This is a genomic window from Chelativorans sp. AA-79, assembly GCF_029457495.1.
In the GTDB taxonomy this organism is placed as follows: Bacteria; Pseudomonadota; Alphaproteobacteria; order Rhizobiales; family Rhizobiaceae; genus Chelativorans.
In genome coordinates this window covers 2,399,834-2,456,599 of sequence record NZ_CP120361.1, presented here as the reverse complement: position 1 = coordinate 2,456,599, position 56,766 = coordinate 2,399,834, and the positions used below count along the sequence as shown (strand labels likewise).

General features: G+C 65.0%; 55 protein-coding genes, 1 tRNA gene and 4 pseudogenes (2 of these 60 only partly in view). 45 read left to right on the top strand and 15 right to left on the bottom strand.

The genetic code is table 11. The annotated features are described in order from the left end of the window. The 4 genes from PVE73_RS11910 to rpiA form a co-directional block, all read right to left on the bottom strand. A protein-coding gene (locus PVE73_RS11910) for a 3-deoxy-7-phosphoheptulonate synthase class II (RefSeq protein ID WP_277367117.1) crosses the window boundary here: on the bottom strand, positions 1-799 show its 5' portion. Its footprint begins 578 nt before the window's first position; the window shows 799 of its 1,377 coding nt (coding positions 1-799); the start codon lies at positions 797-799; its stop codon lies beyond the left edge, outside the window. A 156-nt stretch (positions 800-955) separates the two neighbouring features. After that, positions 956-2,347 (bottom strand): glutathione-disulfide reductase, encoded by a 1,392-nt coding sequence (gene gor, locus PVE73_RS11905; RefSeq protein WP_277367116.1) that lies wholly within the window; start codon positions 2,345-2,347, stop codon positions 956-958. 113 nt (positions 2,348-2,460) lie between these two features. After that, positions 2,461-3,036, bottom strand: a complete 576-nt coding sequence (locus tag PVE73_RS11900) for a DUF2059 domain-containing protein (protein WP_277367115.1) — start codon at positions 3,034-3,036, stop codon at positions 2,461-2,463. Between the two features lie 7 nt (positions 3,037-3,043). After that, positions 3,044-3,760 (bottom strand): ribose-5-phosphate isomerase RpiA, encoded by a 717-nt coding sequence (gene rpiA / locus PVE73_RS11895; RefSeq protein WP_277367430.1) that lies wholly within the window; start codon positions 3,758-3,760, stop codon positions 3,044-3,046. Between the two features lie 165 nt (positions 3,761-3,925). On the opposite strand from rpiA, the gene gph reads away from it, so the two are divergent. Continuing rightward, positions 3,926-4,621, top strand: coding sequence for a phosphoglycolate phosphatase (gene gph, locus PVE73_RS11890; protein ID WP_277367114.1), 696 nt, complete (start codon positions 3,926-3,928; stop codon positions 4,619-4,621). Between the two features lie 55 nt (positions 4,622-4,676). Then, a tRNA-Val gene (locus PVE73_RS11885) sits at positions 4,677-4,751 on the top strand. An 82-nt stretch (positions 4,752-4,833) separates the two neighbouring features. Here PVE73_RS11885 and PVE73_RS11880 read toward each other — a convergent pair. After that, positions 4,834-5,244, bottom strand: a complete 411-nt coding sequence (locus PVE73_RS11880; protein WP_277367113.1) for a hypothetical protein — start codon at positions 5,242-5,244, stop codon at positions 4,834-4,836. Positions 5,245-5,387: 143 nt separating this feature from the next. On the opposite strand from PVE73_RS11880, the gene sfsA reads away from it, so the two are divergent. The 4 genes from sfsA to PVE73_RS11860 all read left to right on the top strand — a co-directional run bounded on the left by sfsA (position 5,388) and on the right by PVE73_RS11860 (position 9,027). Beyond that, a complete protein-coding gene (sfsA, locus tag PVE73_RS11875; protein ID WP_277367112.1) occupies positions 5,388-6,101 on the top strand; it encodes a DNA/RNA nuclease SfsA in 714 nt (237 codons plus the stop codon). Further along, the gene (gene map / locus PVE73_RS11870; RefSeq protein WP_277367111.1) at positions 6,101-6,925 is read left to right on the top strand and encodes a type I methionyl aminopeptidase; all 825 of its coding nucleotides are present in this window, start codon (positions 6,101-6,103) and stop codon (positions 6,923-6,925) included. The genes sfsA and map overlap by 1 nt, the downstream gene beginning before the upstream one ends. Positions 6,926-6,957: 32 nt before the next feature. After that, positions 6,958-7,608, top strand: a complete 651-nt coding sequence (gene radC / locus PVE73_RS11865; RefSeq protein WP_277367110.1) for a DNA repair protein RadC — start codon at positions 6,958-6,960, stop codon at positions 7,606-7,608. A 165-nt stretch (positions 7,609-7,773) separates the two neighbouring features. Continuing rightward, on the top strand, positions 7,774-9,027 hold the full coding sequence (locus PVE73_RS11860; RefSeq protein WP_277367109.1) for a site-specific integrase: 1,254 nt from the start codon (positions 7,774-7,776) through the stop codon (positions 9,025-9,027). Positions 9,028-9,468: 441 nt separating this feature from the next. On the opposite strand, the gene PVE73_RS11855 is transcribed toward PVE73_RS11860, so the two are convergent. The 10 genes from PVE73_RS11855 to PVE73_RS11810 all read right to left on the bottom strand — a co-directional run bounded on the left by PVE73_RS11855 (position 9,469) and on the right by PVE73_RS11810 (position 22,243). Then, entirely contained in the window at positions 9,469-12,573 is a 3,105-nt protein-coding gene (locus PVE73_RS11855) for a DEAD/DEAH box helicase (protein WP_277367108.1), read from the bottom strand. An 11-nt stretch (positions 12,574-12,584) separates the two neighbouring features. Continuing rightward, positions 12,585-12,821 carry a DUF2158 domain-containing protein gene (locus PVE73_RS11850; RefSeq protein WP_277367107.1) on the bottom strand — a complete coding sequence of 79 codons (237 nt, stop codon included), beginning with the start codon at positions 12,819-12,821 and terminating at the stop codon, positions 12,585-12,587. Between the two features lie 274 nt (positions 12,822-13,095). Then, positions 13,096-13,536, bottom strand: a complete 441-nt coding sequence (locus PVE73_RS11845) for a DUF6527 family protein (RefSeq protein WP_277367106.1) — start codon at positions 13,534-13,536, stop codon at positions 13,096-13,098. Then, positions 13,533-14,705, bottom strand: a complete 1,173-nt coding sequence (locus tag PVE73_RS11840) for a ThiF family adenylyltransferase (protein WP_277367105.1) — start codon at positions 14,703-14,705, stop codon at positions 13,533-13,535. The genes PVE73_RS11845 and PVE73_RS11840 overlap by 4 nt, the downstream gene beginning before the upstream one ends. Continuing rightward, positions 14,680-15,426 (bottom strand): multiubiquitin domain-containing protein, encoded by a 747-nt coding sequence (locus tag PVE73_RS11835; protein WP_277367104.1) that lies wholly within the window; start codon positions 15,424-15,426, stop codon positions 14,680-14,682. Before PVE73_RS11835 ends, PVE73_RS11840 begins: the two co-directional genes overlap by 26 nt. Before the next feature lie 81 nt (positions 15,427-15,507). Continuing rightward, positions 15,508-18,909 carry a UvrD-helicase domain-containing protein gene (locus PVE73_RS11830; RefSeq protein WP_277367103.1) on the bottom strand — a complete coding sequence of 1,134 codons (3,402 nt, stop codon included), beginning with the start codon at positions 18,907-18,909 and terminating at the stop codon, positions 15,508-15,510. A 1-nt stretch (position 18,910) separates the two neighbouring features. Next, positions 18,911-19,489: a hypothetical protein gene (locus tag PVE73_RS11825; protein ID WP_277367102.1), complete on the bottom strand. Its 579-nt coding sequence runs from the start codon at positions 19,487-19,489 to the stop codon at positions 18,911-18,913. Next, complete coding sequence (locus PVE73_RS11820; protein ID WP_277367101.1) at positions 19,486-20,343, bottom strand: DNA-binding response regulator; 858 nt, start codon at positions 20,341-20,343, stop codon at positions 19,486-19,488. The genes PVE73_RS11825 and PVE73_RS11820 overlap by 4 nt, the downstream gene beginning before the upstream one ends. Further along, on the bottom strand, positions 20,340-21,419 hold the full coding sequence (locus tag PVE73_RS11815) for a nucleotidyl transferase AbiEii/AbiGii toxin family protein (RefSeq protein WP_277367100.1): 1,080 nt from the start codon (positions 21,417-21,419) through the stop codon (positions 20,340-20,342). The genes PVE73_RS11820 and PVE73_RS11815 overlap by 4 nt, the downstream gene beginning before the upstream one ends. Further along, positions 21,416-22,243, bottom strand: a complete 828-nt coding sequence (locus tag PVE73_RS11810; protein WP_277367099.1) for a DUF6088 family protein — start codon at positions 22,241-22,243, stop codon at positions 21,416-21,418. Before PVE73_RS11810 ends, PVE73_RS11815 begins: the two co-directional genes overlap by 4 nt. 386 nt (positions 22,244-22,629) lie before the next feature. On the opposite strand from PVE73_RS11810, the gene PVE73_RS11805 reads away from it, so the two are divergent. From PVE73_RS11805 to PVE73_RS11615, 39 genes and pseudogenes are all read left to right on the top strand, one after another. Continuing rightward, complete coding sequence (locus PVE73_RS11805; protein WP_277367098.1) at positions 22,630-23,583, top strand: zincin-like metallopeptidase domain-containing protein; 954 nt, start codon at positions 22,630-22,632, stop codon at positions 23,581-23,583. After that, a pseudogene (locus PVE73_RS11800) lies at positions 23,580-23,966 on the top strand (DUF2958 domain-containing protein). Before PVE73_RS11805 ends, PVE73_RS11800 begins: the two are co-directional and overlap by 4 nt. A gap of 163 nt (positions 23,967-24,129) precedes the next feature. After that, positions 24,130-26,274, top strand: a complete 2,145-nt coding sequence (locus tag PVE73_RS11795) for a ParB N-terminal domain-containing protein (RefSeq protein ID WP_277367097.1) — start codon at positions 24,130-24,132, stop codon at positions 26,272-26,274. A gap of 60 nt (positions 26,275-26,334) precedes the next feature. Beyond that, on the top strand, positions 26,335-26,556 hold the full coding sequence (locus tag PVE73_RS11790) for a hypothetical protein (protein WP_277367096.1): 222 nt from the start codon (positions 26,335-26,337) through the stop codon (positions 26,554-26,556). 71 nt (positions 26,557-26,627) lie between these two features. Beyond that, positions 26,628-27,278, top strand: a complete 651-nt coding sequence (locus PVE73_RS11785; protein ID WP_277367095.1) for a hypothetical protein — start codon at positions 26,628-26,630, stop codon at positions 27,276-27,278. Position 27,279: 1 nt separating this feature from the next. Continuing rightward, a pseudogene (locus PVE73_RS11780) lies at positions 27,280-27,471 on the top strand (hypothetical protein); the annotation flags it as partial. 75 nt (positions 27,472-27,546) lie between these two features. Beyond that, the gene (locus PVE73_RS11775; protein WP_277367429.1) at positions 27,547-27,972 is read left to right on the top strand and encodes a hypothetical protein; all 426 of its coding nucleotides are present in this window, start codon (positions 27,547-27,549) and stop codon (positions 27,970-27,972) included. Continuing rightward, positions 27,969-28,211, top strand: coding sequence for a DUF6117 family protein (locus PVE73_RS11770; RefSeq protein ID WP_277367094.1), 243 nt, complete (start codon positions 27,969-27,971; stop codon positions 28,209-28,211). Before PVE73_RS11775 ends, PVE73_RS11770 begins: the two co-directional genes overlap by 4 nt. 460 nt (positions 28,212-28,671) lie before the next feature. Continuing rightward, positions 28,672-33,027 (top strand): strawberry notch-like NTP hydrolase domain-containing protein, encoded by a 4,356-nt coding sequence (locus PVE73_RS11765; RefSeq protein WP_277367093.1) that lies wholly within the window; start codon positions 28,672-28,674, stop codon positions 33,025-33,027. Then, a complete protein-coding gene (locus PVE73_RS11760; RefSeq protein ID WP_277367092.1) occupies positions 33,027-34,088 on the top strand; it encodes a toprim domain-containing protein in 1,062 nt (353 codons plus the stop codon). Before PVE73_RS11765 ends, PVE73_RS11760 begins: the two co-directional genes overlap by 1 nt. A gap of 334 nt (positions 34,089-34,422) precedes the next feature. After that, the gene (locus PVE73_RS11755) at positions 34,423-35,352 is read left to right on the top strand and encodes a DUF2493 domain-containing protein (protein WP_277367091.1); all 930 of its coding nucleotides are present in this window, start codon (positions 34,423-34,425) and stop codon (positions 35,350-35,352) included. A 141-nt stretch (positions 35,353-35,493) separates the two neighbouring features. Continuing rightward, positions 35,494-35,934 (top strand): hypothetical protein, encoded by a 441-nt coding sequence (locus PVE73_RS11750; RefSeq protein WP_277367090.1) that lies wholly within the window; start codon positions 35,494-35,496, stop codon positions 35,932-35,934. A 590-nt stretch (positions 35,935-36,524) separates the two neighbouring features. Continuing rightward, positions 36,525-36,845 carry a DUF736 domain-containing protein gene (locus PVE73_RS11745; RefSeq protein WP_277367089.1) on the top strand — a complete coding sequence of 107 codons (321 nt, stop codon included), beginning with the start codon at positions 36,525-36,527 and terminating at the stop codon, positions 36,843-36,845. 167 nt (positions 36,846-37,012) lie between these two features. After that, a complete protein-coding gene (locus PVE73_RS11740; RefSeq protein ID WP_277367088.1) occupies positions 37,013-37,954 on the top strand; it encodes a transposase in 942 nt (313 codons plus the stop codon). Between the two features lie 164 nt (positions 37,955-38,118). Next, positions 38,119-38,547, top strand: coding sequence for a response regulator (locus tag PVE73_RS11735; protein ID WP_277367087.1), 429 nt, complete (start codon positions 38,119-38,121; stop codon positions 38,545-38,547). Continuing rightward, complete coding sequence (locus PVE73_RS11730) at positions 38,547-38,930, top strand: response regulator (RefSeq protein ID WP_277367086.1); 384 nt, start codon at positions 38,547-38,549, stop codon at positions 38,928-38,930. The genes PVE73_RS11735 and PVE73_RS11730 overlap by 1 nt, the downstream gene beginning before the upstream one ends. Positions 38,931-39,272: 342 nt before the next feature. Continuing rightward, positions 39,273-39,523: pseudogene (locus tag PVE73_RS11725) on the top strand (hypothetical protein). 159 nt (positions 39,524-39,682) lie between these two features. Then, a complete protein-coding gene (locus PVE73_RS11720; RefSeq protein WP_277367085.1) occupies positions 39,683-39,907 on the top strand; it encodes a DUF2285 domain-containing protein in 225 nt (74 codons plus the stop codon). A gap of 119 nt (positions 39,908-40,026) precedes the next feature. Then, the gene (locus tag PVE73_RS11715; protein ID WP_277367084.1) at positions 40,027-40,335 is read left to right on the top strand and encodes a DUF6499 domain-containing protein; all 309 of its coding nucleotides are present in this window, start codon (positions 40,027-40,029) and stop codon (positions 40,333-40,335) included. Next, positions 40,259-40,798, top strand: coding sequence for a DUF2285 domain-containing protein (locus PVE73_RS11710; RefSeq protein WP_277367083.1), 540 nt, complete (start codon positions 40,259-40,261; stop codon positions 40,796-40,798). The genes PVE73_RS11715 and PVE73_RS11710 overlap by 77 nt, the downstream gene beginning before the upstream one ends. 140 nt (positions 40,799-40,938) lie before the next feature. After that, complete coding sequence (locus PVE73_RS11705; RefSeq protein WP_277367082.1) at positions 40,939-41,214, top strand: helix-turn-helix domain-containing protein; 276 nt, start codon at positions 40,939-40,941, stop codon at positions 41,212-41,214. A 10-nt stretch (positions 41,215-41,224) separates the two neighbouring features. After that, positions 41,225-42,103 (top strand): replication initiator protein A, encoded by an 879-nt coding sequence (locus PVE73_RS11700; RefSeq protein ID WP_277367081.1) that lies wholly within the window; start codon positions 41,225-41,227, stop codon positions 42,101-42,103. A 208-nt stretch (positions 42,104-42,311) separates the two neighbouring features. Then, positions 42,312-42,947 carry a ParA family partition ATPase gene (gene parA / locus PVE73_RS11695; RefSeq protein WP_277367080.1) on the top strand — a complete coding sequence of 212 codons (636 nt, stop codon included), beginning with the start codon at positions 42,312-42,314 and terminating at the stop codon, positions 42,945-42,947. Next, positions 42,944-43,198: a hypothetical protein gene (locus PVE73_RS11690; RefSeq protein ID WP_277367079.1), complete on the top strand. Its 255-nt coding sequence runs from the start codon at positions 42,944-42,946 to the stop codon at positions 43,196-43,198. Before parA ends, PVE73_RS11690 begins: the two co-directional genes overlap by 4 nt. Then, positions 43,195-43,704, top strand: coding sequence for a DUF2840 domain-containing protein (locus tag PVE73_RS11685; protein ID WP_277367078.1), 510 nt, complete (start codon positions 43,195-43,197; stop codon positions 43,702-43,704). The genes PVE73_RS11690 and PVE73_RS11685 overlap by 4 nt, the downstream gene beginning before the upstream one ends. Next, complete coding sequence (locus tag PVE73_RS11680; protein ID WP_277367077.1) at positions 43,701-44,246, top strand: S26 family signal peptidase; 546 nt, start codon at positions 43,701-43,703, stop codon at positions 44,244-44,246. Before PVE73_RS11685 ends, PVE73_RS11680 begins: the two co-directional genes overlap by 4 nt. A gap of 46 nt (positions 44,247-44,292) precedes the next feature. After that, on the top strand, positions 44,293-44,628 hold the full coding sequence (locus tag PVE73_RS11675; protein ID WP_277367076.1) for a DUF736 domain-containing protein: 336 nt from the start codon (positions 44,293-44,295) through the stop codon (positions 44,626-44,628). Between the two features lie 136 nt (positions 44,629-44,764). Further along, complete coding sequence (locus PVE73_RS11670; protein ID WP_277367428.1) at positions 44,765-45,412, top strand: lytic transglycosylase domain-containing protein; 648 nt, start codon at positions 44,765-44,767, stop codon at positions 45,410-45,412. 243 nt (positions 45,413-45,655) lie between these two features. Next, positions 45,656-47,394 (top strand): annotated as a pseudogene (locus tag PVE73_RS11665) (DUF3363 domain-containing protein). Positions 47,395-47,542: 148 nt separating this feature from the next. Continuing rightward, positions 47,543-48,307 (top strand): glutathione S-transferase N-terminal domain-containing protein, encoded by a 765-nt coding sequence (locus PVE73_RS11660; protein WP_277367075.1) that lies wholly within the window; start codon positions 47,543-47,545, stop codon positions 48,305-48,307. Next, positions 48,304-48,909 carry a TetR/AcrR family transcriptional regulator gene (locus PVE73_RS11655; protein ID WP_277367074.1) on the top strand — a complete coding sequence of 202 codons (606 nt, stop codon included), beginning with the start codon at positions 48,304-48,306 and terminating at the stop codon, positions 48,907-48,909. The genes PVE73_RS11660 and PVE73_RS11655 overlap by 4 nt, the downstream gene beginning before the upstream one ends. 113 nt (positions 48,910-49,022) lie before the next feature. Next, the gene (locus PVE73_RS11650) at positions 49,023-49,310 is read left to right on the top strand and encodes a hypothetical protein (RefSeq protein WP_277367073.1); all 288 of its coding nucleotides are present in this window, start codon (positions 49,023-49,025) and stop codon (positions 49,308-49,310) included. 103 nt (positions 49,311-49,413) lie between these two features. Beyond that, positions 49,414-50,913 (top strand): FAD-dependent oxidoreductase, encoded by a 1,500-nt coding sequence (locus PVE73_RS11645; RefSeq protein WP_277367072.1) that lies wholly within the window; start codon positions 49,414-49,416, stop codon positions 50,911-50,913. A 140-nt stretch (positions 50,914-51,053) separates the two neighbouring features. Beyond that, entirely contained in the window at positions 51,054-52,034 is a 981-nt protein-coding gene (locus tag PVE73_RS11640; RefSeq protein WP_277367071.1) for a cyclase family protein, read from the top strand. Positions 52,035-52,114: 80 nt separating this feature from the next. Continuing rightward, positions 52,115-52,729, top strand: a complete 615-nt coding sequence (locus PVE73_RS11635) for a DNA-3-methyladenine glycosylase I (protein WP_277367070.1) — start codon at positions 52,115-52,117, stop codon at positions 52,727-52,729. A 144-nt stretch (positions 52,730-52,873) separates the two neighbouring features. Beyond that, positions 52,874-54,859, top strand: coding sequence for a conjugal transfer protein TraG (locus PVE73_RS11630; protein WP_277367069.1), 1,986 nt, complete (start codon positions 52,874-52,876; stop codon positions 54,857-54,859). 7 nt (positions 54,860-54,866) lie between these two features. Continuing rightward, positions 54,867-55,289, top strand: a complete 423-nt coding sequence (locus tag PVE73_RS11625) for a ribbon-helix-helix protein, CopG family (RefSeq protein ID WP_277367068.1) — start codon at positions 54,867-54,869, stop codon at positions 55,287-55,289. Between the two features lie 167 nt (positions 55,290-55,456). After that, complete coding sequence (gene trbB, locus PVE73_RS11620; protein ID WP_277367067.1) at positions 55,457-56,440, top strand: P-type conjugative transfer ATPase TrbB; 984 nt, start codon at positions 55,457-55,459, stop codon at positions 56,438-56,440. Continuing rightward, positions 56,437-56,766, top strand: the 5' portion of a protein-coding gene (locus tag PVE73_RS11615; protein WP_277367066.1) for a TrbC/VirB2 family protein. The gene runs 3 nt beyond the window's last position; only the first 330 of its 333 coding nucleotides appear in the window; the start codon lies at positions 56,437-56,439; its stop codon lies off the right edge, out of view. Before trbB ends, PVE73_RS11615 begins: the two co-directional genes overlap by 4 nt.

Below are 56,766 nucleotides of genomic sequence, written 5' to 3'. Positions count from 1 at the left end.
CGCCGATCCAGATCATGTGGCCGGAGGTGGCGTACCACTCGCCGGAGGTGGAATCGACGCGCGTCAGCGCTTCCTCATAGCCGAGAAGCAGGGCCTCGTGGCTGGTGTAGAAATCCGTCTCGCGCAGCGAGGGATGGCTTTCCGCATTGATGCCGATGGCGCGCATGAAATCCATCGTCTCGGATATGCGGTCGGCCAGAGCCTTGTAACGCTCGCCCTGCGGGCTATCGGAGATGAAGCCCACCATCCACTTGTGCACGTTCTCCAGATTGGCATAGCCGCCCTGGGCGAAGGCGCGCAGGAGGTTGAGCGTCGCGGCGGACTGCCGGTAGGCCATCTCCTGGCGCGCCGGATCGGGCACGCGCGAATTCTCGGAGAAATCGATGCCGTTGATGATGTCGCCGCGGTAGGCGGGCAGCGTCACCGCGCCCTTGGTCTCGGAGTCCGACGAGCGCGGCTTGGCGAACTGCCCGGCGATGCGCCCGACCTTGACCACGGGCTGGGCGCCGCCGAAGGTCAGAACGACCGCCATCTGCAGGAAAACGCGGAAGAAATCGCGGATATTGTCGGCCCCGTGCTCGGAGAAGCTCTCCGCGCAGTCACCGCCCTGGAGCAGGAATGCTTCGCCATTGGCGACGGTGGCGAGCTGCCTCTTGAGCTTGCGCGCCTCGCCCGCAAAAACGAGCGGCGGATAGGTCGCCATGCGAGCCTCGACCTCGGCCAGCGCGGCAGCGTCCGGATAGGCCGGGACCTGCTGAATCGGCTTCTCTCTCCAGGAACTCGGCGACCATTTCGTCATGTCAGCACCCATAAGCTTCGTCCGCCCCCGGCATAATCCGGCAGGCTGGCGGCTATTTACCGGAAGCTTCGCCAGGATACTACCCCGCATTTCACCGCGAATCGATGTGAAATTGATCCGCTGGAATTGAGGAGCGACAGTCTTACGCGGCGCGATCTAGCGATCGTACAGGCGCTCTCCATTTCTCACACGATAGGTCGGCCGGTACATCGTCACCAGCTCTTCCGCGGCGGTGGGATGCACGGCCATGGTGCGGTCGAAGACGTCCTTGGTAAGCTCACCCTTGATCGCAATGCCCAAGAGCTGCGCCATCTCGCCGGCATCGGGTCCCAGGATGTGCGCGCCAACCACGCGGCGCGAGGAGGCGTCGACCACGAGCTTCATGATCATCTTCTCCTGGCGGCCCGACAGCGTGTGGCGCATGGGGCGGAAGCTGGCGCGGTAGATCTCGAGCTCCTCGAAACGCCTCGCCGCATCTTCTTCCGACAGTCCCACCGTGCCGATCTCCGGCTGCGAGAACACCGCCGTCGCGATGTCCTGATGGTCGACCTCGGTCGGATTGTCCTTGAACACGGTCTCGATGAAGCACATCGCCTCGTGGATGGCGACGGGCGTCAGCTGCACCCGGTCGGTGACGTCGCCGATCGCCCAGATATTCTCCACACTCGTACGTGAATATGCGTCAACGCGGATCTCGCCTTTCACGCCGGTTTCCACGCCGGTCTTCTCCAGCCCCAGCCCTTCCGTGTTCGGAAGGCGGCCGATGGCGAGCATGACCTTGTCGAAGGTCTCCACATTGCCCGACATCAGTTGTGTGTCGAGCCTGCCATCCGCCCGCTTCTCCACCTTCTCGATGATGTCCTGGCAGATGATGCGGATGCCCTTGGCCTCCATGGCTTCGTGCAGGCCGCGGCGGACATCCCCGTCGAAGCGGCTCAGGATCTCCTTGCCGCGATAGATGAGCGTGGTCTCGACGCCGAGCCCGTGGAAGATGTTGGCGAATTCGACGGCGATGTAGCCGCCGCCCTCGATGGCGATGGTGCGCGGCAGCTCCGTCAGGTCGAAGGCTTCGTTGGAGTAGATGCAGTGCTCGCGCCCGGGCAGCGCCTCGTGCGGGTTGGGCCTGCCGCCGGTGGCGATCAGGATGTTTTCCGCCGTCAGCGTCTCGGCGCCGACCTGCACCGTGTGCCGGTCGAGGAGAACCGCCCTGCCCTCGATGATCCGTGCGCCGGCATTTTCGAGGCCCTTGCGGTAGAGTCCCTCCAGCCGGGCGATCTCACGGTCCTTGTTGGCCACGAGCGTCGGCCAATCGAAGCTGGTTTCTCCGACGGTCCAGCCGTAGCCGGCCGCATCCTCGAAATGCTCCGGGAACTGGGACGCGTAGACGAAGAGCTTCTTCGGCACGCAGCCGCGGATCACGCAGGTGCCGCCGAATCGGTATTCCTCCGCGATCGCCACGCGCTTGCCCATCGCCGCGGCCAGCCGCCCGGCACGCACGCCGCCCGATCCGCCGCCGATGACAAAGAGGTCGAGGTCGTAAGTCGCCATGGTCTCACCCGCCACTCGTGTTTTTCGTTTCCCTGCAGCTATGACGTCGCGCCGCAAAAGAAAAGCCCGGCGCGCAGGCCGGGCCTTCAATTCTGTTCAACGGTCACTTTCCGTCAGTTGGACGTTGCGCCCTCCACCGGCGCCGGCGCCGCCCCCTCCGGCTCTTCGGCTGGCATCTGCGGCGCCTGGGTGCCGGCGGCCGCCTGCAAGGTTTCCACCACGGAGTTGGACAGGTCGCGCACCACACCGCGCCGCCAGATCTCGGCTGCCTGCAGCACTTCGCGGGTGACGATCGGCCCGTCCGAGAGCAGCTTCTTGCCCGTTGGCGAATTGTAGAAGGTGGCGATGTTCTGCAGGTCCTCCTGGCTGAAGATGCGCGCATAGGCGAGCGCGGACTCCTTCTCCAGGTCCGCCCGGCGGCTGGCGAGTTCCAGCGCCTTCTCGTCCACCGTGGCGTTGATGAGGTTCACCAGGTTCGGGCTCTGCTGGATGAGCTGGGCCTTCAGCGTCGCCGCGGCCTCCGGCAGATAGTTGTCGAACGGGTCGGTGGCGTTGATCGCGTCGATCGCCGTGCGCGCAGCCTTGAGGTGCTCCTCGGAAATCTCCTGGGCACCGGCCGACAGCGTCATCGTGGTCAAAGCCATCGCTGCGGTCAATGCGATCAAGCGAGCGCGTCTGGCCAGATTCATCTTGCTTCTACTCCATTTCCTCGATTCGGCTCCGGGCGTCGAGCGCCCGGACGCCGTCCTTGCCTGCGATGATCGCCGCATGGGCGAGACCGATGAAAAGACCGTGCTCCACGACGCCGGGAATTGCATTCAGAGCCTCCGCAAGTGCTCTTGGCGCTGGAATACGGCCAAAAGATGCATCGATGATGAAATGTCCACCATCGGTGACGAAAGGTTTCTCCCCCGCCATGCGCGTCTCGAGAGCGCCGGAAAGCCCGAGCCGCCCCGCGGTCCTCTCGACGGCGATCGCCGTGGCGCGCAGGCCGAAGGGGTTGACCTCGATGGGCAGGGGAAACCGGCCGAGGGTCTCCACCACCTTGCTCTCGTCAGCGATCACGATCATGCGGCGCGAGGCCGCAGCCACGATCTTCTCGCGCAGGAGAGCGCCGCCGCCGCCCTTGATGAGCGACAGCTCCGGCCCCACCTCGTCGGCCCCGTCCACCGTCAGGTCGAGTTCCGGGGTTTGTTCGAGCGAGGAAAGCGGAACCGAAAGCTCGCGGCAGAGCGCAGCGGTGCGCTCCGACGTGGGCACTCCGACGATATCGAGGCCGGCGGCCACGCGCTCCGAAAGCAGCCGCACGAACGCCTCGGCGGTCGAGCCCGTGCCGATTCCGAGCGTCATCCCGCCTTCGACATGCTCGAGTGCCGCGCGCGCGGCTTCCGTCTTCAAAGTGTTCGCGTCCAGCACCATCTTGCCCCCGCAAGCAGAGGGGGGCTTCCTAGCTTGTTTCACTTCGTCCCGCAAATGGCTTTCCACACCATCGACCCATGCAGATGTCCCCAGGCCCTCTGCTCCTTGAAGTGGCGCGCCGTCCGGGTTATCCGCTGAAGTGACCAGAAGGAAGCGCTCATGACACGCCCGATCCTCGTCTTCGACCTCGACGGCACGCTCGTCGACACGGCGCCGGACCTCCTCGCCAGCCTCAACCATTGCCTGCGCACGGTCGACGTGCCGGAAGTGGCAGACGGAGAGATCCGCCGCTATGTGGGCTCGGGAAGCCGCGCGATGATCGAGCGGGCCTTCGCCGCCCACGGCCGCCCGACCAAGGCGGAGGAGCTCGACGCGTTGCAGAGGCTTTTCATAGAGCACTACACCGCCGGGATGCCCGGCCTCTCGCAGCCCTTTCCCGGCGTGCGGGCGGCACTCTCGCGCTTCGGCGAGACGGGCTTCGCCATGGCCGTCTGCACCAACAAGCTCGAGGGGCTGTCGCGTACCCTGCTCGAAGCGCTTTCGATGACCGAATGGTTCGAAGCGATCTGCGGGGCCGACACGTTCGCGCACCGCAAGCCCGACCCGCGCCACCTCGTCGATACGATCGAGCGCGCCGGCGGCGACCGCGACCGCGCCGTCATGGTTGGCGATTCGCGCACGGACATCGACACCGCCAAGGCGGCGGGCATTCCCGTGGTGGCCGTGGATTTCGGTTACACGGACCGGCCGGTGCACGAATTCGAGCCGAGCATCGTCATCTCCCATTTCGACGATCTGACGCTGGAACTGGCGGACAATCTCATCAAATCCGCCGCCGGCCAGCCAGCCGCTTGACTTCACCGCCGGGGCTCCCTTATATCCCCGCGCGCTTGGCGATTTGCCGCCGGGCGGGCGCGTAGCTCAGCGGGAGAGCACACCCTTCACACGGGTGGGGTCGTAGGTTCAATCCCTACCGCGCCCACCATCTCCCACGCCCGCTTTCCCCGATCCGCTTCCGCAGAACGCGCGAGCCTTTCCAACGCGAAAAGGACCGCCAAGCAACGTTCTCAGGGCGCGGCGGTTGCACCGAAATTGAGCTTGGCGAGCTTGCCCGCGGTCAGACGCACCATGCGCGGATTCTCGGTCGTGAGCCGGTAGCCCGTCGGCAGCGAGCGCGTGTCGACCTTCATGACGAAGTTCGATCCCGTGGGGCCCTCGGGCAGATCGGCGCAGGCCACATGGAAACGCCCGCGCTCGTCCGTGATGACGATCCAGCCCTTGGGCGTGACGATGCGCACACCTGCAAGGCCCTGCTCGCCCTTGTCCTGATAGCCGTTGCCGTTCTGGTCGTCGAAGACCTTGCCGATGATCTCGGCGCATTCGAGAGGCTGCGCACCGGCACTCGCACAAACGAGCAACGAGAAGGACAAGGCCGCGGCCGCCACCGAAGGGAAATACATCAGTCGGTTCGTGGCCACTGCGGTTGCCCCTCTTGCCTCATCCTCCACATGAGGCCGGACAACGGCGTTCCCGTCAAGCCGTCACTGGCCTTGGCATTTGACCTTCCTGCCCCACCGGCGATATTCACGCACGACTTAGCGCACATGATCCTCCTCCGCCCATGAAATTTCCCGCTCCGCTGACCGAAGCCCGGCTCGTCCGCCGCTACAAGCGCTTCCTTGCCGACGTGGTGCTGGCCGACGGAACGGAACGCACCGTTTCGGTGCCCAACACCGGCTCGATGCTCGGCCTGACGGCGCCGGGCTCGCGCGTCCTTCTGTCCAAGTGGAACAATCCCCAGCGCAAATATCCTTACATGCTGGAGATCGTCGAGGCGGACGGAACGCTGGTGGGCATCAATACCGGCCTGCCGAACCGGCTGGCGGCGGAGGCGATCCGCGCCGGGCTCGTGGGTGATCTCGGCAGCTATCCCGTGATGAAGCCCGAGCAGCGCTATGGCGAGCGCTCGCGCATCGATTTCCTGCTGGAGCACCCGGAGCGTCCGCCTGTCTATGTGGAGGTGAAGAACGTCCACTTCATGCGCGAGAAGGGCCTGGCGGAGTTTCCCGACACGGTGACGGACCGCGGCGCGCGCCATCTCGACGAGCTTGCCGCCATGCGCGCAGCCGGCGCCCGCGCCGTGATGATTTACGTGGTGCAGCGCGGCGACTGTTCCCGTTTCCGGCTCTGCAGCGACCTCGACACGACCTATGCCGCCGCATTCGCGCGCGCGAGAGGTGCAGGGGTTGAAGCTTTCGTGCTAGGGTGCCAAATCTCTGCAGACGCGATCACGCCCGATCGCCTGATCGATATGGAATTCCAGGACAAGCCCTGATGGTTACTTATCTCGACGCGGACACCGCCCCCCTTCGCAACACCGGGCAGATCCGGCTCTATGGCGAGGAGGGCTTCGAGGGCATGCGTCGGGCGTGCCGCCTTACGGCGCGCTGTCTCGACCAGCTGACCGAGCTCGTGAAGCCGGGGGTGACGACGAACGCGATCGACCGTTTCGTCTTCGAATTCGGCATGGACCATGGGGCGATCCCGGCGACGCTCAACTATCGCGGCTACACCAAATCCACCTGCACCTCGATCAACCATGTGGTCTGCCATGGCATCCCGGACGACAAGCCGCTCAAGGAAGGCGACATCGTCAATATCGATGTCACCTATGTTCTGGATGGCTGGCACGGGGATTCGAGCCGCATGTATCCGGTAGGGACCATCAAGCGCGCCGCCGAGCGGCTTCTGGAGGTCACGCATGAGTGCCTCATGCTGGGTGTGGCGGCGGTAAAGCCCGGCGCGCGCACAGGCGCCATCGGCGCGGCCATACAGGCCTATGCCGAAGGCCAGCGCTGCTCCGTCGTGCGCGACTTCTGCGGCCACGGCGTGGGCCAGCTCTTCCACGACGCGCCGAACATCCTGCACTACGGCAGCCCGAACGAAGGCGTTGAGATGCGGCCCGGCATGATCTTCACGGTCGAGCCCATGATCAATCTCGGCCGGCCGCATGTGAAGGTTCTGTCGGACGGCTGGACGGCGGTGACTCGCGACCGCTCGCTGTCCGCCCAGTACGAGCACAGCGTGGGCGTGACCGAAGACGGCTGCGAGATCTTCACATTGTCGCCGGCCGGGCTCGATCGCCCCGGACTTGCCTGATACACTCGTGATCGCGGCGGGGGCAGCGTTTCATGAGCGACGGCGACGACCACGGTTTTTTCGGCGAGGGCTCCTTGCGGCCTGCGCCGAAGACCTCCGAAAAATCCGGTAAAGCAGACGCCAGGAAGCATTACGAAGGGCATCGGGAGCGCCTGCGCCAGCGCTTCGACGAGGCGGGCGTGGAGGCACTTGCGGATTACGAGCTTCTCGAAATGGTGCTCTTCCGCTCGGTTCCGCGCGCCGACACCAAGGGGCCGGCGAAGGAACTGCTCAACCGCTTCGGCTCGATCGGCGAAGTCCTGGGTGCGCCTGAAAGCCGCCTGCGCGAGGTGCCGGGCATCGGCGAGGCGGCCGCGCGCGACCTGAAGCTGGTCGCCGCCCTCACGCAGCGTATGCTGAGAAGCCAGGTGCGCGGCAAGCAGGTGCTCTCTTCATGGAGCCAGGTGCTGGACTATTGCCGTGCGGCCATGGCCTATGAGGACCGCGAACAGTTCCGCATCCTCTTCCTCGACAAGAAGAACGCGCTCATCAAGGACGAATGCCAGCAGACGGGCACGGTGGACCATACGCCGGTCTATCCGCGCGAGATCGTGCGCCGGGCGCTCGAGCTCTCGGCCAGCGCCGTTATTCTGGTGCACAACCACCCCACTACCCCCCTCCAAAGTCACGCTGGATCACGCTGAATACCGCTGAATCATCAATTAAATAGCTGATTTTTGCACGTTGCGTACAGGCGGCGGCTATGGCAAATTGGGAGCGGTTAGAGGGACTGAAAACGGCTTTCCGATCCCAGCAAACGATCCCCGTTTCTCCTCGACCGATCCCAGTTGCGGACAAGGAGGAACGCCATGCCAAGCCTGACCGACACCGCAATCCGGCATGCGCTAAAGCGCGTCGAGCTGAGCCAGAAGCAAGAGAATCTCGCGGACGGCGAAGGTCGGGGCACTGGCCGTCTCGTGCTCGTGCTGAAGCCTATGCCGAAGCGCGTTACGGCCGATTGGATGGCGCAGCAGTGGCGGGATGGGAAACGGTCGAAGAAGAAGCTCGGCTCGTATCCCTCGATGTCACTCGCTCAAGCGCGGGAAATTTTCAAACGCGACTTCGCTGACGTGATCCAGAAAGGTCGCAGCATCAAGATAGCGACCGACACTCGACCGGGGACCGTCGCCGATCTGTTCGAAGGCTACGTCGGGTCGTTGAAGGCCGCCGGCAAGCCCTCGTGGAAGGAGACGGAGAAAGGCCTCAACAAGATTGCCGACACGCTTGGACGTAATCGACTTGCCCGCGAGATCGAGGCCGAAGAGATCGTGGAACTGATCCGACCGATCTATGAGCGCGGTGCTCGATCGATGGCTGATCACGTGCGGTCGTATATCCATGCTGCCTTTAGCTGGGGGATGAAGTCGGACAACGACTATCGCAACACCTCCCCTCGTCGCTTTCGGATTCCCTTCAACCCGGCCTCGGACATCCCGACCGAACCTAAGGTACAGGGCACGCGCTGGCTCAGCGAGGATGAATTCGTTCAGCTCTATCGCTGGCTCGAATGCCCTGACACTCCCGTCCATCCGTCGTATCCGCGCGCCGTGCAGCTCATCATGCTGACTGGCCAGCGCGTCGAGGAGATCGCTAGGCTGCATGTCGATCAGTGGGACGCGGCCGAGCGGATCATCGACTGGTCGAAGACCAAGAACCTTCAAGCGCACGCCGTCCCGGTCCCATCCCTCGCAGCCGAGCTTATCGAGTCGATCAAGCCCAACGAATTCGGTTGGTACTTTCCTTCGGCGAAGGATCCGTCGAAGCCGGTCAGCCACGGCACGCTCTACAGCTTCGTCTGGCGGCAGCGCGACCGCGGCGTCATCCCCTACGCGACCAACCGCGACCTGCGGCGGACGTTCAAGACGCTCGCCGGCAAGGCGGGGGTGCCAAAAGAGATCCGGGACCGCCTCCAGAACCACGCGCTGCAGGACGTCAGCTCCAAGAACTACGATCGCTGGAACTACATGCCCGAGAAGCGCGCCGGCATGGCGCGCTGGGACAAGTTCGTCCGCGCGCTCCTGAAAAAGAAGAAGGGCAACAGCACGTTGAAGGCTGCCGCATGAGCCGCCGGTCTCTCCTTCTTGCCGGCGTGCTTGTCTTCTTCTGCTCGGTCGCGCCCGCGTTTGCAGATCCGTGCAAAGCGCCTCTGCCAGCTCAACCCGGTGTGCGGTTCTCCGGCACGGTCCAATACGTTGGCGACGGCGACGGCCTGTGCGTCGGCAGGACGGCCGATCCCGACGAGTGGATCGAGGTTCGCCTCGCCGATTTCGACGCGCCTGAGCTTCACCAACCCGGCGGCGCAGCGGCCAAAGCGGCGCTTGAGCGCATAGCCTTACATCGCGAGATCACATGGAGCGCGGCCGCAGCGGCCGCGTCGTCTCATTCGATCGCGTTATCGCGCGCTGCCGGATCGGCTCCACCAGCATCGGAGACCTGTTGCGGCAGGACGGTCTCGCGGAGGGGGGCTTCTGACGCGGTCGCCTCAGGCGGTCATTGCGCGCGATTCAGGGCGCATATGCTTCGAGAACCGGGACGGACGGCGTGACCGCTTCGGCCCGACGCTTGGCAACGCGCTTCGCCGCATCGCGGACAAGCGCGAGCTTGCGCCGGTCCTTGTCCACGCATACCAGAATTTGATCGTCGGCTGCGGCGTCGATCTGTTCGGGCTCACAGAGCTGCGCGGCGGCCAATCGACAATAGTCGCCCCGCAGCAAATCGGCTCCAGCGACCTGGGCGAGGTCGACGGCGGGGCTGGGCACGCCATACGTCAATCGGATCGCCAGACGTCTCACACGGTCACCGAGATCGAGCGTCGGGTGCAGGATTTCGGCGACGCGAGCCGCGACGGGCATCAGATCGCAAGTCCGCGCTGCGACCGCGCGTATCGGGCCGGCGGCGCCGCCAAACGCCCCGCCGAACTGCGTCAGCACGCGCTCGATCTCACTCATGGCGCGACCGGACACGAACAAGAGACAAGCGACCGCCTTCTTCGCACGCAGGGTCGCCTGATGATCGTCTGTGGCCCCCCGATGAAGCGCGTTCAGGACGTGCCACGGCACATTTTGCCTCCGCAGCTCGTTGGGCCATAGCTGGGGTTCTTTCTGCGTGCTTTTCCGGTTGATCGGAAAGAGGAGTTGATCGACCTCGACCGTCGTTTGGGCTGCGGCAATCAGGACGGGATCGCTGATGTCTTGGGGCTGGAGCGCGCCGAGGCAATCTACGAGCGCGACGATAGACCCGACCTCGGCTGCGCTCTCGCCAGCGAGACGGCCCAGCTTGGTTAGCTCATACGCGCCTGTGGCGTCCTTCTGAACTAGGCCGTGGCGTTCCAAATCCGCCAGCGCCGAAAGCAGGTCCGGCCGGCTCCACTGCCACGCGCTGTGGGCGCGCCGGGCCTGGAACGCGCCGAAGCTCGATTCCAGAAACTCGACAATCTCCTCGCTCCGCACGCCTTCACCGGCCGCGCGTCGTGCCGCGACCAGGACACGGATAATCAGGGAGCGCGGGTCGGTCGTACCGTCGAGGAAGCGGGACCCTAAGTCTTCCGGCTCCGCGGTCACGTAGCGCGACCACAGATCATGCTCGGCGCGCGGATCGAGCGCCAGCAGATACGAAGCCCCCTTCTCGGCGAAGCCGAGCCTTCCTGCGCGGCCGACGAGGTTCTTGTATTCGGCCACCGAATAGGGCTCGTCGCCCGGATGATTCAAGCCGGCGATGATGACCGATGAAGCGGGCGTGTTCACGCCCATTGCCAGCGTCGTCGTGGCTGCGATGACGCGCAGGCCCGAGCCGCTACGACGAAATTCTTCCTCGATGACGCGTCGCTCTTCGCGGTCGAGATCCGAGTTGTGGAAAGCGACGCCGCGCGCGAGCGCGCTCCGCAAGTCGGCGCTGGCCTGCGAGGGATCGCCGCCGGGCATCTGCGTCAGCGCCTCAGCAGCCGGAGGCAATCCGAGCGACCCCGCGAGATAGTTGGCGCAGCCGCGGGCTTCGCCCTTGGTTTCGCGAAACACGATCACCTGCTGGCCTTCGGCGACAAGCGTGCGCACCAGCGGGATGATCCAATCCTGGCTCGATCCTTTGCCGCCAACAAGACGCCGAACGAGCGGCCCCTCCACCCGCTCATTGCCATTCTCCGGGTCAAGGAAGCGAAAATGCCCGGTGCCGAGCAACAAGCCCTCCTCAAGCGGAACGGGCCGCTCCGTGCGCCGCAAAAGCCGCGCTCCGAGCCATTGCTCAAGCCCGTTCGTGTCCCCGATGACCGCCGAAAGCGCGATCAGTTGGGGCTCGATCCCCTCACGCCGGCGCATCCGGATGAGCGCCAGAATGAATTCCAGATTCGCGCCGCGGCCACGGTCGGCAATCATCTGCGCTTCATCGATCACGATCACGCCGACCTGCGCCAACACATGAGGGAATGTCAGCGCGATCGCAGCGAACTTCTCATAGGTCAGGAGGCCGACATCGTATTGGCCCCGCAACAGAGGCGTGATGTCGTCCGTCTCGCCCGTCGCTTCCACTGTGCGGACCCCGAAACCGCCATAGACGCTCTCGAAGTGCCGCCGCTTGTCCGCCACAAGAGCCTTGAGCGGCAACAGAAACAAAGCCCGTTTGCGATCCAGCACGTTCCGGAGCGCCGCGAGCTCGCCCACCATCGTTTTGCCCGAGGATGTCGGAGCCGACACCACCAAGTTCTCGCCGTCCAGCACGCCGAAGTCGGTGATGGCGGCGATCTGAAGCGCATTTAAGGATGGGATCGCTCCAGCCCAGGCGGTGACAAGCGCGTCGGGGAAACCGGCCGACGAGAGGCTCGCAAGATCGGACGTCACCTTGGCAGGCAGACGCGCCGGGAAGGCCGCCCGATACTTCGCGCCCGGCACGAACACGGGCCACGCGACATCGCCGTCGATGCTCCCGCGCATGGTCGGGTTCTGCTCTTTGCCGCCCTGCAGCGCGGCCGCCCTGACGCGGCTCGTGACATGCTCAAGGAGGCGGTAGAGCGAGAGCTTGCCGCCGCTCACGACTTCCTCGGCGCCACATAGCGCCTCCAGCAGAAAGTGGGTCAGAAAGCCGTGCCCGAACCGGCGGTGCTCATAGGCGGGCTCGGTCGCCGCGGAGGCGGTGAAGATGATCCGGCCAGCGCCGCCAAGCTGAGCTAGGCGCGCTTCGGCGGACAAAAGGCTGCGCGGCTTCGCATCGACGTGCAGAACCTTCGCGCCAATGCCGCCGGAAAAACAACAGTCGAGGAACAGGATCAGGCGCCTCGCCGGTATCCGCGAGAACCATTCCTGCAACAGCTCGAGCGGGATCGCGGAGCCGGCGAGATCATCTGGGTTCGCGTCATGGGTGACTAGCTCATGCGTCTCCGACCCATGGCCGGAGAACGCGATCACCACCGTATCCTCGGAGCCGCAGCCGGCTAGGTCGGCAAATGCGTCCTCAATACGATGCCGCGTGGCCTCCGCATCTGCCAGCAAGACCGTGCTGCCGCCCAGCGTGTCGAAGAACAGCGCCTCCAGCGCGGTCGCGTCGCGACGCGCGCAGGTCAGCTCATCAATGCCGGTCGAGCTATAACGGTCGATGCCGATGAACAGGCCACGAAACGGCATGAGGCACCACGCTACGCCCGAACGACGCCGACGGAGAACGCGGCTCGCGGCTTCTCAGCCTTCTCCAGCACGAACGGCGCGAACGTGTCTTTCCGCGCGACCTGCTTGTTGCCCACCTTCTCGAACCAGACACACCAGACGGCATCCTCCTCCAGCATGGCCGTCTTCCCGACCTGCTCGACCGTCATGATTGGCCCGCCTGACTTCACTCGCACAAGATCGCCGAGCTTGAATTCGGTCGCATCCATTCTCCACGCTCCTTCTCGATGCCTATCCGTCCTCGCCAGGCACCGGAGGAGGTCGCAAGAAGCCCGCCCATGTCCCCACCACCATGGGTGGAGGCACGCACGTGCTAGGAGATCGCCCCATGCCTAACGTCAATATATGGTGTGTCGGTCCTTCCTTGCACAAGAATTTCGCCGAAGACCGTGTAAGCTCCTGAATAGATGCTCTTGATTTCCTAGGGCTGCGCTGCGTTCCGAAGCGGGATAGCCCGACGGCAAGTTGCCGTCGGGCCTATCGTCACGATCTGCCAGATAGCCAACGCCAGGCGCGGCGCCAGAAGCCGGGAGCCGCCTTGACGGGAGCGGGCTGAACGGCGGGTTCGATCGCTGGCGTCTGCCCGTAGAAGCGCGCTTTGGCAGCGCGATCACGACGACGCTCGGCTTCGACCTGCTCGTCACTCCAGGGGCCGGCCTCGATCACCTTGCCGCGGTCGATCACATAGTGTGACCGGCATTTCAGCGTCCAATTGCCGATCGACGGACGAAGCGAGACGGTCTCGCCATCGAACGTCATTTTCCAGTCCGTCGGCGTGAAGGGGGCGACGACCTCCTCGCCACAACCACAGCAGCAGCTATGGGCCGATGTCGCATAGTCCATCGACACATAGAGGACGCCCGGCTCCAGGCGCTCGGGGATGTGTTCGACGAAACGATGATCGAGTCGCTTGTGCCGCATCACGCCAGGTCCCCGTTGATCAGCATGTTGCCATCGGTGGTGTAGGTGCAGTGATGCTCGCACTCGAGATCGCGATAGAAGCCGCGGATCTTCTTCCACTTCACGACCGCGAGGACGGCATTGAAGGCGTTGAGATCCGCGACCTGAATGTTGGAGGCGTAGATGTCCTTCGCGCCGCCGCCGACGAAGGAGATGCGCTGCCGGGCGTGAGCCCGCTTCTCCGGCGTGCTGGCGGTCACCCGCAGGATGCCGCCGAGCGATCCCTCGTCGAGCTCGAGACCCATGCCGACATCAACGAACGCGGCACCGATCGCCTCGAGCTTCTCCACGATCAACCGCTTTGCGTCGCCCGCATCGAGGGACAGGAAGGCGAAGGTGACGCCGTCCAGGAGGTGGATGTTGTCGACGCCGAGCGCGACGTCGTGCGCCACGATGTTCCGATGCATCCGGCTGTAGATGCGCTTCAGATAGTCGACCTTCTTCGGCGCTTCTCGCAGCTCCTCCAGACTCGGGGCCCCCGGCGCGCGAAACGCGTTATGGGTCAGGAACTCGTCGCTGTCGAACAGCCGGATTTCCCGGACCGGCGTCTTGGCGACGAAATCCAGGATGTAGCCGCCGGTCCCGCCGACGCCGATGATGGCGACCCGCTCGTTGACGAGTCGCTCGGTCAGGACGCCGATCCCGACACGGTCGGAGGCGGTCTCGACATAGTTGAAGACGCTGTCCTCCTCCTCTTCCGGCTCGCGGAAGGTGCGAGGCGTCGCGCCGGACTTCAGCACCGCGGCCGGGCCCGCGAGGATGTTCGCGTAGCTCGTCATCTTGTGGTGGTAGTCCGAGTAGCCGCCGTCCGGCTTGCTGGAGAAGCTATGCGTCGCCTTCAGGCCGTGGCCGAGATCGAAGGCGCCGGCCGCATGCGAGATGCCCTGGATGGGCCTGCCGTCGGCGTGGCACGGGAAATCGCCGTCCCAGTGGATGACATGGGTGTCGGGCGGGCGCGTCTGATCTCCGGCCAGCGCGAGGCTGGAGATGAGGGTGCCGATGCGCACCTCCCGGCGCGCATCGACATACGGCACCTCGCGCATAACGAGATACCCGCCCTGCTGCTGGACGAAGTAGCCTTCGTCCAGCAGCCGCTTCAGGTCCGGATTACGACTGAACAGTGCGCGTGACATTGAACACCGTGCCCTTCTTCTTGACGTCGACGGAGCCGCCAGCCCCGAGCTCACCGGCGTGCGGCGTCGACGCCGCGTGCCGGTAGGTCATCGAGAAGACGACGTTGGGTTCGTGCTGGCCCGGGAAGGCGAGCTGGACGATCTGTTCGAACGTCACCGTGCGAGCGTTCACCGTGCGCGGCCGCGAATTGACGATAATCTCGAACGTCAGCCGCGCGGTGATGAACCGGTCGATGCCGGGCTGGGTCAGATCGATCAGCTCGCCATGCTCGATCAGGCGATCTTCACCGCCGGGAACCTCAAGGAAGACGGCCTCCCCCTCGCCGGGGTTGGCGAGACCGTAAAGCACCGTGCCGCTGATGACCGGCTTGCCCCAGCGCAGTTCGTCGTCCTTGAGGGTGAGCTTGAAGTCGCGGTCCGTCAGGAAGGCGACGAACCGCTCGGCGCCGCGCTCGCGCAGGTCGAAGGGCTCGTTCAGCCGCACGTCCTCGAAGTCCCCCGAGGGCAGGATCGCGAACAGGCTGTAACCGTCCCGCGGGTCCAGGCCGCCGGCCTCGAGCAACTGGCAGCCGAGCGGCATGGGATCGCTCACCTGGCGGGACTGGAAGTTGAGATCGCCCTGCGCGAGGAGAAAGCGATACCCCCGCGCCGGACGCAACGCCCGGCCTTCGCGCAGGGCGTCGCCGAGATCGTCGTAATCAAGAAGTTCTTCGGTGTTCATAAGATTGGGTCCTTAGGTTCGGCCGAGGCAGCGCCGCGGCTCTAAGGATCCAATCGGAGCGAGGGAGGCCGACCGGTAAGGTCAGGCGAACTTTTTTTGCAAGGGGCCGTTGGGGGTCTGCCCGCAGATGAAGAAGGCCGGGCAGTTCGGGCAGGTGCGCGACGAGACCTCGGCCGGAAACCGTCCGGCGCGGATGTCGCCGAGAAACTTTGCGAGCTTGTCCTTGCGCCCCTTCGGCTCCCGATCCGACAAGGCGAGCGTATGCGTCTCGCCGTCGGAAAGATGGACGAGCTCCGCGACGGCGCTAGGAAAGGCCTGCTTGACCGCCAGCACCAGCGCCGCCGCGCCGACATCCTTGCTCTCGGCCGACCGCATGTGACCCGTCCGGATACGGCGCGCGGCGCGGACGCCGTCCGGCCGCACCAGCACCTCGTCCGGCCGAACGATGATCTCTTCCCCGCCGAAATTGAGGCTCAGTGCAACCGACGCTTCGGCGACCGCTTCGGCGCGGTTCGCCAGGAAGAAGCGCAGCATCGCCAGCGCCAGATCCCGGAATTCCGCGCGATAGCCGTGGTTGCCCAGCCCCTGATCGGCAAGCGCCGCGTCGGTGCGTTCCTCCAGGTCCCGCTCGGTCACGGGCTCGTCCGCCGCGATCACCATCTCTACCACCACGCGAACCGCCTCGTGCAGATGCATGAAGGCGGTCGCGGTTCGCCGGCCACCGACCTGCAGGACATGCGTGTAGAAGAAGCGGCGTGGGCAGGATTCATAAAGAGCAATCTGCGGGGCTCCGAACCGCAGCCGTCCGTCGACCACCAAATCGATATCCCGAGTTTCCGCGGCCACGGGAAGCGGCCGTGCCGGCACGACCGAACGGCGCGTGAAAGTGGCCCCGAGACGGTCGAGGAATGGCGACAGCGGTCGGTTGTGACCATTGCTCTTCTCGGTCGGCGCATAAAGGATCAGGCGATCGCGGGCGCGCGACTGCGCCACGTAAAATAGGCACTCCTGCTCCTCGGCCTGACCTGCGCGGAACGCCTCCAGCGCACTGCCCTCCGCCCCCGCGATCATCCCGTCGGGCGCCGGACAGGGCGGCGCCGGCGGCGTGCGGGGGATCGTGTCGCTGTTAAGCCCAGGAATATGGACGCCGCCGAACTCCAGCCCCTTGGCGCCATGGATGGTCATCAGCCGCACGGCGTCGAGATGCTGGGCGGCCGCCGGCAATTGACGCAGGTCGCGGTCGTCGCCGAGCCGCACGAGCCTGCGCACACGATCGAGCACGCGCGTGATCGGCAGTCCGCGGCCCGCCGGCTGGACCCGCAAGAAGTTGAGGAACTGCCAGATCGCGATCCCGCGCGTGCGATCAGCAAGATCTCCGGACGCCCCAAGGCGCGCGGCGATGCGGGTGCGATCGAGCAGCAGCGTCGCGAGCACGGTCCAGGGCGAGGCCGTTTGGTCGAACCCGTCAAGCACGACCGCGAGCTTGGCGAGCGCCTGGCGGCCGGCGTCGCTGACGCCAGGGATCGCATCGGCATGCTGAAGCCAGCCGCCCGGCGCGTGCTCGGACGCCCGCAGATGTTCGAAGGTCGCCGCCACGTCGGCGAAGGACATGGTGAAATCGGGCCAGCAGGCGATCCTCACTAGGCCCATGGCGCGCCGATCTACAAGGACGGAGAGCAAGGCCAGGAGATCCTTGACTTCGGCACGCTCGAACAGGCTGCCGAGAAACAGGACCGGCACGCCAAGCCGTTCAAGGTCCTGACCGATGGTCGACAGCTTTTCGTTGCCGGTGCACAAGACCGCCTGGTCACGATAGGCGTAGCCGTCACGCCGGAGCTCCCCGATCGCGTCGGCCAGTGCGACCTGCTGCTGCTCTGCGCGCTGGACCGTGCGCAACTCGGGCCTATGTCCATTGGCGTCGCGGTCCGCGTCCAGGCCACTATCCGCATCGCCGGCGCGCATCGTGATTGCGAAGCTGGAGAAGCTGGCGACAATCTCCGGCACCGAACGATAGTTACGCTTCAATCGGCCGCGTTTGCCGCCAGCGAAGTCCTCCTTGCCGAACCGGGTCATGTTGAAGGATGAGGCACCGCGAAACCGGTAGATCGACTGCTTGGCGTCGCCGACCATCCAGAGATTGCGGCCGTCGGGCCGTAGCGCGCTCAGCAGCCGCACGCTGCTGCGGTTCACGTCCTGATACTCATCCACCAAGACATGATCATATTGCGCCTGCAGCGCCGCGCAGATGGCTGCGTCCTTTTCGAGCAGTTGCACCGGCAAGGCGACAAGGTCGCCGAAGTCGATGCAATGCGCGTTGCGCTTGAGCTGTTCGTAGGCTGCGTAGGCGCGGGCAACCTCGCCGGCGCGTTCCGCCGCCTCGCGCGCATCCGAGTCCTGAGCTTTCGCCAGCATGGCGTCGGCGAGCGCAGCGTAGGTTTCGGCGTCGACCACCTCATCCTTCGCCCGCGATACGGCGGCCAACATGTCGGCAATGATCTGGGTCGGATCGTAAAGATTGCGGTAGTACGCGAGCCTAAGCCGCGGGAACTCCTCCTCGAGGAGCTCGACCGCTTCGGTCCGGTCCATCATGCGGGGATCCTTCGGCAGGCCGAGCTCCGCATGGAAACGACGGATGATGTCGAGGCCGAAGGCATGGAACGTGCCGATCCACATCGCGGCCGCAGCCTCGGGCCGCTTGCGCGCGATCCTCTCGGCCATCTCGCCCGCCGCCTTGTTCGAGAAGGTCAGCAGCAGGATGCGCCTCGGATCGACGTCCTCCTGTAGAAGGCCTTCGACGCGCGCGATCAGCGTCTGAGTCTTGCCGGTGCCAGGCCCCGCCTCAAGCAGATAGGCTTCGCCGCGATGCGCCGCAGCGGCCGCTTGCAGCGGATTGAGCGGCCGTTCGACATGCGCCGCAGTCGCGGCGGGAGGCACCAGCGGCAGCAGCAAAGCATCGAACAACTGCTGCGCGACGACCTCGAACGGCGCGCCGAGCTTCGCGGCGATGGCGGACGCGGCGAGCCCTTGGTCGACATGGAGCGCCCGCGCGACGGTGCGTGGAAGCAGCAGCTCGCGCGCGAACAGATCCATCTGGACTTCGCGGCGTTGCCGGCGTCCATAATCGACAACCCGATCCATTCCGACTGGCGAGGGCTCGGCCGGGCGGGCCGGATCAATCGTCGGCGCCGCCTCGCCACCAGGATCGTCGCCCAGCTCGACATGGCCGATCTCGTGCGCCACGAGGAAAGCTTGCTCGAACGGGGAGCCCACATTCTCGTGAAGGATCAGATCGTCGGCGGCGACGAAGGTCGCGCGGCCGCCGTTGAGGACGGCTGCGCCGGCGGCAGTCGGTTCAACATCAATCCTCCGCCGCTTGGCCTCGGCGACAGCAAAGTCATAGGGCGACCAGGGATCGGCGCCGGATGCAACGAGGCGAGCGTGAAGCTCGGCGGCAACTTGCCTGGCGAGCTCCACGCTGTCCATGTCAGTCCGCCTCCGCCAACAGCCGGGCGCGCTTCTCGGCCGGGACGCCGGCATCGATCAGCACTTGCTCGAAGGTGACCTGCTCGCCGGCCACCGGCTTGCTGTCGGCCTTATAGCTGCGCGCGACATTCAGGTGCGCTGGCCCCCAGGACGACTCCAACTGCGCGACAGAGCTGCGCATCGCCTCCGCCAACCTCGCCAGGAAACGTCGCGGGATACTGACGAGAGAGACCCGCCGTTCGCGCAGCGCGGTGACGACCTGCCGGGGCACATCCAGACGCTGCGCGACGGCGCGCCAGTCATCGACCGTCAGCGCCGCGAAAGGGTCGGCTGCTGCCGCCGGCATAGCCTTCGCGTGTTGCGACCAGGCAGCGTCGATCAGCGCCCGATCGGCAGCAGAGAGGGGTGCGGCATCTTCATAAGCCTCGCGGCTGAGTTCGCGCGAGAGGTCGATGAGCTCCCCGGCATATTCCGGGTATAGCCCCAGATAGCGTTCCAAGGTCGCCCGGCCAGGCTCGCTCTCGACCGCGAACGCATCGAGCACGGCCTCGCGAGATGGACGTCCGCCGCCGGGGCTCACCGCTCGTCTCCGTCGGCCATGGCGGCTCGCAGGGCGGCGAAGGCCTTGTCGCGGTAAGTTCGGACGGTCTTTTCGGAGCGGCCCAAAGCCTTGGCGATGGTCATGACGTCCGGCTCCTTGGAGTCGATGGGGAAGCCCTGTCTCAACATGTGAATGATCCTGCTTTGTGCTGTCGGTAGAGCTTCAATCGCTGCATCCAGGCGCGACCGGTAAGACGGGTCGTCGAAATCCGACGCGGCGAAGGGATCGTGGGCCCCTGCGGCCGCCTCGACCTCCGGTGACAGCTCTCCGCTCTCCTCGTCATATTCGAGGGGCTGGGAACGGTTTTCGTCGCGCCAGGCCTTTTCCTGCGCATCGCGCCGCAGGCTCGCCAGCGCGCCGTCGAAGCGCACCTCGAAGTAGTCGACCTTTTCGTTATGGGCGGCGCGGTCCGCCGAAAGGAGCTCGACGAACCGGCCGAACACCTTGTCGCGCACGACCCCGCGCGTCAGCGATTCCGTCTTGCCATCGGAGCTTTCCGTCCTGGGCAAACTGCGCAGCACCCGTTCGGTCAAGATCCGATAGAGGCGCTCGAACCACACCTCGTTGTTGTCGCGACGGCTCGCGCGAATGAAGTACACGAGACATTCGCTGGGGACGTAGCCCGGGTCCGAGCGCTTGGTGATTTCCGCCCTAGCGATCAAGCTATCACGCGGCAGGACTGCCAATTCGGCGATGAGGGCTTCTATCTTCGGGTCGCGCTCGTAGAGTTCGCCGCTGAGGCGGCGTTTCCGCAGCGGGGTTGCGATCGCTTCGCCCGCTCCACGCGCATCTGTCTTTTGCACGGTGTCGACAGCTCCCCCCAACTGGTTCATCGCGCGGCCCCGCCTCCCGTATCGCCCTTTTTGTTGAGACGCGTCTCGAGCGAGCCGATGCTGTCGAGCACCGCCTCGAAATCCGGAGGGTCGCCGAAGATCATGCCTTGCATGGCCCTGTAGTCGACGCGCAACTGCTCGATCATCGCGTCATGCGGGGCAAGCGTGAACGAGCCGGGCTCGGCGCTCGTGAGATCGAAGTCCGGTCGATTGAAGAACATCCGGGCGTGCGCGACGCAATCCGCACCGAGCGCCGGATCAGCGATGGCGTCGGCGCCGACGGGGGCTGCGGCGAGCTGGTGCAGGTCATAATAGTGACGGGACACGCGTTGGCCGCCCCCGCGCAGCTCGCCGCGTTTGTCGAACCACCGCCGCAACCCGTGGACGATGACGACCTTGTCCCAGAAGGTACGCTCCGGATCGACCGTGCGGACAGCAGGCACAGTCGGGTCGAGCGCCGGCAGATCATCGTCGACATAGGGTTTGATCGGCACTTCGCTGTTCGGATCGAGCGCGGATTTCGCGCCCGACTCGATCTTGATAGCCGCCCGCACATAGTCCGATCGCGGCGTTGCCGCGGGATACCAGATCAGCAGCGTCTGCCCGTCGGGATCAGCGTCATCGGCTTCCACTCGTGCCGCGTCGGCTCCGAAACCGGCAGCCTGGAGCCGTTCCTGCAGGATCACCGTCAACTCGGCACGCAGCGGGCCGTTGATATAGGCTTGGCAAGCGTCCTTGATCGCATCGAGGCGCGCCCGGCGCTTTTTGCCACTCAGCGCTTCGAGCTCGTCGATGGTGGCCGGCTCGCCGATGTCGTCCCGAAACACCGTGACATCGATGTCTTCGGAGAAGCGGTTGATCAAACCAAACCCTTTGGACAGGGAGGTTCCACCTTTGAAGAGAAGGCGGGGGCCGCCCTCTTTCAAGCCATTGAACAAGGCATCCAGCGTCCAGCACACCCAGAAGTCCTTCTCGATATTCTGGGACGCCGTGCCGAGGCGTAGCGCCGTCGTATCGAAGGCGCTCAACATCGCGTCCGACCCGGCCGCGAGAACCTCGTCGAAAGCCGGATTCATGTCTTCACCGCCCGGGCTGCACCGCGCTTGGCGGTTTGTGCCTTCTGCGGAGAGAGCGGCTTTCGCTTGGGCCGGGCGACGGCAGCGTGACGCTGATCATCGGCATCGTCCGCCGTTCGTTGCTGATGACGATCATGATCAGCATCAGCACGATCATCATCGACGTGCCGACGATGAACGCCAGCGTCGGTTTCAACGAGCGGCTTGAGAAACACCCACATCCATGTCGGAAGCGCCGTCATACCGGCAGTGAGATCCGCTTTGAGTGGCGGCCCCACCGTTGGATCTTCGAAAAGCTTGACCAGCTTGCGCCTGACTTGATCACTCTCCCCTTCACGAACCAGGAGATCGCGCAGCCAGTGAAGCGCTTGGACGACGCGCATCGCTGGTCGTCCGGCCCAGAATAGCCTGCTGGCCGCGGTCGGACGGAAGGTGATCGTTACATTGCCGAGCTTAATTGCGCGGCGCCGAGCGTCGGTGTGCACCACGATCTTGGCCGGGACGGCGTCAGTTAGGCCCAGATCGTTCGCCGCGGTCATGCCGTCGACAAGCATCCGGGTTTGGTCACGTCGCCCGACGGCGTCGATGACTGAGCGCGGATCAGGCGGATTGGGTTTTTGGGTGAGCTTGTTGAAGCCAGGCTGATCGTAGAGTCCACGATCGATCCGCCTGAGAGTTTCGGCCTTCGTCAGCCGCTGCAACGCCTTATCGACGGCGTCTCGCGAGGCGAGATCGACGAAATCGCTGGGCGTCCATACCTTGCGCGGCGCGTCCGCACGGATGCGCTCAAGTATGGCTGTCTTTAGATCGGGCAAGTCGCTCATGTCCGAAATTTGTAGTCCTTTTTCGGACAAGCGGCAACTTGTCCGAAAAACATATACAAACTTCGGACAGCCCTGATCGGCTGAACGGCATGACGTCGGGCAACCGAACTGGCTAGCGAGACTGTACGTACCCCGCTTCCGCATGGGACGCAGCAACGAATTCTACCATAAATCGCCCAGCGCCCGACCCACCCTGGCACGCGGAACTCATTTTCTGAAATCCTGAAGGGGAAAGCCTTCCCCTGCGGCCGAGCCAAGGTCTCGGCCGACCCCTTCTGCGGGGAGACCCCGCTACGCCCCCTTTCAGAGTGAGAGTGCGGACGGGTTTGCCGTGACGGGTTGAGGGCTGGAGGAGAGGCCTCCGGCGCCCGTCGCGGAGAACCCCGATGTCCAGACATGACCGCAACGCCCGCTCCGGCGCCGACCGGACGAGCCTTTACGACGACATTACCAACAAGATCATCGCCGAGCTCGAAGCCGGCCGCATTCCCTGGGTGCAGCCGTGGGGCTCGGCGGCGGCGAAGGCGCCGCTGGCGATGCCAGCGAACGTGGCTACCGGCCGACAGTATTCGGGGATCAATGTGCTGATCCTCTGGGGCGCCGTCATCGAGCACGGTTTCCCCGTCCAGAGCTGGCTCACGTTCCGCCAGGCGCTGTCGCTCGGCGGTCATGTCCGCAAAGGCGAGCACGGTACGACCGTCGTCTATGCCGATCGCTTCATTCCCGACAACGAGAAGAAGCGGGCGCTGGAAACCGGCGAGCAGGCGCAGGCGATACCGTTCCTGAAGCGCTTCACGGTCTTCAACGTGGCGCAGTGCGAGGATCTCCCCGAAGGTCTCGCCGTCGCTCCGCCTGCACCCGAACCGGGGTTGATCGAGCCCACCGTCGAGGCGCTGATCAAAGCGACCGCCATCGATGTTCGGATCGGCGGGAACCGTGCCTTCTACATGCCGGCGCACGACTATGTGCAGGTGCCACCTCCACAGGCCTATTTCGAGACCATCAACTGGCACCGCACGGCCCTGCATGAACTTGGTCACGCGACGGGCCATGCGTCCAGGCTCGGCCGCGATCTCTCGGGGTCCTTCGGCTCGAAGAAATATGCTTTCGAGGAACTGGTCGCCGAGATGAACGCGGCGTTCTGCTGCGCTTCCCTCGGCATCGTCCCGACCGTCCGCCATACCGACTATATCGCCTCGTGGCTCGACGTGCTGCGCGAAGATAATCGCGCCATCGTTCGTGCTGCCTCTCACGCCAGCAAGGCCGCGGATTGGCTGCTCGGCTTCCTGCCGGATACCGCCAGCAGTCCCCAGACCGACGTCGACAGGAGGGCAGCATGATCCTCCTGACCCCCTGACCTGCGCGAGCGCTTGCTCGCCAATGGCCGCGAACGGGGCGCCGACCATGTGCCCGTCGTCAAATTCTTCAACCCCTGGGCGAAGGCGTCTGGCTCGCGACCGAGCTCGACGATGATGGCGACACGCTCTTCGGCATCGCCGACCTCGGCTGTCCCGAACTCGGCAGCTTCTCGCTCGAGGAACTCGCCTCGATCACCCTGCCGTTCGGTATGGGCATCGAGCGCGACATCCTCTTCACCGGCGATTTCCCGATCTCGGTCTGGGCGGAAGCCGCCCGCGAGGCTGGGAGCATCCGTGCCGCCGAACGCATTCTCTACCGCGCACGGCAGGCTCGCCGTGACGGCGTGGGACGCGCCTCATCCTGAACTCCGCAGAGCCGGAGATTCACGTTTGTGTGTTTCCGGCTCCGCGCTTCTCTGGGTCGCCGGAAGGTGGCGCCGTCCTCAGAGGAAGAGGGCGGCGCTTCGCTTCGTGACGGGTTTCAAGCCGAGAGAGAGGCTCTCGGCGCCCGTCGCGGAGTATCCCGACATGGCAAAGGCTGCCAAGAAGATCGTCTTCTCGCGCTCGCGCGACATTCCCTTCAACAAGCTCGTGCTCTCGGAGTCCAATGTCCGGCGAACCCGGCCGGAAGCCGAGCTCGACGAACTGGTCCACGACATCGGCCGGCGCGAGGATCTCGTCCAGGGCCTCAACGTCCGCGCCATTCTCGACGAGGACGGCAACGAGACCGGCATGTTCGAGGTGCCGGCGGGCGGGCGCCGCTATCGCGCGATCGAGCGCCTGGTGAAGGCCAAGCGCTTCCCGAAGGACGGGCTCGTCCCCTGCATCGTGCGCAAGTCCGACACCAAGATCCTCGCCGAGGACGATTCCCTCGCCGAGAACCTTCTGCGCGCCGGACTTCATCCGCTCGATCAGTTCCGCGCCTTCCAGGACATGCTCGACAAGGGCATGACCGAGGAGGAAATCGCCGCCGCCTATCTCACCACCGTCCAGGTCGTGAAGCAGCGGCTACGTCTCAACGCGGTCTCGACCGCGCTGCGTGACGCCTATGCCGAGGAGCACATGACGCTGGAGCAGCTCATGGCGTTTACCGTCAACCCGGATCACCACCGCCAGGAGCAGGTATGGGAGGCCGTGCAGCACTCGTACAATCGCCAGCCCTGGCATATCCGACAGTTGCTGACCGAGACCACGATCCCGGCCTCCGACAAGCGCGCGCGCCTCGTTGGCATTGATGCGTATGTCGCCGCCGGCGGCGCCGTTCTGCGCGACCTGTTCGAGGACGATAACGGCGGCTGGCTCGCGGACCCGTCGCTGCTTCACCGCCTGGTCGGCGAGCGGCTCAAGACCGTGGCCGAGGAGATCGCCAGCGAAGGCTGGAAGTGGGTCAAGATCGACCTCGACCTTCCGTATGGCTACGATCACGGCTTGCGCCAGATCACCGGCTCTTTCGTGGATCTCACCGACGAGGAGCGGACCGAACGTGAAACGCTGCGCGCGGAATACGATCGGCTCGAGGCGGAGTATGACGGCGCCGACGAGCTGCCGGACGAGATCGATCAGCGGCTAGGCGAGATCGAGGAGGCTCTCGACGCCTTCGAGAAGCGCCCGATCGTCTACGATCCCACCGAGATCGCTCGCGCTGGGGTCTTCGTCAGCGTGGAACGCGACGGCGACATCGTGGTCGATCGTGGCTACGTGCGGCCCGAGGACGAGGCCCCTGTTGCCGTCGACGGCGGCGACGCCGAGGCCGATGGAGAGGACGGCGGGGTTTATGCTCCCGCAACACCGTCCGTTCAGCGCGCTGTCATCACCATCGGCGGACAAGAACCAGAGGGTGAGGATGATGAGGACGATGATGGCGTCAAACCGCTGCCCGAGCGTCTGGTCATCGAGCTCACCGCGCATCGCACGCTGGCGCTGCGTGAATCAGTCGCCAATCACCCGCATGTCGCCCTCACGGCGCTCCTCCACAAGCTCGTGCTCGACGCCTTCAAGCGCAACGCACACGGTTCCGCCGTCGAGGCAGCCGTTCGCGAGGTTCACTTCCCCGTCCAGGCCACCGACTTGAAGGACAGCGCGTCCGCCAAGGCGATCAAGGCGCGCGTGGACGCCTGGAAGGCGGACATGCCGCTCGATGACGACGATTGGCTCTGGGACTGGATTGACGCCCTCGACGATGCGAGCCGCCTCGCGCTGCTCGCGCATTGCGTCAGCTACGGGATCAACGCTCTTTACGAGCGTCCGAATCCCTATAGCGGCAACGGCGTCTCCCAGCACGGGCTCGACCGGCGCATGCGCGATGCCGATCGGCTCGCCCGTGCCACCGGCCTCGACATGGCGGAGGCCGGATGGCGTCCGAGCGTCGCGAACTATCTCGGCCGCGTTACGAAGAGCCGGATCACCGAAGCCGTGCGCGAAGCGCTCGGTGAAGAGAAGGCGCAGCTCATCGACCACCTCAAGAAGCCGGAAATGGCCAAGGAGGCCGAGCGCCTGCTCGCAGACACCGGCTGGTTGCCGGAGCCGCTGCGTCTCGCCGATCCCGACGCGATTTCCACGGACGCGAGCGAGGCCGACGGCGACGAGGCGCTGCCGGCCTTCCTCGCCGACGATGAGGACGAGCAGTCGGGCGACGGCGACGCCGACAACCCGGCGATGATCGCTGCCGAGTGACGCGACCACGGCGGGGGGCGGCTTCGGTCGCTCCCGCCACCCTCGATCAGGAGCAATCCGATGACCAAGCCCAGACCCGACGCGCCCCGCCGCGTCGTCTTCCAGTATCTCGTGCCCGTCCATGTCGAGGTCGAGGACGGCCTCGTCTGCAGCGTGACGGTGATAGACGAAACGCCCGTCGAGAACCCGACCGTCGTGGAAGGGGATGCCGACTATCTCGAGGCGGCGGTCAAGGCCGCCGATGACGGCCAGTCCTGGCCGTCCTGGCAGTTCGGCTACTAGCCCGCCTTCTCTCCATCCAACCCCAACAGCCCGGCCATCGCGCCGGGCTTTCGCGTTTTCAGGAGCCTCTCATGCCCACCTATACGATCGAGACCACCTACCGCGTGCCTGTCTACAGGCAGCGGACTTATGACGCGGCGACACCCGCTGAAGCCTGTCGCCAAGCCATCGAGGACGATGACTGGTCCAACGACAAGCTCGATTACGAGTGCGCCGGCGAAACCTACGTCACCCGCATCTGGCTGGGGACCGACGCCGCCTATTCGGGCGACGCCCTTCCGGTGCCATCGCACTTCGATGAGACGATCCAGCGCAAGGCCGCGCACTTCGAGGTCCTGTTCGGCCTCCTCAAGATCGTCGTTGCGGACCAAGCCGCACAACGGCGGACGGACGCTTACTGGCTTGCGCGAGCCACCGCCGCGATCGCAAAGGCCGAGGCGATTGAGGGCGCCCGCGATCCCGACGAAACCGTTGCGGCTCCGCGCCCTTCTCACGTCCTTGCGCAACTCCGGGAGGACCGCATTCGCGACCAGATGGCCGCGATCGTCGAGACCGATCCCGAATTCGCAACTCTGACCTCGGACGCGGTGTCGGACGCAGACATCCACGCGAACTGCCTGTCCGTCGCGGCCGGCATCGACTTGTCAGAGGAGGTGGGCGCCGCGGAATTCCGCGCGGCGCTCGCCGCCCTGCGAGCCGCCAAGCAAGCGAAGGGAGGCTGAGATGTACGGCACCTATCTCCGCCTCGAGGTCACGGTCTGGGCCAGCGACCGAGCGGTGATCCACGCCGCGCGGCGCAAGCTCACGCGATCGGCGCGACTTGATCCGGCGAAGCGCGACGCGCGCAAGCGCTTCTACCGCGCGATGCTCGAGCACCACGCGAACACGCAACGGCTCGTTGCCGCATTGCGGCTCTTACGCTCCAGCAGCAACCCCGTCTTTCAACCAGCCCGGCCATCGCGCCGGGCTTTGTCGTTTCAGGAGCCTGACATGGCTGACTTCTTCACGCACTTCTCCTGTCTTCTCGATGTCGGCACGCCGAAAAACGCCGCGCGTGCGCTCGATCTCTACAATCGCATGATGGAGGAGAACGCTGCCGAGGACCCGCCCTCCGAGGCGTTCCTCCTGTCCATCCAGCCGGAGCATGGCGGAACGCAGCTCTGGATTCGCGATGACGTCACCGGCGATCCGCAAGCCGTCATCGACTTCGTGCTCCGCTGCGCGAAGGAATTCGGCCTCTCCGGACGCTGGGGTTTCCAACGGGCGAACACATGCTCGCGCCCGCGCGTGAACGCGTTCGGTGGCGGCGCGTATGTCCTCGACCTCGGCCGCCGCAAGAACGTGGCATGGATCGCCACCAATCCCTGGCTCGACACCACGCTCTCGGCCAGGCGCAGCAAGCGAGGCGCGCCATGAGCATCCCCGATCATGCACGCGCGAATTTCGCGTCGCTCCTGCGAGCCGCAGCCGACGGCAACCTTGCGCTCATGGAGTGCGCCGACGCCGTCACCGGCGAGGCGCGCTACGTCATCTGCGCCGTGGGGCGCGACGGCACGGATTTCGTGTTCACGCCGTTCGGCCATCTCGCCGATGGCAACCCCTTCGACGCCTATGTGCCGCCCTCGGCAACCCTGCCGGACGACCCAACCTCCTGACCGCTTGCGCCGTCGCCTGTCTGGACGCGGCGGCCCGCCGGTCAACGGGCGAGCCATTCCCGCATCGCCTGCGCTGCGTGACCGAGCGTGCCTCGGCCCCCTCCGGTCGCCAGTCCGTCGCAACGGGATCAGGAGCCAGTCGGATGTGCAGGGTTCTCAACAAGCACCACTCAGGCGTGCCGGCGGACGCCGTCTCCATCGGGCGCGGCAGCAAATGGGGCAATCGTTCCGGATCGGCGCCGACGGCGACCGAGCCGCTTCTGCGCGTCGCGTCCGTGCCACGGCGATCTGCTGCTGCGGCTCGCCAACGCGACGCGCGCGCAGCGCATCGCGTGGTGGCGCGCTGTGAAGGCAGCGGCGTGACGAGAGGGAGAGCTTGGCCGGGACTGGTTTGAGCCGGTGCGGTCCAGAGAGAGCGCCGGCCGGCTCGCCCGTTCCCGCTCTCCCGAGGTTCACCGACATGACCCCATCCACCGCTCTCGCGGCCGCGCCTGCGGTCGCGGCGTCTCCGCTTGCGTCTCCCTCCGATATCGCTCGCTGCATTGGCGCAGCCGCGCACCATCTCCTTCCGCATCTCGAACAGGGCCGTCAGGTCGACGCGGCAACCCTTCGCGCCGTGATGGAGCAAGCGTTCGGCGGCTCCGACGCGTCCGGCGCCTGGGACTGGAAAACGGCCTACGACGCCTGCGAGGCCGCGACCGTCCTGTTTCTCCGCAAATACGGAAAGGCGCTTTTGCGGAAGACCGGCTCTCCGGCACAGGCCCTCCCTCTGTTGGAGAAGGTCATCGGGCTTCTGCCGACACACACGCGCCGCTCATTGGAGAGCGAGGCGTACCAGCAGTTCTCAACGCCGGCCCCGCTCGGCCTCGCGGTAGTGACAGCCGCCGCGATCACGCCAGCCGACCGCGTGCTCGAGCCTTCGGCCAGCACCGGCCTGCTCGCCGTCCTCGCGGAGATCGCTGGCGGATCGCTCGTGCTCAACGAGTTGGCCGAGACCCGCGCGGGCGTTCTCTCGTTGCTCTTCCCGAACATCGCCACGACCTGCCACGACGCCGCGCAGATCCACGATCACCTCGACGCCGCCATCGTGCCGAGCGTCGTCATCATGAATCCGCCCTTCTCGGCGATGGCGAACGTGCAGGGGCGTATGGCCGACGCCGCGCTCCGCCATATCGGCTCGGCGCTCGCGCGGCTCGCCGATGGCGGCCGCCTGGTCGCGATCACCGGGGCCAACTTCGCGCCCGACGCTCCGGCCTGGCGCGACTCCTATGTCCGGCTGCAGGAGCGCGGGCGCGTCGTCTTCTCCGCCGCCATCGACGGCCGGATATATGCCAAGCACGGCACGACGTTCTCGACGCGGCTGACCGTCATCGACAAGCGCCCGGCCGATGATCCCACCGCCTTCCCGGCGGCGCCCGGCGTCGCGCCGGACGTTGCCACGCTGCTGGCCTGGATCGCGGAGCGCGTTCCGGCACGGCTGCCGGTCGATGCCTCCGTGACTGTGCCTACTGTCACCACGCCGCGAACCGTTCGCGGCTACCTGGCACGCTCCGCGCGAGCCGCATCACAGTCCACGAGCGCGGCCGAGCCCGCCGGCATCGAGCTCACCTATGAGACGGTCGACTGGACACCGCCCCAGGGCGCGCGCCTCTCCGATTCCATCTACCAGGACTATGCGCTCCAGAGCGTCCGGATTCCGGGCGCTCAGGATCACCCGACGCAGCTCGTCCAGTCCGCGGCGATGGCCTCGGTCGCGCCTCCGAAGCCGAGCTATCGTCCGCGCCTTCCGGCGAACATCCTCAGCCTGCTCTCCGGCGCGCAGCTCGAAACCGTCATCTATGCCGGCGAAGCGCATTCCGACTATCTCGCCGGCGCCTGGACCGTGGACGACACGCTCGACGTGGTGACCGCCGCGGCGGAGGACGCCAAAGGCGCGGTCCGCTTCCGTCGCGCCTGCATGATCGGTGACGGCACCGGCATCGGCAAAGGGCGCGAGTCCGCCGGCATCATCCTGGACAACTGGATGCAGGGCCGTCGCAAGGCGGTTTGGATCTCCAAGTCCGACAAGCTCATCGAGGATGCGCAACGCGACTGGTCGGCCCTCGGGATGGAGCGCCTGCTCATCACGCCGCTCTCGCGATTCCCGCAGGGCAAGCCGATCACGCTGCGGGAAGGCGTCCTATTCACCACCTACGCCACGCTACGCTCCGACGACCGTGGCGAACGCCTTTCCCGCGTGCGGCAGATCGTCGAATGGTTGGGCTCCGACTTCGACGGAGTGATCATTTTCGACGAGTCCCATGCCATGCAGAACGCCGTCGGCGCCAAGGGTGAACGCGGCGAACAGGAGGCCTCGCAGCAGGGCCGCGCCGGCCTGCGGCTCCAGCACGCGCTGCCGGACGCCCGCATTGTCTACGTCTCCGCCACCGGCGCGACGACCGTGCACAATCTCGCCTATGCGCAGCGCCTCGGCCTCTGGGGTGGCGAAGACTTCCCGTTCTCGACCCGGGCCGAGTTCGTGGAGGCGATCGAGGCCGGCGGTGTGGCGGCCATGGAAGTGCTCGCCCGCGATCTGCGCGCGCTCGGCCTCTATACCTCGAGTTCGCTGAGCTTCGCCGGCGTCGAATACGAGCTGGTCGAGCATGAGCTGACGCCCGAGCAGACCCGCATCTACGACGCCTACGCGGATGCCTTCGCGATCATTCACAACAACCTCGACGCCGCCATGCAGGCCGCCAACATCACCGGCGGAAGCGAGGGCGGCTCAGGGACGCTCAACCGCCAGGCCAAGTCCGCCGCACGCAGCGCGTTCGAGTCAGCGAAGCAGCGCTTCTTCGGGCACCTGCTCACCAGCATGAAGACGCCGACGCTGATCCGCTCGATCGAGCGCGATCTCGAGGAAGGCGATGCCGCCGTCGTCCAGATCGTCTCGACGGGCGAGGCGCTGATGGAGCGGCGTCTCGCGGAGCTGCCGACCGAGGAATGGAACGACGTTCGCATCGACATCACCCCGCGGGAATACGTTCTCGACTATCTCGCCCACTCCTTTCCCGTCCAGCTCTATGAGCCGTTCACGGATTCGGAAGGCAAGCTGTCGTCGCGTCCGGTCTATCGCGACGGGCAGCCGGTCGAGAGTCGCGAGGCGGTTGCCCGCCGTGATGCGCTGATCGCAAAGCTCGCGAGCCTGCCGCCCGTCCCCGGCGCGCTCGACCAGCTCGTGCAGCACTTCGGCACAGACATCGTCGCCGAGGTGACCGGCCGGTCGCGCCGCATCGTCCGCAAGTCCATCGGCGCCGCAAAGAGTGACCGCCTTGTTGTCGAGACCCGAGCGGCCTCCGCCAACCTCGCCGAGGCGCAGGCGTTCATGGACGACCATCGGCGCATCCTCGTGTTCAGTGACGCGGGTGGCACCGGCCGCAGTTATCATGCGGAGCTCACGGCGAAGAACACGCGCCTTCGCGTGCACTATCTCCTCGAGCCCGGCTGGAAAGCGGATACGGCCATCCAGGGACTCGGCCGCACCCATCGCACCAACCAGGCGCAGCCCCCGCTGTTCAGGCCGGTCGCGACCAACGTCAAGGCCGAGAAGCGCTTCCTCAGCACGATAGCACGCCGGCTCGATACGCTCGGCGCGATCACGCGCGGACAACGCCAGACCGGCGGCCAGGGTCTGTTCCGGCCGGAGGACAATCTCGAGTCCCACTATGCGCGGGACGCCTTGCGCCAGCTCTACATGCTGCTCGTTCGCGGCAAGACCCAGGGTTGCTCGCTTCAACGCTTCGAAGCGGCCACCGGCCTGAAGCTCATGGATGCCAACGGCATCAAGGATGACCTGCCGCCGATCACCACCTTCCTCAACCGCATGCTCGCGCTGACCATCGAGCTGCAAGCCATCCTGTTCACAGCCTTTGAGCAACTGTTGAACGCCCGCATCGAGGGCGCCATCGCCGCCGGCACCTACGACATGGGCTTGGAAACGCTGCGCGCCGAAAGCCTCGTCGTCACCAACCGTGAGACGATCTACACGCACCCGGGCACCGGCGCGGAGACGCGGATGCTGACCATCGAGCAGCGCCAGCGCAACCGGCCGCTCACGCTCGATGAAGCGCTGAGCCGTCTACGCGAGCGCGACGCGCGGCTTCTGATCAACGAGCGCTCCGGGCGCGCCGCCGTGCAGGTCCACGCACCGTCCGTCATGCTTGACGATGGCGAGGTCGAATATCGCGTGCGCCTGATCCGTCCGATGGAGGCGCCGAACGTCCCCGTCCGCATGATGGCGGAAAGCCATTGGCAGGAGGCGGACGAGGCGACCTTCGCCGCAGCCTGGACCGCGGAACTGAACGAGGTGCCGCCATTCGCCGACTCGACCATCCACATGGTCGCTGGTCTGCTCCTGCCGATCTGGAAGCGGCTGCCGAATGAGTCGACGCGCGTCTATCGGCTGCAGACCGACGACGGCGAGCGCATCATCGGCCGCCGGATCTCGCCGGCGTGGGCGGCGACCGCCACGGCGACCGGCTTGCCTTCGCTGACGCCGGATGACGCCTTCGCCGCCCTGATCGAGGGCAAGACCGTCATCGATCTCGCCGAGGGGCTTCAGCTTCGTCGCGTCCGGGTCATGGGCGGCCATCGCATCGAGTTGTCGGGCTTCACCGACACCATGCGGGACCGGCTCACGGCCTACGGGCTCTTCCACGAGATCATTTCGTGGAAGCTGCGCATGTTCGTTCCCACCGACGCCAGCGGCCCCGCGATCCTCGCCAAGGTGATGGATCACTATGCGGTCGCACGCGTCGGCGAGCGGGAGGCGGCGTGATGTCCCGGCTCGATGCGTCGGAACTGGCTCACCGTCTCGCGCGCAATGCCGAGGCGGTGTGCCGCCACTATCTCTCCAACGGCCGTCGCGAAGGCCGCTACTGGATGGTCGGCGATGTGCGCAACACGCCTGGGCGCTCGATGTTCGTGCGTCTGGCCGGCCCCGAGAGCGGCAAGGGGGCGGCGGGCAAATGGACCGACGCCGCCACCGGCGAGCACGGCGACCTTCTCGACGTCATCCGCGAGAGCTGCGGCCTCGTGGATTTCGCCGATGTCGCGAAGGAGGCACGGGCCTTCCTCAGCTTGCCGCAAGCCGAGACCCCGCGCGACGAGCGCCGCCGCACGTTACATCCTGCCCCGACAGGGTCTCCAGAGGCCGCCCGGCGCTTGTTCGCGATGTCGCGACCGATCCACGGCACGCTGGTCGAGGCCTATCTCCGCAGACGCGGCATTACGTCTTTGCACGGAACCGGATCGCTCCGATTCCACCCGCGCTGCTACTACCGGCCCGACGAGCACTCCGCAACGGAGACCTGGCCCGCCATGGTCGCAGCCGTCACCGATCTCGACGGCCGACTCACCGGCGCGCATCGGACCTGGCTCGATCCCGACGGGTTCGACCCCATCCGGCTTGGCAAGGCGCCGATCGACACGCCGCGCCGCGCGATGGGCGATCTTCTCGGGAACGCTGTCCGCTTCGGCATCGCCGGCGAGGTCATGGCCGCGGGGGAAGGCATCGAGACCATGCTCTCGCTCAGGATGGCGCTACCTGACATGCCGATGGTCGCCGCTTTGTCGGCCGCCCATCTCTCGGCCATCCTGTTCGCGGGCACGCTGCGCCGCCTCTACATCGCGCGCGACGACGATCCGGCCGGCGACGGTGCGATGGCCACGCTGATCGAGCGCGCGTCCGATGACGGGATCGAGGCGATCGTGCTGTCGCCGCGGCTGGGCGACTTCAACGAGGATCTCCGCATGCTCGGCCCCGACGTGCTGGGTGCAGACCTTCGGGCCCAGGTCGCGCACCGGGATGCCGCCCGCTTCATGGCCGACGCCGCATAGAGCACGCGACCGTGAACGCAGGGCCGGAACGAAGGTGAGGTCCGGAATTGCGCCTGCGGCCAATGCTCCGAAGCGCCGGAGAGAGCCGCACCCTCGGCCTTCAAGAGGGCGATCGGGACGGCAAACGGCCCGGCCCGGCAACCTTGGTGGCCGACTATTTTCCGTCGGCGGCAGAGCCGCCTTTACATCGCGAAGCAAAATACTCGGCCCCCTGCGGTCCTCCGCTTCCGCTTCGGCCCTGCGCTGCGCTCCAGGTGCAGGGCCGGCCCGCCCGCGGTCTTCCGTCGCCATGAAGGCCGCGAGGGTCGCGGCCAATCCAGCGACGGAGCATCCCATGACCACCGATGACGACTTCGAACCCCACCACACTTCGTCTCCGACCGATCACGTTCTCGCCGAGCTTCAGCTCTACGGTTTCCGCCCCTTCCAGGACGAACCCGATCCCCGGCCGCTTCCCGAAGGCAACCTCGTCGCCGGCGCCATCGCCGACATCTTCGACGCTCTCGTCGCCACGCTCAGCGATACCCGCCTCGAGCCCGATCTCGAGGACCTGCTCTGGTCGACCACCAATGTCTTCCATCGCGCCGCCGACCGCGTCGCCCGCGAGCTCGACGACAACGAACAGGCGCAGCGGCGCAGCCAGCGCGAACAGGACGGCACCGAGGTCAAGTCCGTCGATCTTGAGCGACTGATCGCCGAGGGACAGACGCTCATCGAGCGACGCGACGCGTTCGAGCTGATGCGCGACCAGGCCTGCGAGCACTTCGAGCGCCATACGGGATCGGCCTGGCGGCCGCGCAACGGCTCACTCGTCAATCATCGGGCGATGACGGCAGCAATGATCGACAGCCGCGACTTTCTCGCCGCGAAGAAGCGCGCCGAAACCGAGGTCATGCTGCCGCCCGGTCCGAAGGTCGCTCTCAGCGGCGGACTCGATTTCAACGATCATCGTCTGATCTGGTCCAAGCTCGACCAGGTGCACGCCAAGCACCCCGACATGGTGCTCATGCACGGCGGCTCGCCGAAGGGCGCCGAACGCATCGCGGCGCGCTGGGCCGACCATCGCAACGTGCCGCAGATCGCCTTCAAGCCGGACTGGACGAAACATGCGAAGGCTGCACCGTTCAAACGCAACGATGCCATGCTTGGCGTCCTGCCGATCGGCGTCATCGTCTTCCCGGGAACCGGCATCCAAGACAACCTTGCCGACAAAGCTCGCAAGCTTGGAGTTCCCGTCTGGCGCTATGGCGACAAACCGATGTGATCGCCGTCAACATTGCCGGATACACAACGCCGCGGCGATTTCAACTCGCCGCGGCCGTCGATTCTTTGCTATGGTATCCGTCCGCGCCGTGGTGGTGGTGGAAGGCGTGACCGTCAGATGCTTTTCACGGAGGCCACCATCATGATTGTTCTTGGCATTCTCGCCAGCATCGCCGCCATCGGCGTCATCTGCTGCCTTTTGTTCTACCTTGCGGTCTATGCTCTGCCGCTGTTCGCGGGCGTGACGGCCGGTGTGTGGGCATACGGCACCGGCGCGGGTTGGTTTGGAGGTATTGCCGTCGGTTTCGTCGCCGGTCTCGCGACGCTCCTCGTCGGCCACCTCCTGCTCACATTCGTCAAGCCTCTCTGGCTCCGCTTGATGATCGCGGCGGTCTTCGTCGCACCTGCGGCCGTCGCCGGCTATCACGCGACGCACGGCATCGTGAAGCACACCATGCCCTCGGAAACCTGGGCAGTCGCTTTCTCGGTGGTCGGCGCCATTGTCGTCGGCATCACCGCCTTCGCCCGCCTCGCGACGCTGGCCCCGCCCGGTCAAACCAGCCAGGGCGTGGCCCGCGCCTGACGCCATCGCAGCCACGTTGGCGCGACCAGACCAAGCTGCCTGCAATTCCTCCTCATCGAACAGGTTTGGCGAGTTCGTGCGCACAAGAACGACGGAACGCGCTGAACCTCTGGTCGCAGGTATCGTCGGAACGCACAGCCGGGCGGCGCAACGAACGTCGCATCCCATGAAGGCGGTGACTGGAGCGATCATCCTGTCGGCTCATCGGCAGTCGCGATGCGTGGAGTTCTGCTTGCCTTGACGCGGTGATGAGTTCGCCGCTTTCGCCGTCGGATCTCTACGGTTGCACGACGAGCTCACCAAATTCTCCTTGATCATTCTCTGTCTGATCGAGCGCTCCAAGCGGCCTCTTTGATGGGCTGATCTGGCCGAAGGACGGCTTCGCCTCGATCGCCTATGCCGCAATGGCGCCGATCGACTTTCTTCCCCTGGGCTACGCCCATTCCTCGCGAAACAAGAAAGTCTCCCGGCTGCCATCCTCCGCTGCGCTACGGCCTGCGCGCAGGTGCGGCGTCGATCGCCTCCGGCCAACCGATCGCCATCGAGGCCGCAATGGTGCGGGCTCGAAACAGAGATCAAGGAGAACTACCATGGCGACCATCGGCACCTTCAAGAAGTCCGGCAACGAGTTCGTCGGCCAGATCGTCACCCTCAGCGTCCAGGCCAAGAACGTCCGCATCGTCCCGGAGACCAACCGCTCGGGAGAGAACGCCCCCAGCCACCGCGTCTTCGTGGGCCGCGTCGAGATCGGCGCCGCCTGGGCCAAGCGCTCCAACGAGGGCCGCGACTATCTGGGTCTCAAGCTCGACGACCCGTCGTTCACGGCTCCCATCTACGCCAACCTGTTCGATGACGAGGAAGGCGAAGGCTACAGCCTTGTGTGGTCGAGACCTGCTAGGAAGACCGACTGAGGACTCCGGGGCCGTCCATCTGGGCGGCCCCAAGCCTCCGACGCAGAGCCCGACTACAGCCTTGGCGCAAAAGCCCGAAGATTAGCAAGGGACTGCGTCGTTCCATGCCGAAGCCCGAACAGTTGCTTGGGGGAGCGACCCCGAACTTACAAGGATGGGACACGTATATGGAAATCGGTAGCTACGTTGGGATCGACGTTTCTAAGGACCGCCTCGACGTTCACATTCTGCCTCAGGCTCATAGCGTCTCGGTTGCCAACAACCACCGCGGTATCGCCGAACTGATCAACATCCTGGAACCGCTCCGCGTTGAACGCGTCGTTCTCGAGGCAAGTGGCGGTTACGAGAAACGATGCTTCGCGGCGATGGTCGAGGCCGGCATCGCAATCTCAATTGTCAATCCTCGGCATGTCAGGGATTTTGCGAAAGGTGCAGGACGAACAGCGAAGACGGATGCAATCGATGCGGAGATGATTGCAAAATTCGCCGAGGTGTTTCGTCCACGCGAGACACGCCCGCAGTCCAACCTGGAGGCCCAACTCAGCGATTATCTGACATACCGCCGATTCTTGATCCGCGAAACGATCGCCATCCGGAATCAACTCCGGCGGCTGACAAATCCTTCGATCCGATACACACTTGACAAGCGACTTGAAGCCGCAATGCGTGAATGTAAGGAGATCGACGCCACGATGCGGCAGTTGGTGCGCAACTCCGACAAACGAAAGCTTTATGATCTCCTGACCAGTGTCCCGGGTGTCGGCCCACTCCTCGCATGCACACTGATCGGCAACCTCCGCGAACTCGGTACACTCAGCCGAAGGGAAATCGCGAGCCTGGTGGGTGTTGCGCCGATGAATCGCGACAGCGGCCGGCGAAGGGGACATCGTTTCGTCACGGGCGGGCGCGGAGTCATCCGCCACGTTCTCTATATGGCAACACTCACAGCGTGCCGCTTCAATCGTCTCGTCGCTGATTTCTATGCGCGGCTGCGTGCCGTCGGGAAGCCGGCCAAGGTCGCGATCACCGCGTGCATGCGAAAAATGCTCACCATTCTCAACGCGATGGCCCGGTCAGGCGAGCGGTGGCAGGAGCATCAACTAGTGTAACTGCTGTCAAAGGGGTAGCCGGGTGGAACGGGCATGAAGCGGCCTCCGAGTGGCTGACCCAGCCCATATTACTGATTTATTTGCAGCAACGAGGAACTGAACTCCCTGAGACAAGTTAGTTTCGAAGGGGTAAATAATGGCCAACATAATAATCTCGCGCCAGAATGCAGCCGATGGCTGCTAAATTTGTCCTCTGGCATGAATTCGATGCGAATAGGCCCGTGGTGCTTTTGGCGGAGGATGAACCCATCATCCGGTTCGACATCGCCGATGAGCTCAGACGGTTGGGGTGTCAGGTGATCGAGGCCAGCAATGCCGACGAAGCGATCGATGTCGTGAAGTCGACCGCTCGCCTAGACCTTGTCGTGACGGACGTACGGATGCCTGGCAACCGCGATGGCCTCGACGTAGCGCGTGCTGTCAGACAGGAGCGCCCAGGTCTAAGAACTGTCATCATGTCAGGCCATCTCGCACCGAACGAGGAGCACGGTCATCTCATCGATCTCTTCGTTTCGAAGCCGACCCAAAGCGATCAACTGGCAACGGCGATAATGGCAATGATCGAGGCGAGCCCTGCAAAGAGGGATGGCTGATGGAGCAGGAAGTTGCAGCCGAAACCGTCCTCATCGTCGACGGCGACGTAATAACCCGAACTGTGATCGCCGAGTATCTGCGCCACTGCGGCTTCCGTGTGCTCGAGGCGGGGACTGGGACGGAAGCACTGCAGGCGCTCCAACATCCGGACTTTACCATTGATATCGTCCTGTCCGACGTCGAGCTTCCTGGGGAAATCAGCGGATTCGAGCTGTCGCATTGGATCCGCAAATCCAAGCCCGAGGTGAAGATACTGCTCGCCAGCGCCGTAGAACGCATTGCCGATACGGCCGGCGATCTCTGCGAGGAAGGTCCGCATCTCGCAAAGCCCTATGATCACAGGCTGATCCTGGATCACATTAAGCGGTTGCGTGCAAGGTGAACGCCGTCCACGGCTGCGCCGCCAGCCAGCCCGGCGGTATTGCTGCTCGCTGAGCACTTTCCTGCTTCCGGTCTGCGACCTCAAAACACAGTTGCTGATCTGGTCCCGCCCCAACGGCCGCCGCAGCGGCGAGTGAGGCGAGCCCAAGGCCCCGCCCGGGTTCCCCGGGCGGGGCCCAGCCTCGTTCAAATAGGCGAGTCGCCAGAGCGACCGAATCAGTTCGCCGTGATTCGGACAACTGCCCGTCTTTGGCCCCCATTTTCGCTCGCTTCCCTGATCAAGAGCGACTATTTTAGTCGTAGTTCTGGCGCGCTCGCTCGACCCAATGGGAGGTGATCATGCATGATCACCGCCCGACAATCGCGGGCCGCTCGCGCTTGCTGGCATGGACGCAGGAAACGCTTGCTGACCGGGCCGTTGTTTCGCTTACGGCGCTGAAGCGCCTCGAATCCGGTCACCACGGCGTCTACGAGTCGACGGAAGACCAGGTCCGTCGCACGCTAGAGGCCAACGGCATTGTCTTCCTGTCGTCCGACCAGGGCGAAGGAGTGATGCTTGTCCGCGCGAAAGTCGAGGCCGGCACCAAACGATGACGCCGCACGATTCGTGAACGGCCCCATCATCGTTCAAGCTCCCCCCTTTGCACTTTGCGTCAGACCGCGTAGCGTTAACAATTCGTTGACGCGAAGACGCGTCAACCCGCGGGTTTCGATTTGAAACACGTTCCGTTCATGGATGAGCCGCCGCAGAGCATGGCTCTCACGAGCTATGACCGAACTCACATGAAGCTCTATCTGCGTCTCCTCGACGCCGAGAGCGACGGTGCCGACTGGCATGAGGCGGTCGAGGTTTTGTTCGGGATTGATCCCGCAAAGGAACCCGACCGCGCCCTTCGCGTGCATCGCAGCCATCTTGCCCGAGCTCATTGGATGACCGAGCAGGGATATCGACAGCTCGTGCGCGAAGCCGGCGTCTAACCGTAGGGTGGTGCCGTCCCGGCATCACCCGTTGCCACCCATGGGTCTTCCCGCAATTCGTACAACTGGTAATCGTGTCCGTCCTCCGCACCAACGTATCGCGGAAGGGAGGAGAGGGCATGCGACCCGACACGACGCATTGGCGATCATCCTCATCGTATGACTACGTGGATAGCCTCTACGCCCCCGATGCCGCCTGGGAAGCGCTCAGGCGCAACAAGCGCTATCAGCAAGATTACGGGCAAGGCGGAAACCCCATCGCCGACGCTGATCGTCTCGTAGACCTTGTGCGTCAGCGCTGGGGGTTACGCTTTCCCGATCGATCCATCGCTTGCCGCGACCGAGGCCACCGTGTTCTGGGCACCGGAGGTAGATCCAGGCACCGTCATCCTCTCCTCGGTGTCGCAGCTTACGTCCGTCGAGGTTAAGTCTCTCGCAGACCTTGCAAGCGATCACGCGCATAGCAGTCCCGATGGACAAAGCATATTGTTTGGCCATGGCGCCAGAACAATCCGCGTCTTTCTGACGCCCGATACCTCGCCGGAACAGCCTATCGTGGCGGTCTTGCCACTTGGCGCTGATGGCCATGATCGCATCGATGCCGCCATGCGCCTGTGGCGAGCCCTTAACAATCGCCGCGTTCCGCCCGATCCTCGACTCACCGCGCAACAACGGCGCAGGCTTCGACGCATGCTGCAGGCGGTTGACGGCCACAATGAGGGCGCCAGCTATCGCGAGATCGCCGAGGCAATCTTCGGACCCGCTCGCATTTCAGAAATGCCCTGGAAGACCTCACCGCTCCGCGACGTGACGATCGACCTCGTGAAAGATGGCCTCTCGCTGATCGATGGCGGTTATCGCGCACTTCTGCGTCGGCGCCGCCGTCGATAGCTTCGGCGCCTGCCCGACCCCGGGGGTGCGATTTAAGCGTTCGCATCTTCCCCATCCCCCACACTGCTTTTCCTCCGCCACCGTGGCCTTCGCTCGCCGGTGCTCGCCGGCAATCTGAACGAACGCCCGGAGGTGCGACAATGACCAATCTTGCCGGCTTGCCGCCGCGCTTTTTGCGCACGCCCGAGGCTGCGGATTTCCTCGGCCTTTCCAGCCGAACGCTCGAAAAGCATCGCACCTACGGCACCGGCCCAGCCTATCGAAAGCTCGGCGGTCGCGTCGTCTATGCGCTCGACGACCTGAAAGCCTGGGCCGACCGCGGCGCCGTCACATCGACATCCGACCCGCGCGGCTCGGTGCTGCCGGCCAAGCGTCATAACGCGGCCGCGGGGCAGGCCAGCCGCAGCCGTCGCTAAGAGGCACCGCATGTCCTTGTCGCGACGCACCAATGAGCGGGAACAGCTCGATCTCTTCCGGGCGCTGCCGGGTGATCTCGCGCCGCGCGATGCGCAGGACCTCATGGCCTACCCATTCTTCTCTCTCGCAAAGTCGAAGCGGCTGACGCCGATCGACTTCAAAGCCGGCACGATCGTTATCCGCGTCGAGGCGGTGCCCGAGCACGGCATGGCGACCATCTGGGACGCCGACGTGCTGATCTGGGCAGCCTCGCAGATCGTCGAGGCGCGCGACCTCGGCCTGAAGCCGTCGCGCCTGATGGCGGCAACGCCCTACGAGATTCTCTCCTTCATCGGCCGAGGCGTGAGCGCACGCGATTACGATCGTCTCAAAGCCGCGCTCGACCGCCTGCAATCGACCACGGTCGCGACCTCGATCCGCCAGCCAAACGAGCGGCGGATGCACCGCTTCTCCTGGATCAACGAGTGGAAGGAGCGCGCGGACGCACACGGCCGTCCGCTCGGCCTCGAGCTGATCGTGCCGGACTGGTTCTACGCCGCGGTCCTCGACGACGCGCTGGTGCTGACGATCGACCGCGCCTACTTCCGGCTGACCGGCGGACTGGAGCGCTGGCTGTATCGGGTGGTGCGCAAGCACGGCGGCCGCCAGCAGCACGGTTGGAGCTTCGACGTCGCCTACCTTCACGTGAAGTCAGGCAGCCTCTCGCCGCTCAAGCACTTCGCCTACGACCTGCGCGACATCGTTCGCAGGCAGACGCTGCCTGGCTACCGGCTGACCATCGAGCAGCCGCCGGACGCCCCCGAACGCCTCACCTTCGCGCCCATCGATCCCGCTGCCCTCGCTTCGCTGGAGCAGCGCGGGACCTCGCGCGCTGGGGATAAGCTGTGAATCGTCTCGAGCTATCAGGGACCGAACCTATCGTGCCATCGGGGACCCGATCCTCGTGCTATCGGGGACCGGAATCGTCGAATCCGCACGCTGATTCAAGCCATTGCGCGCGCCGTAACTCTTCTAACCAAGATTCCTTCGGAATCTTTCTAACGGCCGCTCCGAAATCCACACCTGTGCATGAGCGCCGCCGAGAGCGGGGCGCGCCATGATCGTCGCGCTGCTCAACCAGAAAGGCGGGGTGGGCAAGACGACGCTCGCTCTTCACCTCGCCGGCGAGTGGGCGCGGCGTGGCCAGCGTGTCACCGTCATTGACGCCGATCCGCAAGGCTCCGCCCTCGACTGGTCGCAGCAGCGCGCCCGCGAAAGCCTACCACGCCTGTTCGGCGTGATCGGCCTACCGCGCAACACGCTTCATCGCGAAGCGCCCGAGCTCGCGCGCAACGTCCATCACATCGTCATCGACGGCCCGCCGCGCGTCGCCGGGCTGATGCGCTCGGCGCTGCTCGCGGCCGACATCATCCTGATCCCGGTGCAGCCATCGCCGTTCGACGGCTGGGGCTCGGCCGAGATGCTCGCGCTGCTGAGCGAGGCGCGCGTCTACCGGCCACAGCTCGTCGCCCGCTTCGTGCTCAATCGGTGCGGCGCACGCACGATCATCGCGCGCGAGACGGCGCTCACGCTCGCCGATCACGATCCGCCGCTGCTCACCTCCAAGGTCGGCCAGCGCATCGCCTTTGCCGACGCCGCGCAATCCGGCCGCCTCGTCTGGGAAGCCCACGCAACGAGCGCGGCGCGCGAGATCACTGCCCTTGCGAGCGAAGTCGGGAGGCTGGCGCGATGACTCAGCGCTCTTCCAAACGCGCCTTCATCGCGCGACCGGCCGACCCCGAACGCTGGATCAAGGCGCCGGAACCGCGCTCCAGCGGCAACAGCGACGCGGCCGCATTCACCGCGCGGCTGACGATCGACATCACTCCGGAGCTGCGCGGCCGCATCAAGATCGTCGCCTTCCAGCGCGGCCTGACCGTCGCGGACATGCTGCGCGACCTGCTCGCCCGCGAATTCCCTCCAGCCGAAGGAGACCTGCCATGACCGGCGCGTCGCATCTGCGTCTCGTGCCGTCGCCGCTTCCCGTCGACGGCCTCACGCGCGTCGAGCTGACATGGATCGAGAAGAAGGTCGAATACTGGATTCGCTTCGGCAAGGAGAAGGATGAGCAGATCCTCGACCGACGCCGCCGCGTCCTGAGCTTCACGCCCAACAGCGTCTTCGCCTTCGTTCGCTGGGCCTCGAACGACCACGGCACGCTCATCTCGCGCATCGACATCGTGCGCACGATCACGCCGGGCGAGCGCTATTCCACACTGCCTTTCGTGCGGCCGGGCGGCGACATCCTCCTCAAGATGGAGAGCTGGCCGAAGGTCGAGCGCGTCCTCCAGGTCATCGACGCTATTGAGTCGGCTGGAATCGATCCGAGCGAGGTCTCGCCGCATCACTGGCGGCATGTCCACAATCGCTTGACTGCGGGCCAGGAACCGCGCGCCTACACGGTCGAGCAACATCGCGCGATCCTACTGCGCCGCGAGATCGAGTCATGACGCGCTTTGGCTACGTCATGACCACGTACTTCGCCGCGATGTCGATCGGCGTCGGCTCCTTCGTCCCCGTGACGCCCCGACTCATCTGGAACGCTTCCGCCAGCATGCCGATTGGCTTCTATACGATCGCGCCGGCGGATCGGCTTGAGGTCACCGACCTGGTCGTCGTCAACGCGCCTGAACCGCTCTCCTCCTTCCTGGCTGAGCGCCACTACCTGCCGCGCGGCGTGCCGCTCCTGAAACGTGTTGCCGGGCTTCCGGGGCAAGAAGTCTGCCGCCATGGCATGCACGTCACAGTCGACGGCATCGACATGGGCGATGCGCTGGTGCGCGACCGGCTCGGCCGGCAACTGCCGATCTGGCAGGGCTGCCGCCGCATCGCCGACGGCGAGGTCTTCCTCATGAACTGGTGGGTCGAGGACAGCCTCGACGGGCGCTACTTCGGCCCGCTCCCCGCCAGCGCAATCGTCGGCCACGCGCTGCCGCTGTGGACCGATGAGGAAGGCACCGGACAGTTCGAATGGCGCGCAGCGACGCGGTGACGGTGCGCACTGTCATCCCTCTCATCGCACCACCAAGGAGACCGAAATGCCTCAGATCGGAGAGTTCACCCGCACCAAGGATGGCTATTCCGGACGCGTCCGCACGCTCTCACTCGACATCGAGATGGTGTTGGTTCCGGCGGAACATTCGGACGCCGAGAACGCGCCGGACTATCGCGCGCATCTCGGTGACGGCGATGGCCCGGAGATCGGCGCAGGCTGGAAGCGCACCGGTGAGAAGGCTGGCGACTACGTCTCGGTCCAGATCGACGACCCCGCACTCGGACAGCCGATCCGCGCCAATCTCTTTCAATCGGGCGAGGGCAAGTCCGTCTGGGGTTTGCATTGGACACGTCCGCAGAAGCGCGCCGAGCGGGACTGACGGAATGCCCATCTGCTGCACCTCACCAACGCGGATCATGAGGCCCGGGCGGCGTTTGCCCGCCCGGCGTCTCACCGCTCTTCTCCTTACCGACCTGCTCTCGGTAGTCACGATCAGCGGTTCGGCCAGCGCTCAGGTGGTGCCGTCCGCCAGCGCCGATCAGGCGAGCCCCATCGCCCTCCACATCGACGTGGCCTCGCGCCGCTTCCGCATTCCGGCGTCCTGGATTCGCGCGGTCATGCGCGCCGAAAGCGCACATGATATCCGCGCCGTATCCTCTGCTGGCGCGATCGGCCTTATGCAAGTCATGCCGGAAACCTGGCTTGAGCTGCGCGCCCGCTACGATCTTGGTCGCGACCCCTTCGATGTGCGGGACAACATTCTCGCCGGCACCGCGTACCTGCGCGAGATGTACGACCGATACGGCAATGTCAGCGCCATGCTGGCCGCCTACAATGCAGGGCCCCGGCGTTACGACGAGTACCTTGCGGGCACGCGCGATCTGCCGGTCGAGACGCGGGCCTATGTCGCCACGATCGCACCCCTTCTCGGGGTTGACCCGCCGCCGTATGCAAAGCCGTCGACGCGCGCTGATCCGCTTGCTTGGATGAGCGCCCCGCTCTTCGTCGCACGCTCTGATGACGTCGGAAAAGCAGCCGCAATGCATCCCGAGCGTCAGCGCGAGAGCGGACCGAACGCGCCACGAATGCAAGACACCAGCGCATTCTCAGCGCGTTCACCCGCTCTATTCGTAGCACGCGGCGGCAACGAGAGGCCGCAATGACGACTGCCGTCCCCATTCGCGTCATGGCGTGTTCAGGCGTGGAATGGAGTGCGTTGAGGCAGGAGCTTGGAACCACGACCGCACGATGGCAGGATAAAGGGCGCGATGTGCGCTCCGTGGCGGTTGTGCTTTTTCAATGACTTATAGGCCGAAGCCGCGAGGTGCGCCGTCCCGGCGCAGACTGCGCCTTCGGCACTCTTGCAACGAATTCAGTCTCTTGGCGCGATGTGCGGGGCTGCGGCTATGAGCTCCGAGGACGACTTCCGCATCCGGCCTGGCCGCATCCGCTCCACCCGCGCGCAGCGGGCGCGGCCCTTCATTGCGCAGGCGCTGGCCGCCGCCCAGCGGGCGGGCGGCTCGGTCTCCCGCAAGGGGACGATCGGTCCCGGCCATCGCTCGCGCTTCGGCCGCGGCCAGCGCGCCTCGGTGCAGGCCAACCGGCTCATCACCTCGCGATCGCGCGGCGCCGTCGTGAAGGCGCGCGTCGTCCGCCACAGCGCGCGCGGCGCGCCGCTCCTGACGCATCTCGGCTACCTGCGGCGCGAGGGCGTCACCCGGGACGGGGAGCGAGCGCGGCTCTTCGGTCCCGAAACAGGGGAGTCCGACCCGAAGGCTTTCGCGGAGCGGTGCTCGGACGACCGTCATCACTTCCGCTTCATCGTGTCGCCGGACGACGCGATCGAGATGTCCGACCTCAGGCAGTTCACGCGCGACCTGGTCGGCCAGATGGAGAAGGATCTCGGGACGACCCTCGACTGGGTGGCCGTGGATCACTGGAACACCGAGCATCCGCACGTCCACCTGATCGTGCGTGGCGTTCGCAACGACGGCGAAAACCTCGTCATCTCGCGCGACTACATCAAGGAAGGCATGCGCGACCGGGCGCGCGACCTGATCACGCAGGAACTTGGCCCGCGCACCGATCACGACATCCGCACCGCGCTGGAGCGCCAGATCGAGGCCGAGCGCTGGACGAACCTCGACCGCCAGCTCGCGCGCGATGCCTATCGGACAGGCGTCATCGATCTCGCGCCCCGCGCCGATCGCCAGCCCGACGAATTCCACGCGCTGAAAGTCGGGCGCCTGCGGAAGCTGGAGGCTCTCGGCCTCGCCGATCAGATCGGGCCGGGCCAATGGGTCATCTCCGACGCGGCCGAGAAACGCCTGCGCCAACTGGGCGAACGTGGCGACATCATCAAGCGGATTCATCGCGGCCTCGCGGAGCGCGCCATCGAACGCGGCGCAGCGAGCTACGTGCTGGCCGGCGAAAGCCTGGACGAGCCGATCGTGGGCCGCTTGCTGACGCGCGGGCTCGACGACGAACTGAAGGGCACCACCTACGTCGTCGTCGACGGCGTCGATGGCCGCACCCACCACATCAAGCTCGCCGATCTCAATGCGGCCGGGGACTCCGCCCCGACTCGATCGTCGAACTGCGTAGGTTCGACGATGCACCGGGCCGGCGGCGCGTCGCGCTCGCTGTCCGGTCGGACCTCCCGCTCGAACAGCAGATCACAGCGAACGGCGCCACCTGGCTCGACCGCCAGGCTGTCGCGCGCAAGCCGGTCGCGCTCGGCGGCGGCGGTTTCGGCGCCGAGGTCCGTGACGCGCTTCAGCGCCGCGCCGACCATCTGATCGGTCAGGGTATGGCCGAGCGGCAGAGCCGCGGCGTCAGCTTCAGCCGCAACCTCATCGAGACGCTGCAGCGTCGCGAGCTGGACAAGTTGAGCGAGCGTCTCGCGGCCGAGACCGGCCAAACGGCCGCCAAGGTGGGCGTCGGCGAATACGTCGCGGGCACATACCGCCGCCGCTTCGATCTCGCCTCCGGCCGGTTCGCGATGCTCGACGACGGCCTCGGCTTTCAGCTCGTGCCATGGTCGCCGTCCCTCGAACGGTACCTCGGCCGCCATGTCTCGGGCGTCGCGCGGAGCGACGGCGGCGTTGATTGGAGCTTCAGCCGCAAACGGGGAATCGGCCTATGACCACCACAACGTTCATCCGCTGCCTCAGAAAACCTGTCAGGAGCAGTCCGCTGCCCCCGAGGACCCGCTTGACAGGATTTGGACGGTCGTCCTAGATTGCGCTAGGACGACCGTCCAAATCGCATTCACCACCCCGCGGGAAGGCTGTATGACCACACCCATCGAAGTCTTTTTCTGGACGACGCCCAACGCATGGAAGATCACGCTCGCGCTCGAGGAAATGGGGTTGCCTTACACCATCCGGCCGGTCGCCATCGGCAAGGGCGAGCAATTCGCGCCGGAGTTCCTTGCCATCTCCCCGAACAACCGTGTGCCGGCGATCGTCGATCACGAAGGCCCTGGCGGCGCTCCCGTTTCGGTGTTCGAGTCGGGCGCCATCCTGCAGTATCTCGGTCGCAAGACAGGCAAGTTCTATCCGACGGGCGAGCGCCGGAGGATCGAGGTCGACAAGTGGCTGTTCTGGCAGGTTGCGGGCGTGGGACCGATGTTCGGCCAGGCCAGCCACTTCAACGTCTATGCGCCGCGCCTCGTGGATGATGCGGTCAAGATAGAGTACTCGGCAAAGCGGTACAGCAACGAAGCAGACCGGCTGCTCGGGGTCCTCGACCGGCGGCTGGCCAGCAACACGTTCCTGGCCGGAGACTACTCGATCGCCGACATGGCGCTTTATCCATGGGTGTCAACGGCCAGCTTCTTTGGCCAGGACGTGAGCCCGTTTTCTCACGTTGTGGCTTGGCTTGATCGCATCGGGGCGCGTCCGGCCGTCCAGAGAGGGATGGCCGCCGGCGCCGAACTGCGCCAGCCGCCGCCTGCTCCCGGAAGCGAGGAACAGCGGAACTTTGCGAGATCCTTGTTCGGGCACACGGCAGCGACGGTTGTCGAAGCTTCGTTGGAAAGGGCGCGCGTGTCATGACCGCAAAGAGCACTCGCGAACACATCGTCGAAGCCGCGGACGATCTCTTCTATCGGCAGGGCTTCGAGCACACCTCGTTCTCGGACATTGCGGATGCCGTGCAGATATCGCGCGGCAACTTCTACTACTACTTCAAGACCAAGGACGAGATCCTGGACGCCGTCATCAATGAGCGTCTGGCCAACACGCGAAAGATGTTGCAGCGATGGGAGGTCGAGGGTGAAACGCCCGAAGATCGCATCCGGAGCTTCATTTTCATCCTGATCGCGAACCGCGCCGACATAAAGCGTTACGGCTGCCCCGTCGGCACGTTGTGCAGCGAGCTTGCGAAGCTGAACCATGCCTCGCAGGGCGAGGCGAACAAGCTTTTCACGCTCTTTCGGACCTGGTTGCGCCGGCAGTTCGCCCTGCTCGGACGCGAAGACGCCGACGAACTGGCCATGCATATTCTGGCCCGCAGCCAGGGTGTCGCAACGCTGGCAAGCGCCTTCCGCGATGAGAGATTCATCAAGCAGGAAGTCGAGCAGATGTGCGACTGGCTGAAATCATACGTCGGCAAGACCGCGTCTGAACTGAGTCAGGGCACCCGCGCGAGGCATTGAACGCCCAGTACAAGTCCGAGAAAGCAGATCTCAGCCAAGTGCATCGCGACAGACGAGCGATGTTCGCGGCACACGGCGGCCCCCCACTGATCACGAACAGGAGAGCGCACACGATGTTCATCGTCTTACTCCGATTTTCCGGCAACAAAGGCGAGGCCGCCCGTCTGATGCAAGACCACAACGCGTGGATCCAACGCGGCTTCGACGATGGCGTGTTTCTGCTGGTTGGCACCCTTCAGCCCAACCTGGGCGGTGGAATATTGGCGCACAATACGTCCCTGTCTGAGTTGCAGGACCGGGTGAATAGCGACCCATTCGTGGCCGAGAGCGTTGTGACCGCCGAAATATTGGAAATCGCTCCCTCGAAGACGAGCGATCAGCTGAGTTTCCTGGTCGGCTGAAGCTGGCGGCCACCTCAGGGGACCGGCAATTGCGCCGGACCCAGAGGCGGAGCTTCAACTCGCGTCGGCGCGACGCTGAACCCCGTGACGAAGGAAATTTTCAATGAACCCACTACTGGTTCATATCGACAGGCGCCAATTCCTCTACCTTTCAACCGCTTTAGGCACCGGACTACTGGCCGGTTTGGATAGCGGCCCGGCCGCTGCCGCCGATGGACAAGACTGCAACGGCAAGCGCGTGGTGGTTCTCGGCGGTGGCTTGGCCGGGCTGACAGCAGCGTACAGGCTGATGAACCAGCGCTACGAGGTCATCCTGCTCGAGGGGCAGGACCGCGTCGGTGGCCGGGTGCTGACGGTTCGGGACGGCTTCGACGCCGGCGGTCACGCCGAGATGGGTGCGACGCGCATCTTCAGCACGCACGCCGCAACACTCAAATACGTCGATCTATTCGAGCTCGGCCCGCTCGTGCCCTACGACACCGGCACAAGCGCCTTCTTCATGGAAGGTTCGCGCTTCGCACCGCCACCGGCCGGTCAGCCTTGGCCTATTGCCGAAATGTCCGAAGCCGAAAAGGCAAATCCATATGCCTTCCTCGCGACATATCTTGGCCCCGGCTTCGAGATGCTTGGCGACGTCAACGCTCCAGGGTGGCCGAACGACCAGCCGTCGGCTCTCGAACTCGATAAGTTCACTGTCGAGCAATTCTTGTTGAGACAAGGCGCCTCACAGGGCTGGATCGAGTGGTTCTGCACGCTGGAGGGCAATGTCAGACGACTCAATGCGTTTGCGGGCCCCGCGACGGAGCGGCTCTTGGCCGGCTTCGGCGGCGAGCAGCCGACCAGCATTCCTGGTGGCAATGACAGACTGCCCAAGGCGTTTGCCGCGGCGCTTGGCGATCGGATCAAGCTCCGGTGCAAGGTTGTGCGCCTTGACCAGAGCGAGAGCGAGGTGATGGTAACCTACCTCGACAAGCACGGCCGGCAGAACGAGATCCGTGCCGACCGCTGTGTGTGCGCGCTTCCGTTTTCGACCCTGCGCAAGGTCGTCATCGCAACGCCGTTTGCGGCCGACAAGATGAGCGCGATTGAGAACCTCCGATACATGCCGGTGGCGCGCTGCGCCTTCCAGACGAGGACGCGCTTCTGGACGACCGATCCGCTCGGCCCACTCGGCGGTCTGAACCTCGTGGGCTCCGACACGTTCGCTGGCCGCATCTGGAACACGAGCTCTCAGCAGGCCGATCCGAACATGGGCATGATCCAATCTTACATGTTCGATGCCGACGCGACCGATTACGCAGCGATGCCGGACCGCGTCGAAACCATGCGCCAGCATATCCACGACAACCTTTTACCGGGATTGACATCGAACCAAGTTGTCGCCGCTGCCGAAAAGGTCTGGCAGGAAGATCCTTGGGTGGAAGGCGGCTGGGCGTGGACTGGGCTCGCAGAAATGGGCGGCCCGTTCCAGGCCAGGGGAAGGCCCGAAGGGCGTGTGCATTTTGCCGGCGAACACACTTCTCCCCTGATCGGGTGGATGACCACCGCGATTGAGTCGGGTGAGCGCGCCGCGGATGAAATCATTACTGCCGGCTGCACGTAGGTGCCCGCCCCTACCGTCCGGATGAGCTTCCTGCTCGGCTGAACGCTTCCCGAGAGAGTTCAAGGATCGCCCGGCGAGGTCGAGCGGAGGACCCTGCTGCGCCGATGCACCATTCACATGCATCAAAAGGAGCAATAACCGTGAGTCGACTGATACTTCACCTGACTACACTGTGCATCGCGTTCGCCATGGCCGGCACAGGTGCCTATGCGCAGATCGCAACCGACGTTGCGGGGCGCAGCCCTTGGGGCTCCCACGACGAGATAGGCACGCTCAACATGATGACCGACCAGTCGCGGTTGGACATTCTGCAGCAAGTCCACAGCGGAAAGGTCTACGACCTGTCAGTCGACCTGTTCGTCGGAATGCCCACATGCTGTGCCGAAGCGTTCGGCGACCCGGCCTACCAGATCTGGAAGACCCATGAGCCGACGCGCCAGGAAGGCGGGGCGCTCGTGTCCCACTCGAGCGACACGATCCTGATGAACACCCATACCGGCACCCATATCGACAGCCTCAATCATTTCGGCCTCCACGGGAGAATCTGGAATGGAATAAGCGCCAGCGAGGCACTGGGCGATCGCGGCTGGACCAGATCCGGCGCCGACAAGATACCGCCGATCGTGGCACGGGGTGTGCTTGTCGACCTCGCAGCGTTCAAGGGGGTGCAACACCTGCCCGCCTCCTATGCTATCACTCCCGCAGACCTCGAGGGGGCACTGGCCCGGCAGGGCAGCGAATTGCGCCCGGGTGACGTGGTTCTGATCCGCACCGGCCTGATGACGGTCTGGCCCGACAAGTCGCAATACCAGCTCTTCAACCAGTCCGGCCTGAGCCTTGAGGCGGCGCAATGGCTGGTCGAGAGGCAGCAGGTGATGCTGCTTGGTGCCGACAATTTCGGCCTGGAAAGCTTCCCGTCAACGAATGCCGAGAACTTCGCCCCCGTCCACACCTATCTCCTCGCCGAGAAGGGCGTGCCCTTCATGGAGGTGATGTGGCTCGAGGATCTCGCCAAAGACAAGGTCTACGAGTTCCTGTTCGTCGCAGCGCCGCTGAAGCTCCGCGGCGCCACCGGCTCGCCGATGCGGCCGCTAGCGATCCCGATCGCCGCCAGGGGCTGAAGCCGGAGCTCGTCAGAGGACGCCGTGTCCGCGGTCCGAAACCCGCGGACACGGCAAAGGCAGGAGTGAGGAGATTATCAATGGGAAGAACGGTAATCGGACCGGACGGGGCGCCGCGTTGCGCCTGGTCGAACGCTGCGCCGGAGTTTCTTGCCTACCACGACGATGAATGGGGATTTCCCGTCAGTGATGATTACCGCCTGTTCGAAAAGCTGAGCCTGGAAGGTTTTCAGTCCGGACTGAGCTGGCGCACCATTCTGGCCAAGCGTGAGAACTTTCGTGCGGCCTTTCACGATTTTGACTTTGACAGGATCGCACGCTTCACAGAGCGTGACGTCGAGCGCCTGCTCAAGGATGAAGGCATCGTCCGCCATCGCGGCAAAATCGAAGCGGTCATCAACAACGCGCAGCGCGCTCAGGAACTCGCGAGACAAGAAGGCTCGCTCGCGGCCTTCATCTGGCGGTACGAGCCAGACGACAAGCAGCTCGCAAGCCCGCAGACCGCCTCGACCTCCGCAGCGTCGATCGCGCTGTCGCGAGAACTCAAGAAGCGTGGCTGGAAGTTCGTCGGCCCGACCACCGTCTATGCGTTCATGCAGGCGATGGGCCTAATCAACGATCACGTCGAGCAGTGTATCGCGAGAGCCAAGGTCGAGCGCGCGCGCAAGAGCTTCATAACGCCAGCCCGTTGTTGAGGCATTGCGCCCAATTCCTCCCGCTCGTGAGTACGATAATCCCTGTATTTCTCCGCTACAGCGCGACGACCCGCGAAGCAGGCGAAACGCGCTTGAAAATCCCAAGCAAATCTCCCGATCTCTCCTCCAGATGGAGATGATCGGGTGTCTGGATCGAAAATCCTCTGGGGACAGCTCCTCGCGGTTTGTGCGGCGGTTCTCGCCACGACCTCGATTGCGACGCAGTGGACGGCTTGGCAACTGGGCTTTCAAGCGCAACTCGGCGAGCCGTGGTTCTATCTATTCGGTTGGCCCGTTTACTATCCACCATCGTTCTTCGTGTGGTGGTACTTCTACGACGCATATGCGCCCGCCATTTTCGTGCGCGGCGCAATCATTGCCGCCTCCGGTGGCTTCATCGCGATCTTCGTCGCCATCGCCATGTCGGTGTGGCGGGCGCGTGAGGCAAAGAACGTCGACACCTATGGGTCGGCGCGATGGGCGCGCCTCGACGAGGTGAAGGCGGCAGGCCTTCTCGGTCCAGATGGTGTCGTGCTCGGGAAACTGGGACGCGACTACCTCCGGCATGACGGGCCAGAGCACGTCCTCTGCTTCGCCCCAACCCGCTCCGGCAAGGGTGTTGGCCTCGTCATACCATCGCTGCTCACCTGGCCGGGCAGCGCCATTGTCCATGACATCAAGGGCGAGAACTGGCAGCTCACCTCCGGATTTAGGGCGCAGCACGGTCGCGTCCTGTTGTTCGATCCGACCAACCCAAGCTCATCGGCGTACAACCCGCTGCTGGAAGTGCGCAAAGGCGAATGGGAGGTCCGGGACGTCCAGAACATCGCCGACATCCTCGTCGATCCCGAAGGTAGCCTTGAGAAGCGTAACCACTGGGAGAAGACGTCCCACGCACTCCTGGTCGGGGCGATCCTCCACGTGCTCTACGCTGAAAAGGATAAGACGCTTGCCGGCGTCGCTTCCTTCCTCTCCGACCCGCGACGCCCGATCGAGTCGACGCTTGCCGCGATGATGAAGACCGCGCATCTGGGCAAGACAGGTCCACATCCGGTCATCGCCAGTGCTGCGCGCGAGCTGCTCAACAAGTCCGACAACGAGCGAAGTGGCGTCTTGAGCACCACCATGTCCTTTCTCGGCCTATATCGCGATCCGGTCGTTGCCGAGGTCACGCGCCGCTGCGACTGGAGGATCACCGATATCGTCGGAGGACCGACGCCGTCGACTCTCTACCTCGTCGTGCCGCCATCGGACATCGCGCGCACCAAGCCTCTGATCCGCCTGATCCTCAACCAGATCGGCCGACGCCTTACCGAAGTCCTTGACACGAAGGGCCGGCGTCACCGGCTCCTCCTCATGCTCGATGAGTTTCCCGCCCTCGGTCGCCTGGATTTCTTCGAAAGCGCCTTGGCGTTCATGGCAGGCTACGGCCTAAAGAGCTTCCTCATCGCGCAGTCGCTGAACCAGATCGAGAAGGCCTACGGGCCGAACAACTCGATCCTCGACAACTGCCACGTCCGGGTCAGCTTCGCGACCAACGACGAAAGGACCGCCAAGAGAGTCAGCGACGCGCTCGGCACCGCGACCGAGATGCGGGCCATGCGCAACTATGCCGGTCATCGGCTAAGCCCCTGGCTCGGCCATCTTATGGTCTCGCGATCCGAGACGCCGCGACCGCTGCTGACACCGGGTGAGATTATGCAGCTCGCTCCCACCGACGAGATCGTCATGGTGGCCGGCACGCCACCACTTCGCGCAAAAAAGGCCCGCTACTTCGAGGACCCACGGTTCCAGGAGCGTATCCTTCCGCCGCCAGAAACCACCAAGATGACCACGCCGCGGCCGAACGACTGGACGGCTATGCCCCTGCCGCCGCGCCCAGCGTTCGAGCTGCCGGAATCATCGAGCGGACGCGACGACGACGATCCCACCGGCTCCGAGAAGCGGCGCCAGCCCGAGCTCACCCGCATGGCGGCGGTGGAAAAGAAGGCCCCGATGGAGAACGAGTTCGAGATCGACCAGGTGGATGACGATCCGGGCGACGCGGCGCGCATGAGCCGCGTGAACCGTCTGATGCAAGGCATCGCGCGCCAGGTCTCGCTCGACCCCAACGACGGCATGGAGCTGTAGGGACGCCATGCCGATTCCCGGCAAGAAGCAGCGGCTTTCGGTTTACCTCGAACCAGAAATCATGAAGGCGCTCGCCGAATACGCGGCGCGGCGGGGCCAATCGCGCTCGCTCGTGGCCGAAGCTGGGATCGCCTCGTTCCTATCACCCGACGCAGCCGAACGGCAGGAGGCGGCGATTACGAAGCGACTCGATCAGCTCGACCGGCGCATGACACGCCTCGAGCGTGATCTTGGCATCGCGATCGAGACGCTGGCGGTTTTCGTCCGGCACTGGTTGACGACAAATCCACCCCTGCCCGAGCCGGCCCAAGCCGCCGCGCGCGCCCAGGCGGGCGAGCGGTACGACGCATTTGTTGCCGCGCTCGGCCGCCGGCTCGCCAAGGGCCCGCGGCTTCGTCAGGAAGTCTCCGAAGACGTCCCGGCCGAATAGAGCCAACGACCCCGCACAAGACTGCCGCCGTTCCGCCGTTTCCCTGTATTTGCACGCCACAATACGCCGATCACATTGCGGTTGTTGCGTCGCCCGAATTTCTGCCTCTTCTACTCGTCCCCGATCCAGGGCCGCTCTCGAGTGGTCCCGCGAAGAACGGGGACGACATGGCGAATTCCTTCCAGCAAACAGAGGCGATACTTCGCGGCACGCGCATGCTGCGAACTGCCCTTGGGCCAGCGGTCGCCGGATTCCTGGAAGACCCGTCGATCGTCGAGGTGATGCTCAACCCCGACGGGCGGCTCTGGATCGACCGGCTCGCCGAGGGCCTTGCCGACACAGGCGAGCGCCTGTCCGCCGCTGACGGAGAGCGCATCGTCCGCCTCGTCGCCCACCATGTCGGCGCAGAAGTCCACGCCGCAAGCCCCCGCGTGTCGGCCGAGCTTCCCGGAACGGGCGAGCGTTTCGAAGGCCTGTTGCCGCCCGTCGTCGCTGCGCCGGCCTTCGCAATCCGCAAGCCGGCGGTCGCGGTATTCACCCTCGACGACTACGTCGCCGCCGGCATCATGGCGCTCGAGCAAGCTGCTGTTCTGCGAGAAGCCATCGCCGCCCGAGCGAACATCCTGGTCGCGGGTGGGACGAGCACCGGCAAGACAACGCTCACGAATGCGCTCCTGGCCGAGATCGCGAAGGGATCGGATCGCCTCGTCATCATCGAGGACACACGCGAGCTTCAATGTACGGCCCCGAACCTCGTGGCCATGCGCACGAAGGATGGCGTCGTCTCGCTTTCCGAACTCGTTCGCTCCTCGCTTCGCTTTCGTCCCGATCGCATTCCCATCGGCGAGGTGCGTGGCGCGGAGGCGCTGGATCTCCTGAAAGCCTGGGGAACCGGGCACCCCGGGGGCGTCGGCACCATTCACGCCGGTACCGCCATCGGGGCGCTGCGCCGTCTTGAGCAACTCATCCAGGAAGCTGTCGTCACCGTCCCGCGCGCGCTCATCGCAGAGACCATAGACCTTGTCGCTGTCCTCAGCGGCCGCGGATCATCGCGCCGTCTCGCCGAGCTCGCGCGCGTCCATGGCCTGACGTCCAACGGCGACTACCGCGTCACACCCGCAACCGAACCCGTCACAGGAGATCATAGGTGATCCGCAACCTTCAGAAACTCCGTCGTCATCTTGCTGCAGCAACCGCGGCCGCTGTCGTCAGCATCGCGCTTGCACCCGCCGCACATGCCTCCGGCTCCTCCATGCCGTGGGAACAACCGCTCGAACAGATCCTACAGTCGATCGAAGGACCGGTCGCCAAGATCATCGCGGTCATCATCATCATCGTCACCGGCCTGACCCTCGCCTTCGGTGACACGAGCGGCGGCTTTCGGAGACTCGTCCAGATCGTCTTCGGTCTCTCGATTGCTTTCGCGGCCAGCTCCTTCTTTCTCAGCTTCTTCAGTTTCGGCGGTGGAGCGCTCGTG

What these genes read in the sequence shown, in the direction of transcription:
- PVE73_RS11745 (WP_277367089.1), top strand. Translation starts at nt 36,525, where the DNA reads ATGGCGACCATCGGCACCTTCAAGAAGTCCGGCAACGAGTTCGTCGGC.
- PVE73_RS11705 (WP_277367082.1), top strand. Translation starts at nt 40,939, where the DNA reads ATGACCAATCTTGCCGGCTTGCCGCCGCGCTTTTTGCGCACGCCCGAG.
- map (WP_277367111.1), top strand. Translation starts at nt 6,101, where the DNA reads ATGGTTACTTATCTCGACGCGGACACCGCCCCCCTTCGCAACACCGGG.
- PVE73_RS11715 (WP_277367084.1), top strand. Translation starts at nt 40,027, where the DNA reads ATGCGACCCGACACGACGCATTGGCGATCATCCTCATCGTATGACTAC.
- sfsA (WP_277367112.1), top strand. Translation starts at nt 5,388, where the DNA reads ATGAAATTTCCCGCTCCGCTGACCGAAGCCCGGCTCGTCCGCCGCTAC.
- PVE73_RS11790 (WP_277367096.1), top strand. Translation starts at nt 26,335, where the DNA reads ATGACCAAGCCCAGACCCGACGCGCCCCGCCGCGTCGTCTTCCAGTAT.
- trbB (WP_277367067.1), top strand. Translation starts at nt 55,457, where the DNA reads ATGGCGAATTCCTTCCAGCAAACAGAGGCGATACTTCGCGGCACGCGC.
- PVE73_RS11835 (WP_277367104.1), bottom strand. Translation starts at nt 15,426, where the DNA reads ATGAACACCGAAGAACTTCTTGATTACGACGATCTCGGCGACGCCCTG.
- PVE73_RS11785 (WP_277367095.1), top strand. Translation starts at nt 26,628, where the DNA reads ATGCCCACCTATACGATCGAGACCACCTACCGCGTGCCTGTCTACAGG.
- PVE73_RS11660 (WP_277367075.1), top strand. Translation starts at nt 47,543, where the DNA reads ATGACCACACCCATCGAAGTCTTTTTCTGGACGACGCCCAACGCATGG.
- PVE73_RS11860 (WP_277367109.1), top strand. Translation starts at nt 7,774, where the DNA reads ATGCCAAGCCTGACCGACACCGCAATCCGGCATGCGCTAAAGCGCGTC.
- PVE73_RS11805 (WP_277367098.1), top strand. Translation starts at nt 22,630, where the DNA reads ATGTCCAGACATGACCGCAACGCCCGCTCCGGCGCCGACCGGACGAGC.
- gor (WP_277367116.1), bottom strand. Translation starts at nt 2,347, where the DNA reads ATGGCGACTTACGACCTCGACCTCTTTGTCATCGGCGGCGGATCGGGC.
- PVE73_RS11775 (WP_277367429.1), top strand. Translation starts at nt 27,547, where the DNA reads ATGGCTGACTTCTTCACGCACTTCTCCTGTCTTCTCGATGTCGGCACG.
- PVE73_RS11850 (WP_277367107.1), bottom strand. Translation starts at nt 12,821, where the DNA reads ATGGATGCGACCGAATTCAAGCTCGGCGATCTTGTGCGAGTGAAGTCA.
- PVE73_RS11700 (WP_277367081.1), top strand. Translation starts at nt 41,225, where the DNA reads ATGTCCTTGTCGCGACGCACCAATGAGCGGGAACAGCTCGATCTCTTC.
- PVE73_RS11720 (WP_277367085.1), top strand. Translation starts at nt 39,683, where the DNA reads ATGGCTCTCACGAGCTATGACCGAACTCACATGAAGCTCTATCTGCGT.
- PVE73_RS11815 (WP_277367100.1), bottom strand. Translation starts at nt 21,419, where the DNA reads ATGAATCCGGCTTTCGACGAGGTTCTCGCGGCCGGGTCGGACGCGATG.
- PVE73_RS11810 (WP_277367099.1), bottom strand. Translation starts at nt 22,243, where the DNA reads ATGAGCGACTTGCCCGATCTAAAGACAGCCATACTTGAGCGCATCCGT.
- PVE73_RS11900 (WP_277367115.1), bottom strand. Translation starts at nt 3,036, where the DNA reads ATGAATCTGGCCAGACGCGCTCGCTTGATCGCATTGACCGCAGCGATG.
- PVE73_RS11795 (WP_277367097.1), top strand. Translation starts at nt 24,130, where the DNA reads ATGGCAAAGGCTGCCAAGAAGATCGTCTTCTCGCGCTCGCGCGACATT.
- PVE73_RS11765 (WP_277367093.1), top strand. Translation starts at nt 28,672, where the DNA reads ATGACCCCATCCACCGCTCTCGCGGCCGCGCCTGCGGTCGCGGCGTCT.
- PVE73_RS11770 (WP_277367094.1), top strand. Translation starts at nt 27,969, where the DNA reads ATGAGCATCCCCGATCATGCACGCGCGAATTTCGCGTCGCTCCTGCGA.
- PVE73_RS11735 (WP_277367087.1), top strand. Translation starts at nt 38,119, where the DNA reads ATGCAGCCGATGGCTGCTAAATTTGTCCTCTGGCATGAATTCGATGCG.
- PVE73_RS11675 (WP_277367076.1), top strand. Translation starts at nt 44,293, where the DNA reads ATGCCTCAGATCGGAGAGTTCACCCGCACCAAGGATGGCTATTCCGGA.
- PVE73_RS11645 (WP_277367072.1), top strand. Translation starts at nt 49,414, where the DNA reads ATGAACCCACTACTGGTTCATATCGACAGGCGCCAATTCCTCTACCTT.
- PVE73_RS11740 (WP_277367088.1), top strand. Translation starts at nt 37,013, where the DNA reads ATGGAAATCGGTAGCTACGTTGGGATCGACGTTTCTAAGGACCGCCTC.
- gph (WP_277367114.1), top strand. Translation starts at nt 3,926, where the DNA reads ATGACACGCCCGATCCTCGTCTTCGACCTCGACGGCACGCTCGTCGAC.
- PVE73_RS11655 (WP_277367074.1), top strand. Translation starts at nt 48,304, where the DNA reads ATGACCGCAAAGAGCACTCGCGAACACATCGTCGAAGCCGCGGACGAT.
- PVE73_RS11680 (WP_277367077.1), top strand. Translation starts at nt 43,701, where the DNA reads ATGACGCGCTTTGGCTACGTCATGACCACGTACTTCGCCGCGATGTCG.
- PVE73_RS11820 (WP_277367101.1), bottom strand. Translation starts at nt 20,343, where the DNA reads ATGAACCAGTTGGGGGGAGCTGTCGACACCGTGCAAAAGACAGATGCG.
- PVE73_RS11635 (WP_277367070.1), top strand. Translation starts at nt 52,115, where the DNA reads ATGGGAAGAACGGTAATCGGACCGGACGGGGCGCCGCGTTGCGCCTGG.
- radC (WP_277367110.1), top strand. Translation starts at nt 6,958, where the DNA reads ATGAGCGACGGCGACGACCACGGTTTTTTCGGCGAGGGCTCCTTGCGG.
- PVE73_RS11730 (WP_277367086.1), top strand. Translation starts at nt 38,547, where the DNA reads ATGGAGCAGGAAGTTGCAGCCGAAACCGTCCTCATCGTCGACGGCGAC.
- PVE73_RS11690 (WP_277367079.1), top strand. Translation starts at nt 42,944, where the DNA reads ATGACTCAGCGCTCTTCCAAACGCGCCTTCATCGCGCGACCGGCCGAC.
- parA (WP_277367080.1), top strand. Translation starts at nt 42,312, where the DNA reads ATGATCGTCGCGCTGCTCAACCAGAAAGGCGGGGTGGGCAAGACGACG.
- PVE73_RS11755 (WP_277367091.1), top strand. Translation starts at nt 34,423, where the DNA reads ATGACCACCGATGACGACTTCGAACCCCACCACACTTCGTCTCCGACC.
- PVE73_RS11650 (WP_277367073.1), top strand. Translation starts at nt 49,023, where the DNA reads ATGTTCATCGTCTTACTCCGATTTTCCGGCAACAAAGGCGAGGCCGCC.
- PVE73_RS11625 (WP_277367068.1), top strand. Translation starts at nt 54,867, where the DNA reads ATGCCGATTCCCGGCAAGAAGCAGCGGCTTTCGGTTTACCTCGAACCA.
- PVE73_RS11685 (WP_277367078.1), top strand. Translation starts at nt 43,195, where the DNA reads ATGACCGGCGCGTCGCATCTGCGTCTCGTGCCGTCGCCGCTTCCCGTC.
- PVE73_RS11840 (WP_277367105.1), bottom strand. Translation starts at nt 14,705, where the DNA reads ATGTCACGCGCACTGTTCAGTCGTAATCCGGACCTGAAGCGGCTGCTG.
- PVE73_RS11855 (WP_277367108.1), bottom strand. Translation starts at nt 12,573, where the DNA reads ATGCCGTTTCGTGGCCTGTTCATCGGCATCGACCGTTATAGCTCGACC.
- PVE73_RS11750 (WP_277367090.1), top strand. Translation starts at nt 35,494, where the DNA reads ATGATTGTTCTTGGCATTCTCGCCAGCATCGCCGCCATCGGCGTCATC.
- PVE73_RS11830 (WP_277367103.1), bottom strand. Translation starts at nt 18,909, where the DNA reads ATGGACAGCGTGGAGCTCGCCAGGCAAGTTGCCGCCGAGCTTCACGCT.
- PVE73_RS11760 (WP_277367092.1), top strand. Translation starts at nt 33,027, where the DNA reads ATGTCCCGGCTCGATGCGTCGGAACTGGCTCACCGTCTCGCGCGCAAT.